The following is a 56,113-nucleotide window of genomic DNA, read 5'->3' on the forward strand; positions in this document are numbered from 1 at the left end:
GACATAGGGTTTCTGGCTGTCTGCCGGCAAGGTGGCAGCCCAGATATCCGAGATAAGCCCCTCGCGGGTGATGGGCCTGGCCGTCACGTACTGACGCTGGAGGTAGGTCTGCACGGCCCAGCGTGGCAGCACCGCAATGCCGCGCCGCGCGGCCACCAGCATCAGGATCGCGACAGTCAGCTCGGCGGTGCGGCGCACAGGCTTGATCCCCGCGGGCCGCAGCAATGAGCGGACAATGTCCAGCGCGTCTTCCTCGATCGGATAGGTCACCAGGGTTTCGTCGATAAAGTCCTCGGCCGTCAAGAACTCGCGCAGGGCCAAGGGGTGGTCGTTGGCAACCAGTGCCACCAGCGGATAGCGAAACAGCCCGTGAAAATCGACCCCTTCCTCGTCCCTTTCGGAGCAGGACACCAGTGCAAGATCGGCGGTGCGCTGATGCAGCAGGCCAACGGGATCGTCGTGATAACCCGATACCAGGTCCACTTCCACCTCAGGCCAGCGTGCTCTAAAGGCATCGACTGCGGGCATGAGCCAGTCAAAACAGGTGTGGCATTCGACGGCGATACGCAAGGTACCGCCGGTGCCTTCGGCCATCTGCAGCAGGTCACGCGTGGTCTGATTAAGAATGGGCACCACTTTGTCGGCGGCTTCCAGCAGCCGCTTGCCAGCCGGCGTAAAGACCACCGGGGAAGACTTGCGAACGAACAATGGGGTGCCGAAAAACTCCTCCAGCGCCTTGATGTGATGGGACAAGGCGCCTTGGGTCAGTCGCATCCAGGACGCGGCGCGGGAGACGCTGCCACTGTCGCGCAGGGCCACCAGCGTTTGCAGGTGGCGAACATCGATCGGGATTCTGTCCATTAAATTTACTGAGGTTAAGTGAGGATATTATTCGTTTGAATAATAGACCTGCGATTTTCATACTTCCAGCCTCGATTTCACCCAGGCAAGACAGAGGCTGCACGCAAGATGAAAAAAACACACATACACAGGCAGGTCGGCATTCTGGCAAGTGCACAGGCCTTGTTCCAGACGGTTTCGGTTCTGGTGATGACCATCGGCGCACTGGCAGGCGCCCAGTTGACCCACCGCGCCGACATGGCCACATTGCCTATCGCCAGCATGTTCCTGGGCACCGCACTGGCGATGTTGCCGGCCTCGTCATTCATGGCAAACGCCGGGCGCAGGGCCGGCTTTGTACTTGGCGCGGCGCTGGGCGTGACCGGCGGCATGGTCGCTGCCGCCGGTATCTGGTTCGGCTCCCTGGCCCTGCTCGCACTGGGCACCTTCCTGGTCGGCACCTATCAGGCCTTTGCCCAGTTCTACCGTTTTGCCGCAAGCGAGGTCGCGGACGAGAGCTTGCGCCCCAAGGCCATCTCGCTGGTGCTGGCAGGTGGCATAGTCGCTGCACTGCTGGGGCCGGCGTTGGCGCGGTTCGGAGGCCAGTGGATAGGCCCGCAGTACTTCGGGTCATTTGTTCTGCTGACCGTCGTCGCCGTGTTGGGGCTGGGCGTGCTGCTGTTTCTGGATATGCCTGCCACCGAACCACCGGCGGCGGGCCTGGACAAGGGCCGGCCATGGGCACGGATCGTCCTGCAGCCGACCTACCTGGTAGCCCTGTTCGGCGCGGTGACCGGCTATGGCGTGATGATACTGGCGATGACGGCGACTCCGCTGGCGATGCTCCACCATCACCATCCGCTGGCCACGGCCGCCACCGTCATCCAGTTGCACGTGATGGGCATGTTCCTGCCCTCGTTCTTCACCGGCGCCCTGATTTCCCGGCTGGGTGCGGCGTGGGTGATGCTGCTGGGCGTGATGCTGCTGGCCTTGCACGTTCTGACCACCTGGTCCGGCACGGGCTTCAATGCCTTTGCCAGTGCTCTGGTTCTGCTGGGTGTGGGCTGGAATTTCCTGTTCATCGGCGGCACGGCCTTGCTGACCACAACCTACAGCCCGGCGGAAAAGAGCCGGGCCCAGGCGACCAACGACATGGCGATCTTTGCGGTGGGATTGACGTGCTCGTTTGGCGCCGGCGGCCTGCTCGACGTGTTTGGCTGGCAGGTGCTGAATGCGCTGCTGCTGCCTTGGCTGGGGCTTGCCGGCCTGATGATCGTATGGCGGCTCGTGGCTGAAAACCGCACCCGAACGCTACCGCAGGGCTAGGGCCGCACGGGGTGTGGCACCCGGGATGATCCGGCAAGCACTCCAGCTCTTGTATAGACTGGGTCTGGACGCGCCTCATCACTCACGGGATTGCACGATGAATCACCGCTACACCCGCCTGGACAGGCTGGCCAGCAGTTCACTGCGCCTGAACATGGGGCTTGCCGTGCTCCTGGGCCTGGCACTGCTGTTGACTGGCTTGTGCTACTGGGGCGTGAATCGCGTGCTGCAGAAGCAGGAAGACACGGTGAAGTTTCACTTCGCCCGCCTGATGGAAAACATTCGCGAGCAGGAAGCCTTTCTCAGCGCCGTGTCGCGCAAAAGCGCCGAAGGCCAACTGCTGGGCGCCTCCAGTGTGCCGGTGGTGGTGCAACGGTCTTCGTCCGATGCCACCGGTGCGGTCTATGAAGAACTCGAATACGCCTTCTCCCTGCCGTTCAGCGTGAAGATCAACCCGGCCAGGATCGCAGCCTCGCAACACGCCAGCGTCTCTACCCTGGGGGCGAACCTGGCCAACTACTACAGTGCATTCTGGTCGGCTTCGCACTATCAATCGCCCCAGGTGCTGCTGTTCAACCTGCCGGACAACTTCGATATCAGCGTACCGGCCATGGGGCGCCTGCGCGGCACGGGTCGGCCCCGACAAGAGGACTTCGATCGTGTGGTGCGCCAGGTGGGCAAGAGCCTGCACGACCACGCGCCGCAGGACCACCAGGTGCAGTGGGTGCCCTATGACGCAGGCCCCGATGCCCCTGCCACTGTGCTGGGGTATGTCGACATCGACCTGTCGGCAACCCGGCTGCACATTTCAGGGGCCAGCCCCTCGGTGGTGGTGGCGTCCATGTTCACGCTGGATCAGGTCAACAACATCGAACGCATCATGCAGTGGTCGATCTACGATCACTTCAGCCTGATCGCCCCCACCCGCGAGGCATTGGTGGGCGAGTTCAAGCCCGATCGGGTGCTGCATGAAGGCCTGAACCTGAACGCTGACGGGCTGGTGTTCCGTGTGACAAGCCCGGGCGAGCAGCCCTGGACCGGCATCTATGTGATCGGTTTCAAAAGCTTTGTGGACTATGCCTTCTGGCCGCTGCTGGGACTGGTTGCACTGATGCTGGCCGGATTGGGCGGCGGCTGGGCGTTCAATCACTGGTATCGCAAGCATGTGGTGTTGCCTGCCCACCGTGCACTTGAAGACATCGCCGAGAGCGAGGCTTTCAGTCGAGCCGTCATCGACACGGCGCCAGCCGGTCTGTGCGTGCTGCGTTGCAGCGACTACGCGGTGCTGCTGGAAAACCAGCACGCCCAGCAGTCCCACGGCAGCGCCACGCTGATCGGCGCCCTGCGTCGACAGCACGACCTGCCCGAGCGGGGCTCAACCGATCTGCAGGTTGAAGGCCGCCATTGGCACGTGAGCCTTGTGCCTACCCGCTACCACGGCGAAAACGCCTGGCTGTGTGCCTTTCATGACGTTACCCGGCTTGTCGAAGATGCCGCCAGCCTTGAACAGGCGCGCTTGGCCGCCGATTCCGCCAATGAAGCCAAGACACGTTTCCTGGCCACCATGAGCCATGAGATCCGCACACCGCTGTACGGCGTACTGGGCACCCTGGAGCTGATGGGGCTGACCGCGCTCGACCCGCGCCAGCAGCACTACCTGCAGACCATCCAGCGATCATCGGCCACCCTGTTCCAGCTGATCAGCGACGTGCTGGATGTGTCGAAGATCGAATCCGGACAGATGACCATCGACGATCTGGACTTCTGCCCTCTGGAGATGATCGAGGCCACACTCGGCACCTACAGTGCATACGCCCAGGCCAAAGGCTTGCAACTGTATGCCTGCATCGATGCCGACCTGCCCGACCGGCTGCGCGGCGATCCGTTGCGCATTCGCCAGATCCTCAACAACCTGCTGAGCAATGCCATCAAGTTCACCGACAGCGGCCGGGTGGTGCTGCGGGCTCGGGTCGTGGAACAGGACAGCGAATACAGCCAGTTGCAGTGGCAGGTCAGCGATTCGGGACTGGGTATTTCCCAGGCCCAGCAGGTGCATCTGTTCGACCCGTTCTATCAGGTGCGCGACGCCAGCAGCGAGGCCGGCGCAGGCCTGGGCCTGTCCATCTGCCGCCGGCTCTGCGAACTGATGGACGGCCAGCTCGACGTGGTCAGTGCAATCGGGCTGGGCAGCAGTTTCACCCTGCAGCTGAAGCTGCCCCGCGCGCCCGGCGCACTCACCGACTGTCCTGAACTCGAGCCATCCACCGCCCCTGTGTACGTGCGCGCACCCGTCCCGGAACTGGCCCGGCACCTTTGCGCCTGGCTCGTTCGGCTGGGGGTAGACGCCCGTCCGCTGGCCAGCGACATGGGTTCGGGCAACGACGCGACACTGTTGGTGGACATGCTCGCGTCCGGTCAAGCGTGGGCTGGCCCCCGGATCAACGCCGTACCGGGCGGGCCCAACCCACCCGACCACGGCGCTGATGGCTGGGAGGTCGATGCCTACGACGTTCGCGCGATCGCCAGGGCGGTGGGCCTGGCGCACGGCGGTCACGACACGCAGCACAGCGCCTGGCCAGCGGGCACCCGCCAGCCACTGGACCTGCGGATTCTGGTAGCCGAAGACAACCCCATCAATCAGGCGATCATCAAGGAGCAACTCGAAGCCCTGGGCTGCGTGGTCACGGTGGCGTTCAACGGTGAGCAGGCACTGGCACTCTGGGCGCCCGGGGCGTACGACCTGGTGCTCACCGACGTCAACATGCCGGTTATCAATGGCTATGAGCTGACCCAGGCATTGCGCCAGCAGGATGCCGACCTGCCCGTGATCGGCATCACAGCCAACGCCATGCGCGATGAAGGCGAGCGCTGCGCGGCCGTGGGCATGAACGCCTGGATGGTCAAGCCCCTGAACCTGCACACCTTGCGTACTCAGCTGTTGCAGCACTGCGAGCTGGTTCTGCCGCAGCCCTTCACCGAGGTCGACGAACCCGCCACCACACCATCGAGCGACGTCGACACCGTCCACGTTCCGCCTGCGATGCGAAAACTGTTCATCACCTCGATGCGCGACGACCTGCACAAGATCCACGTCGCACTGGACAACGCCGATGCCGGCGTCCTGGCGCAGGTACTGCACAGCCTGGGCGGCGCCCTGTGCTCGGTTCAGGCGTTCGCCCTGGCCACCTTGTGCGCCGAACTGGAATGCCAGCTTTGCGGGGTCGCACATCACGCCGCAGCTGGCCCGGAAGGTACGCCAGGTGCAAACGCGCCTGGAGACAGTGCTGAACACACAGCAGGCCCTGGACGGTTGAAGCCGTCCTGTCTTGCGTATTCGAAGAGGATTGTTGCGCAACGAAAAAAGGGCCACTTTTCAGCGGCCCTTCTTTCTGACGAATTACAGACCTTTCGATCTGTAGCTCCAAATACTGGAGCGGGAAACGAGACTCGAACTCGCGACCCCGACCTTGGCAAGGTCGTGCTCTACCAACTGAGCTATTCCCGCGTCGTGTTGATGGGGGCCATTCTAGCGATTTTAAAAACGCCGTCAACCCCTTGATTCAAAAAAGTTTATTTTATTTCAGAGCCTTCACGCAGGTGCGGCCAGGCTGCACGCAGGTAGTGCACCATCGACCACAGGGTCAGCCCCGCCGCCACCAGCAGCAGCGCATAACCCAGGCCTACCCAGAACCCCCACACCGGCGGGTTGCCCAGCAGGATCACCAGCGCCAGCATCTGTGCCGCGGTCTTCCACTTGCCCAGGTTGGACACCGCCACATGGGCACGTGCGCCCATCTCGGCCATCCATTCACGCAGCGCCGACACCACGATCTCGCGACCGATGATGACCGCCGCCGGCAGCGTGAGCCACAGGTTGGCATGCACCTGCACCAGCAGCACCAGGGCCACGGCCACCATCAGCTTGTCCGCGACCGGGTCGAGGAAGGCGCCAAACGGAGTGCTCTGCTGCCACCGACGAGCCAGATAACCGTCCAGCCAGTCGGTGGCGGCGGCAACGGCAAACACGCTGCTGGCGGCTATGTAGCTCCAGTGATACGGCACATAGAACAGCAGTATGAAGATCGGTATGAGCAGAACGCGTAGTACGGTAAGCAGATTCGGGATATTCATCGGCACAACTGGCTGCGAGGTGAGCGGGCATTCTACTCGCTATGCAGGCTGTCATAAATCGACTCGGCAAGCTTTTTACTGATTCCGGGTGCTTTGGCGATTTCTTCGACGCTGGCACGGCTCAGTTCCTGCAGTCCGCCAAAGTGTTTTAGCAGGTCGCGCCGGCGCTTGGGCCCTACCCCGGCGACGCCTTCCAGGGTCGAGGTGCGCCGCGTCTTGCCGCGCCGCGCGCGGTGACCGGTGATGGCGAAACGGTGCGCCTCGTCGCGGATCTGCTGGATCAGGTGCAGCGCCGGCGAGTCGCCCTTGAGGGTGAACTCGTGGGCCACGTCGTTGAGGTACAAGGTTTCGAAACCGGCCTTGCGCGTGGTGCCCTTGGCCACGCCCAGCAGAATCAGGTCGGGCACGGCCAGTTCCTGCAGCACGTCGCGGGCCATGTTCAGCTGGCCCTTGCCGCCATCCACCAGCAGCACGTCCGGCAGCTTGCCCTCGCCGTCCTTGATCCGCGAGAAGCGCCGGGTCAGGGCCTGGTGCATGGCCGCGTAGTCATCGCCGGCGGTCACGCCCTCGATGTTGTAGCGCCGGTAGTCGGACTTGATCGGGCCCTCGGGGCCGAACACCACGCAGGAGGCCACGGTGGCCTCGCCGCTGGAGTGACTGATGTCGTAGCACTCCAGGCGCTGCGGGGTTTCATCCAGGTCCAGCACCTGGGCCAGCGCATCGAAGCGCGCGGCCATGTGCTGGCGGTTGGCAAGGCGCGCCATCAGCGCCTGCTCGGCGTTGGTCACGGCCAGTTGCTGCCAGCGCGCGCGGGTGCCGCGCACCCGATGGCTGATGGTCAGCTCACGACCCCGCAGGGCCTCGACGGCGGCGCACAGGGCTTCGAAGTCTTCGTGCACCACGTTGACGATCAGCTCGGCAGGCAGCTCGCGCTCGGCGTTGCCCACGTAGTACTGGGCCAGGAACGCCGACAGGACCTCGGCCACGTCTTCCTCGATGCCCACCTGCGGAAAGAAGTTCTTGCTGCCCAGCACCCGCCCGCCGCGCACGCTGATAAGGTGCACGCACGCCCCGCCCGGGTTGACGAAGGCGGCCACCACATCCACGTCGCCGCTGCCGCCCTCCATGCTCTGCTGATCCTGCACGCGACGCAGCAAGGCGATCTGGTCGCGCAGCTCGGCGGCACGCTCGAACTCCAGGGCCATCGCGGCGCGCTCCATCTCTTCGTTGAGCTCGTTGGTCAACTGGTGGCTGCGCCCCTCCAGGAACATCACCGAGTGGCGCACGTCGGCGGCGTACTCCTGCGGCTCGACCAGGCCGACGCACGGCGCCTTGCAGCGCTTGATCTGGTACTGCAGGCACGGCCGGGTGCGGTTGGCGTAATAGCTGTCTTCGCACTGGCGCACGAAGAAGGTCTTCTGCAGCAGGCTCAGGCTTTCGCGAATGGCACCGGCACTGGGGTAAGGGCCGAAGTACCTGCCCTTGGCCTTCTTGGCCCCGCGATGGATGCCCAGGCGCGGGTAGTCGCCATCACTGAGGAACACATAGGGGTAGGACTTGTCGTCGCGCAACAGGATGTTGTACGGCGGGCGCCATTCCTTGATCAGGGTCTGCTCGAGCAGCAGCGCCTCGGTCTCGTTGGCGGTAATGGTGGTCTCGACCTGAGCGATGCGCGCCACCAGCGCGGCTGTCTTGGGCGCCAGGCCCGCCTTGCGAAAATAGCTCGCCAGGCGCTTCTTGAGGTTTTTGGCCTTGCCGACATACAGCAGGCGCGCGCCTTCGTCGAACATCCGGTAGACACCCGGACGTCCGCTGCAGGTCGCCAGAAAGGCACTTGAATCAAACGCTGGGGTCATATCAGAGGTTGGCGTCAACCATACCGTGGCGCACGGCCAGCAACGTCAGTTCCACGTCACTGGTAACGGAAAGTTTCTCGAAGATCCGGTAACGGTACGTATTCACCGTCTTCGGCGACAAGCACAGCTTGTCGGAAATGATCTGCACCTTCTGGCAACCGACGATCATCAGGGCGATCTGGATCTCCCGCTCCGACAGGCTGTCGAACGGCGAGGCATTCTGCGGTTCGAACGACTTGAGTGCCAGCTGCTGGGCTATCTGCGGGCTGATGTAGCGCTGCCCGGCAAACACCAGGCGAATGGCCTGGACCATTTCACCCAGCCCGGCGCCCTTGGTCAGGTAGCCGGCCGCACCGGCCTGCAGCAGGCGGGTGGGAAACGGGTCTTCCTCGCACACGGTCACGGCCACCACCTTGATGTCGGGGTGGCTGCGCAGCAGCTTGAGGGTCGCCTCCAGGCCACCGATGCCGGGCATCTTGACGTCCATCAGGACCACGTCGGGCTTGAGTTCGCGGGTGAGTTTCAGTGCTGCCTCGCCGGAATCGGCTTCCCCTACCACCTGCAGGCCGTCGATGTCGGCCAGCATGCGGGTAATGCCCGTACGCACCAAATCGTGGTCATCGACCACCAGGACCCTGATCAAGCAGACACCTCGCGTTACGGTGTGAATTGTATCCGGCCACCTTAGCAAAAAATCGACCGGGTGAGCTAACTGTAAACGCCATCCGGCTGACGTCAATTTCCCAGCCTTCCTACATGGCTTCCTACGCGGCTCATCGTCACTGCAGCTGGGCTTCTGCCTGGATGAGCAGACCTGCCTGTACAGGCACAGGCCACGCATGAAGCTGAAACTATGCCCGGCTCGCCACGCGGAGCACAAGCGGTGGCGAATGCAAAAAAAGCAACGCCAGTAAAACAGGCTGTTCACGCTCGCGATGCACTCATCAACACAACTAACCCGTCGCCCAATTGCAACTTTCAAAACATTAAGCTGAAACGGTTCATCTAATTAAATGAAGGCGATTGGCCACCATTTAAAGTTATGTAAAAACCCCGTGGAAGCATTTTTTTGGCGCCATTAAAACGCACCAAATACACATATCAATTTTTTGACGTCGAACTTTACAAAAACTCTAAGTCATTGTTTTTTAACGGTTTTTTAACTTTCACAAAACAAACTATATTTTTTTCTAGTTAATTTGATATGAAGTGTTGCCGTTCCAAAATTAAACGCTATAGGATGAAAAAAAGAGAGATAAGCCGCCGACGAACATCAACGTTCGCCGCGTTTCAGTTTGCGCCTGCCGCCTGAACATTTATCAACTACACAAGGGTTCGCTCAGGCGAACAGTGCTAAAGGGATCTCTATGAACATCAGTATTTTCGGGCTCGGATATGTAGGTGCCGTGTGCGCCGGGTGCCTCTCGGCACGTGGCCACAATGTGGTGGGGGTGGATATCTCCCCGGCCAAGATCGACATGATCAACCAGGGCAAGTCGCCCATCGTCGAGCCGGGGCTCGAGCAGCTGTTGCAACAGGCCGTGAAGCAAGGGCGCCTGTACGGCACCACCGACGTACAACGCGCCGTGCTCGACACCGAACTGTCGCTGCTGTGCGTGGGCACGCCCAGCAAGAAGAACGGCGACCTCGACCTGGTGTACATGGAGGCCGTATGCCGCCAGATCGGCGAAGCCCTGCGCGACAAGGCTGGCCGTCACACCGTGGTGGTGCGCAGCACCGTGCTGCCAGGCACGGTCAACAACGTGGTCATCCCGCTGCTCGAGCAAGCCTCGGGCAAGAAGGCCGGCGTCGATTTCGGCGTGGCGGTCAACCCCGAGTTCCTGCGTGAAAGCACGGCCATCAAGGACTACGACTTCCCGGCCATGACCGTGATCGGCGAACTCGACACCCAGTCGGGCGACATCCTGCAATCGCTGTACGAGGGCCTGGACGCCCCGGTGATCCGCAAGTCGATCGAAGTGGCCGAGATGATCAAGTACACCTGCAACGTGTGGCACGCCACCAAGGTGAGCTTCGCCAACGAGATCGGCAACATCGCCAAGGCCTCCGGGGTGGACGGACGCGAGGTGATGGACGTGGTGTGCCAGGACCACAAGCTCAATCTGTCGCGCTACTACCTGCGCCCCGGCTTTGCCTTCGGCGGCTCGTGCCTGCCCAAGGACGTGCGCGCCCTCACCTACCGCGCCGGCCAGCTGGACGTCGAGCACCCGCTGCTGGCCTCGATCATGTCCAGCAACCGCAGCCAGGTGCAGAACGCCTTCGACCTGGTCAGCGGTTTCAACAAGCGCCGTATCGGCCTGCTGGGGCTGAGCTTCAAGGCCGGCAGCGACGACCTGCGCGAAAGCCCGCTGGTGGAGCTGGCCGAAATGCTGATCGGCAAGGGTTACGAGCTGCGCATCTTCGACGCCAACGTCGAGTATGCCCGGGTGTTCGGCGCCAACCGCGACTACATCGAGTCGAAGATCCCGCACGTGTCATCGCTGCTGTGCAACGACCTCGACCAGGTGATCGACGGCGCCGAGATCATCGTGCTGGGCAACAACGACCCGCGTTTCGCCCAGGCCCTGGAAGGCAATGGCGACAAGCAGATCGTCGACCTGGTCGGTTTCATGCCCAACGCCAGCAACGCCACCCAGGAAGGGATCTGCTGGTAAGGCCACAGGCTCCGTCAAGAGAGCCCAAGGCGTTCGACTCCACGCGTCACCCGACTGTTTACCTGCCTGAGTGCCGCCTCCTTCGGAGCGCCGGCGAACCTCATGTGCGTGAACGGCCGGGTGCGCGCTGCCCGTACCAAGGAGAAACGGCACCATGAAACCACAGCAACAGCGGCCCGAGGGTCGACCCGGCTACCTGCAGGCAGGCGCCAGCTTCTGTGCCTGGGCCTGCCTGTTCGGCCTGGTCGCGCTGGCGTCGCAGATGATCGCGCCGCAGTACCTGGACCCCAGCCACCACACGTTCATCTTCATCATCGGTACCCTGGGCATGTGGCGCTACGGCAATGCCATCGTCCACTACATCCGCGGCATGTACTTCCTGCACTGGAAGTTCCCGCGCATCCGCAAGGCGGTCGAGCGCATGGGCGACGATGCCCTGCCCTCGCACATGTTCATGGTGGTGACCAGCTTTCGCATCCCCACCCACACCACCTTCAAGGTGTACCAGTCGGTATTCCAGGAAGTGCAGCGGCTGAACGTGCCGTGCACGGTGATCGCCTCGATCGTGGAAAAAGGCGACGAGCAGTTCATCAAGACCATCATGCGCAACGAAGTGGTCGATCGCGACGACATCAAGCTGGTGATCGTGCGCGCCCGTGGCACCGGCAAGCGTGACGGCCTGGCCCATGCCTTCCGTGCCCTGTCGCGGCAGATGCCGCTGCAGGACGCGGTGGTCGGCGTGGTCGACGGCGACACCATGATGCTGCCCGGCTGCGTCGAGCGCGCGGTCAAGCTGTTCGCCTACCTGCCCAATGTCGGTGGCCTGACCACCAACGAGTTCTGCGAGGTCGAAGGCAGCCCGCTGATGCGCCAGTGGCACTCGATGCGCTTCGTGCAGCGGCACATCAACATGTGCTCGATGGCCCTGTCGCACCGGGTGCTGACCCTGACCGGCCGGCTGTCGTTCTTTCGCGCCAGCGTGATGACCGACCCCGAATTCATCCGCGACGTGGAAGCCGACTTTCTCGAACACTGGCGCCTGGGCCGCTTCCAGTTTCTCACCGGCGACGACAAGTCCTCGTGGCTGAGCCTGATGCGCGCCGGCTGGGACACCTTCTACGTGCCCGACAGCAACACCCTGACCGTGGAGCATCCACCAGACAACAGCTTCTGGCGCGCCACCCGCCAGCTGATGTTCCGCTGGTACGGCAACTCGCTGCGCCAGAACTTTCGCGCCACCCACCTGCTGGGCCGCGCCCGCCTGGGCCTGTTCACCCTGTACGTGCTGCTCGACCAGCGCGTGTCGATGTGGACCTGCCTGATGGGCCTGACCGCCTCGGTGGTGGCCGGCGTGGTGTTCGGCATCGAGTACCTGCTGGTGTACCTGTTCTGGGTACTGCTCTCGCGCAGCCTGGTGACGGTGCTGTTCCTGTTCGCCGGTCACCCGGTCAGCCCGGTGTACCCGTTCGTTCTCTATTACAACCAGATCGTGGGCTCGCTGATGAAGGTGTACGCACTGTTCCACATGGACCAGCAGAGCTGGACCCGGCAAAAAACCACGCTAAGCAACGGCACTGTCGATTTCGACACGGCCCTGAACCGCTGGTCATCGAAGGCGATGCTGTTTTCATCCATCGCGATTTTCTTCGGTGCCATCTCGGTACTTCTCGAACTCACGCAACGTTAAGGAAAGGCGCCTGCCATGAGTAGCTCGAACATCCCAGCAGCCCCCGGCACCACTGCAGCCAATGTGGTCCACGAGGCCATCGACGAACGCCAGTACGTGCGCACCAAGCTCAATGCCCGGGTCAGGCTCAGCGCCCCCGGCCAGGCGCCCATCGACAGCACCCTGCAGGACATCTCCCTGGGCGGCCTGGGCCTGGTGCACAGCGCCCCGCTGAAGATCGGCAGCCTGTACAACGCCTCGATCCAGCTGCGCCTGAACCAGGTCGACCTGAACATCGACAGCCAGATCAAGATCGTCTCGCAGCGCGGCGCCGAAGTCGGCGCGCAGTTCGTCGACCTCGACGCCCAGAAGCGCGACATCCTGCGCTACATCATCAGCGCCTACCTGTCGGGCGAAATTGCCGACGTCAACGGCCTGTTCAACGTGATGCAGCGCGAGAACTACATCAAGGAGCGCAAGCACAAGTACGCCAGCGCACGCAATGCAGGCGATCGCCTGCGCGCCATCGGCGGCACCCTGCTGTTCACCGCCGCCGGCATCGCAGCGCTGAGCTTCGTGGCCTACAAGAGCTACCTGCTGTTCTTCCGCATTCCGGCCGTGCAGGCCCAGGTCAGTGCCGATGCGCAGATCATCAGCATGCCCGACAACGGCTACGTGAAGTTCCTGCTGCAGCCTGGGCAGAGCGAGGTCAAGGCCGGCGAGCCGCTGGCCAACATCTCCACCCAGCTGGCCACCAGTTTCACCAGCCCGGCCGACATGAAGGCGCTGGCCGACCTCGCGCCCGGCGACCTGCAGACCCTGCTGGGGCGCGCCACCATCGAGACCGTGATCAACAGCCCGTGCGACTGCCAGGTGTACTTCCCCAGCACGCCCATGAACGGTTACGGCTACAAGCAGGCGCCGCTGCTGCACCTGCTGCCCAAGGACCAGCCGCTGTACGTCAGCGCCAACGTGCCGTTCGACAAGCTGAGCGACATCAGCCGGGTCAGATCCGTGGACCTGCAGGTGTTCGGCCTGGACGAACGCTTCGGCGGCACCGTGGTGGACTCGCGGGTCGACGCACTGAACAAGAACCTCGCCCTGACCATCCGGCCGGACCGTCCGCTGCCACTGGCGGCCTACCAGAAACCGGTGGCGGTGGACCTGTACCTGGGCCTGCCGGCCTTGCCGTCGCTGTCGCGCTGAAGGGCCCCCAGATGAAACCGATGACGCCCGCCTGGCTGCTGTTCACTGCCCTCGCCTGCACCGGCCCTGCCCTTGCCGGGCAAAGCCTGGAGCAGATCCGCTACGCGCTGTACAAGGACCCGCAAGCCGATGTGAGCGCCGATTTGCGCGTGCTCGCCGAGCGCGGTGACCTGGCGTCCAAGCAGTTGCTGGGCGATGTGCTGGCCAGCAGCGACAGCGCCAACCGCCAGGAGGCGATCCGCCTGTACCAGGAAGCGTTTGCCGAGGGTCGCGGCCTGGTGCCGGCGCTGGCCTCGCTGGCCCGCCTGCTTGACCGCAGCCCCGGCCTGCGCCAGCAGCAGCGCGCCTGGGTGGCCCAGGCGCTGACCCGCTACCCGGCCACCCTGGACCCGCGCAACACCAATGCCACGCTGGAAGTGTTCCTGACCTACCCGGACCTGGTGCCCACCGCCGAGGCCGCGCAGCTGCTGGCGCTGTACGAGCAGTCCTGCCTGCTCGACTGCCACCCCGAGCTGTACCGCGCGGTGGTCGCCGAGCGCCAGGGCGACCGCGCCGCTGCCGAGCACTGGTACCAGCAGGCGGTACGCGTCGACCCGCGTGGCGTCGACCGCTACTACGCCTTCCTCGGCGAGCGCCAGGACACCGCGTTCCCCGCCTTCGCCCGCACCCTGGAGCCCCGGATGGCGCAGTTGCCGGTGGAGATCGTGCACCGTATCGGCTCGTTGCTCGACACCATCAGCACCGTGCAGCGTGCCGACCAGCAGGCCGAACAGGATGAGCAGTTGGGCAACGCCATGGGTGCCCCAAGGCCCGCGCCCACCCCCGAACAGCAGGCCCGTGCAAAGGCCCTGGCCGATGAATGGGCGGCCGCCATGGCCGAGGTCCAGCGCTGGTTCGACAACGCCGCGCAGCGCGGTTTCGTGCCGGCGCTGGTGTCCAAGGCCAACTTCATGATCTCCAACCCCACCGAGCACAACGCCGACCAGGTACAGGCGCTGATTGCCCAGGTGCAGGCCAAGGACCCTACCCGGGCCAAGGCGCTCAATGCCTCGCTGTACATGGTCACCAACTGGCTGACCCTGGACCCGCAAAAGGCCCAGGTGCTGATCGACGAACTGATCGCCAGCAACTTTCGCGACGCGCACCTGCTGCTGGCCGACCTGTACAGCAAGGGCGGCCTCGACCAGCCCGACCAGGAGCGTGCCCTGGCGATCTACCAGGAACAGGCCGAGCGCGGCGCCACTGCCGCCTGGTACCGCATGGCCACCATCTACGCGAGCGGCCGCGCCATCTGCCACGACCCGGTCAAGGCCTACACCTACGCGCGCCTTGCCCTGGACCTGGGCGAGCGCCGCGCACGCGGGCTGCTCAAGCGCCTGGACAAAACCCTGAAAACGGCTGACATCGAGCGCGCCATGGCGGCACGCAATGACCTGCTCAAGGAGACCACCCTGTGAAAGCGCATCCGTCCCTGTTTGGCGCCCTGCTCATGCTCGCGCCGCTGTACACCGCGTTCGCCGCCGAAGAAATCACCGGCCCCGAAGCCGACAGCAGCGAGCCGGTGCGGGTAGACGCCGACGCCAGCACGCCGGTGATCACCTCCGAATTCTTCAACAAGCTCACCGTGCAGACCGGCTACGGCCCCGAAGACTCCCAGGTGGGGCGCAGCCGCGAGAGCTTCTACAGCCTGCGCTACGAACCCTCGTTCGCCTGGTACTCGCCGGAAAAACGCTGGGCCAAGTGGATGGTCTACGGTCGCCTGTGGCTCAACTACGACTCCAGCCAGACGGCCAACAGCCAGAACGAAAGCACCAACGCCTTCGACCGCGAGCAGCCCGAAGGCTGGTACGCCGAGCTGCGCGAGCTTTACGTCAAGCGCAACCTGCTGGGCGACGACCCGCGCTTCTCGCTGTCGGCCGGACGCCAGCGCTTTGCCGACGACTACGGCATCTGGTGGGACGACAGCATCGAGTCGCTGCGTTTCGACTACAAGGACACCTTCGCCAAGGGCTTCTTCGCCGTGGCGCAGAAGTTCTACAACTACAACAGCGACGTCAACCGCCTGGCCGACAGCGAAGAACGCACCACCTACCTGATGGGCGAGTACGCCTACCGCTGGAGCGAGAACAACTGGGCCGGCACGCGCGTGATGTACGAAGACGACCACAGCGGGCACGACCCGCGTGACCGCTACGACTTCACCGGCATGCGCTACGGGCTGTTCTTCAAGGCCGACAACCTGCAGGTCAGCCCGCTGTTCAGCGACTACCACCTGGAGCTGGCCGCACTCGACGGCAAGGTCGACAACACCGACGGCAACGGCCTGACCACCACCGGCCACAACGCCAGCGGCTGGGCGGCGCTGGGCGAGATCGGCAAACGCTTCGACGACCTGCCCTGGACCCCGCGCCTGGCCTTGCGCGGCGGGCTGACCGACAAGCCGAGCAACGAGAACGACGGCTTTCGTCTCAACACCATCCAGTCCGACCGCATCACCCGCCAGGGCTCCTACAGCACCCGCCTGGCCAGCTCGTTCGTCAGCCTCGACCTGCGCAACCTGAGCTACTACGGCTTTGCCGTGGAAACCCGGCCCACGCCGCGCAGCGCCCTGGATTTTCGCCTCACCGAACTCAAGCTGCGCGATGCCAGTGGCACCCTGCCGATCCGCGTCGACGGCGACCAGCGCAGCGCACGCAACCAGGCCATCGCCCAGGGCAGCAACGGCAACGGCAAGCACGTGGGGCAGATGCTCGACCTCAACTACTACTGGAAGATGTTTCCGGTCGCCCTCGACGGCAAGCACCTGGACGTCAACACCCTGGTCAGCGCCAGCTACCTCAATGCCGGCAACGCGCTGGATACCGGTGACGACTACCAGCTGACGGTCGGCGTCGTGATCAGTTACTAAGGGCGGGCCCCGCGATGATTTTCGCCTCAAACGTGTTCCTGTTCCTCTACCTGCCGCTGTTCCTGGCGGTGTACTTCCTGGCGCGTGCGCCGTGGCGCTCCACGGTGATCGTCGCCGCCAGCTACATCTTCTATGCCTGGTGGCGCCCGGACTTCCTGCTGCTGTTCGTCGGCATCACCTACTGGAACTACTGGTTCGGCCTGCGCATCAAGGCGCGCCTGGACGCCGGCGACAAGCGCTGGGCGTTCCGCCTGCTGTGGATCGGCATCATCGGCAACCTGTCGACCCTGGGCTATTTCAAGTACGCCAACTTCGGCGCCGAGGTGCTGGGCGCACTGCTGGCGCCGCTGGGCATCAACACCTTCACCCTGGAGACGATCTTCCTGCCGCTGGGCATCTCGTTCTACGTGTTCCATGCCCTGAGCTATATCGTCGACATCTACCGCAAGGACGCCACGCCCACCAACAACTTCATCGACTTCGCCGCATTCGTCGCGCTGTTCCCGCACCTGGTGGCCGGCCCGATCCTGCGCTACAGCCAACTGGCCCCGCAGCTGGGCCAGCGTACCCACTCGCTGGAGATGTTCTCGCTGGGGGTATGCCGGTTCATGCTCGGTTTCATCATGAAGGTGCTGATCGCCGACCAGCTGGCGCCGATCAACGTGCTGTTCATCAGCGAGGGCAGCCTGCAACTGAGCGATGCCTGGTTCGGCCTGGTGGTGTCGACCCTGCAGCTGTACTTCGACTTCGCCGGCTACAGCCACATGGCCCTGGGCCTGGCGCTGATGATGGGTTTTCGCTTCCCGGAGAACTTCAACCAGCCCTACGTCTCGCAGAGCATCACCGAGTTCTGGAGCCGCTGGCACATGACCCTGGCGCACTTTCTGCGCGACTACGTGTACATGCCGCTGGTGCGCAAGCGCATCGCCGGGGCCATGCCGGCGCTGGTGTACACCATGCTGCTGTCGGGGCTGTGGCACGGCGCAAGCTTCGCCTTCATCTGCTGGGGGCTGTTCTTCGGCCTGGGCATGGTGATCGAGCGCAAGTTCAACCTGGCCACCAAGGTCACCACGCCCTACCGCCTGGGGCGCAACCTGCGCACCGGGTTGCTGATCATCCTGAGCATGCCGCTGTTCTTCACCAACGACCTGCGCCATAGCCTGGACATCTACCAGGCGCTGTTCGGCTTCAACGGCCTGGGCTCGCTGGAGCTCTACGTGCTGGGCGCCTCGAAGATGGCCATGTCGTTCGTGGCGGTGGCGCTGTGCTGGCTGATCCTGGCCGGCAGCAACAACGTGCGCTACTACGCCGGCAACAAGCAGCACTTCTTCATGGCCCATGTCGGCGGGCTCAAGGCCGTGCTGCTGTGGGCCGGCTTCGCGCTGGCGCTGAGCAGCCTGGCTGCGCACTCGTTCTCCCCCTTCCTCTACTTCCAGTTCTAGGAGACTGTCATGTACCCGGTGATGAACTCGGCAAGCAAGGTCAACGGCATTCTGTTCTGCCTGGTGCTGGCGGGGATGTTCGTCTACTCCCTGCCGCCGGTTTTCAGTTTCGCGAAAAACCAGAGTGACGCCTGGAACCTGTTCGTCGACGGCAAGCTGCTGCGCAAGTTCGAGCAGGCCTACGACAAGCGCTTCTTCCTGCGTGAGCCCTCGGTGCAGCTGTGGGCCGACGCGCAGTACCTGCTGTTCAGGGAGGGCACCAAGGGCGTGGTACTGGGCAAGGACGGCTGGCTCTATACCTCCCAGGAATACCGTGTGCCCAATGACCTGGAGGCCAACGTGCAAGGCCAGCTGGCACAGATCGACGCCGTGCAGGCGCAACTGGCGCAGCACGGCAAGCGCCTGGTGCTGCTGCCGTTGCCGATGAAGCTGGACATCTATGCCGCGCATGCCGAGCACCCGTTCGATCCGCGCGCCATCAGCCTGTACGACCGCTTCGTGGCGCAGCTGCAGGCACGCAACGTCACGGTGACGCCGCTGCGCTCGGCGTTTCTGGACAACCTCGGCGGCCCACCGCTGTTTCTCAAGTCCGACACCCACTGGAGCCCCGATGGCGCACGCCTGGCCGCCTTCGAACTGGCGCGCCAGCACCCGGAGCTGCTGGGCCAGGAGCGCTATGTGTCGCACCAGGTCGCGCAAAAGACCGTCAAGGGCGACCTGATGAACTACATCCAGTTCGACCAGAGCCGGCTGATGCCGGACTTTGGCGCCAACCAGATCGCCGTGTACGAAACCCTGAAGGCCGAACAGAGCAGCGATGAGCTGTTCGCCGACCAGGCCCAAAGCCTGCTGCTGGTAGGTACCAGCTACAGCAAGATCGACGACTGGAACTTCGTCGGTTTTCTCAAGGAAGCCCTCAACCGTGACCTGCTGAGCATTGCCGTGGAGGCCCGCGGGCCGTTCGAGGCAATGAACCAGTTTCTGGCCAGCGATGAGCTGGGCAACCCTGACATCGACACCGTGGTCTGGGAATTCCCGCTGCGCACCCTGCTGGCCCATCGGGTCAGCGGCCAGCGTCAGATGAACCAGACCCAACACTTCTAAGGAGATACACCATGACCCGTTCGCCACGCCAACTGCTCGCCGCCACCGCCCTGCTGCTGGTCAGCACCGCCAGCCTCGCCAACGACGGCAATGCCGACCTCTACGATGCCGTGGCCCCGGCCGACTCGGCCTTCGTGCGCGTGCTCAACCTGAGCGATCGCAGCATCGACGTGACCCTGAGCGGCAAGGTCAACCCACAGAAGGTCGCCCCCGGCCAGCTCAGCGGCTACCGCTTCACCCCTGCCGGCAGCCACAAGATCGCGGTCGACAAGCAGGCCATCGAGCCGCAGCTCAAGGCCAACGCCGCCAGCACCGTGGTGTATGACGGCAAGGGCCTGACCCTGATCGCCGACAAATACGTCAACGAACCGAAAAAGGCCCAGATCGCCTTCTACAACCTGACCCCCGCGCAGGCCGCCCTCAAGACCTCCGACGGCAAGACCTCGGTCATCGACCCGCTGGGCAAGGACCAGACCGGCAGCCGCCTGGTCAACGAAATCAAGATCGGCTTCGCCGCCTATGTCGATCAGCGCAACGTCGCCCAGTTCGACGACCTGTTCCTCAAGAAAGGCCGCTCGTACAGCTACGTGCTGCTGCCCGCCGCCAATGGCTACAAGAGCATCAGCGTGGCCAACAGCATCGACCCCACGCTGTAACCGCAGGCTGGCCTTGAACACAGGATGATGAACCGCGCATGAAGATCCTTACCTCCCTCGGCCTGATGGCCGTACTCGCTGCCGCCAGCCAGACCGGCCAGGCCGCCGAGGCGCCCAGCACCGGCTGCACCAGCCTTGAGTGCATGGTCTGCCCGGCCCTGAGCGATCCGCAGAAATACGCCGAAGGGCGGATGAAACTGATGCGCGAGATCGTCCCGGGCAAGGACCGCTGGCTGTTCCGTTCGGCCGTCGACCTGACCAACGACTTCGGCATCCCCGCGCCCATGCGCCCGGAGTTCGCGCGCCTGATGGCCGCGTTCCGCCAGCAGGGTATCCACGTGGCCATGGCCGTGCAGCCCACCCGTGGGCTGATGCACCGCGACAAGCTCTACCCCGGGCAGTTGCACGGGTTCGACTTCGAGCGCGCCAGCAACAACCTGGCCAGCTACCTGCAGCAGCTGCGCAGCGGCGGCGCGGTGGTGCCCGACCTGATGCAACTGGTGCGCACCCCGCCGGCGGGCGAGTACTTCTTTCGCCGCGACCACCACTGGACCCCCAGCGGTGCCGAGGCCACCGCACGCCTGGTGGCCGATGAGGTGCGCCGCCAGCCGTTCTATGCCGAACTGACCAAGAAGCACTACCGCACCGAGCCCGGCGTGATGGTACCCAAGGACGGCACCATGAACCTGGCGATGAGCAGCATCTGCGGCAACAACTACGGCTTCCAGTACGTGCGCGGCTACCAGACCATCCCAGTGGCCGACGATGCCGACGCACTGTTCGACGAAGCCCCCGACCCGCAGGTGATCCTGGTGGGCGACAGTAACGCCGCAGCCCGTGAGGACGAAAGCAAGCAGTTCAACTTCGACGGCTACCTCAAGCAGTACCTGGATGTCGACATCCTCAACTACGCCCTGCCCGGCGTTGGCCAGGACGGCTCGCTGCTCGAATACCTGCTGTCCGAGAACTACAAGCCCGACGCACCGCCCAGACTGATCATCTGGGAGCTGCCGGCCAACTACCAGCTGGAGTCCGACCAGATGTACCGCCAGCTGATTCCGGCGGTCAAGGGCGGTTGCAGCACCTCCACACCGGTGCTGGGCAACCGCCTGCAGCGCCCTGCGCTGCGCGTCAACGACCGCATCGAACTGCTGAGCAACGCCGGCGAAAGCCGCAAGGCACTGGGCAGCGGCCAGGGCTTTCTGGACATCCGCATCAGCGACAAGAACGTCAAGGACTTCTACGTGATCGTGTATTACGACAACGGTGCCCGCGACAAGGTGTGGTTTCGCCGCGAGGCGGCCGTCAGCGGTGGCCAGTACTACCTGGAGCTGAGCAAGGCCAAGGAGTTCGCCGGGGCCAACCTGCTCTCGGTGTTCCTCGAACCGACCAAGCCGAGCCAGGCCGCCACCCAGGTGGAGACCCGTCTATGCCTCTGAAGCCCTGGCTGGTCGCCACCCTGGGCCTGTGCGCCGGGTTGCAGCTGGGCAGCAGCCTGGCCGCGCAATCGATCTGGCCGGCGCGGGCCACCGCCCAGTCGGCGATGATCGCCGACTACCGCACCCTGCAGTGCAGCAAACAGCCGCCGCCACCGTACACCGCCAGCCTGCGCATGCAGAGCAAGTACGACCAGCGCGATGCCAGCAAGTCGACCCTGCGCAGCCGCCCCGATGCCGACACCGAGGCGGCGAGCAAGCAGGTCAAGCAGTTCATCGCCGGGCTGATCTTCGCCAGCAAGCGCTTCCAGCGCGCCAAGACCCCGCAGCAGGCCAACATGGCCCTGGCCTGCCAGGACCAGTGGCTGGAGCACTGGGCGCAGGCCGGTGCCCTGCTCAACCCGGATGCCAGCAGCACCGGCATGGCGGCGCGCAAGTGGGCGGTGGCGGCCATGGCCTCGACGCTGCTGCTGACCCAGGCCGCCAGCAACGGCCAGGTGCAGCTGTCGCCGGCCCAGACGCGCTGGTTCGAACAGCTCGGCGAACTGATCATCCGCGAGTACCAGCCACGCCAGGCCGCCAGCTTCACCTGGTTCAACAACCACGACTACTGGGCCGCCTGGGCCGTGGCCGCCAGCGGCATGCTGGTGCAGCGCGACGACTTCATCCGCTGGGCCGACGGCAATCTGCGTCGCGGCCTGCAGCAGGCGGTGCGCAGCGGGGACGGCAGCTATGCCTACCTGCCACTGGAAGTGGCGCGTGCCCGGCTTGCCGCCACCTACAGCCAGTACGCGCTGGTGCCGCTGGTGCTGCTGGCCGAGTCGGCGCGGGCCAATGGCCTGCCCTGGAGCGAACACGACCAGCAGACCCTGGAGCTGCTGGGCAACTTCGCCGCACGCACGGTGCTCGACCCCGGCCCGCTGCCCGAACTGATGGGCCAGGCCCAGACCGAGGTAGCCCCCTACAAGCTGGCCTGGCTGATCCCGTTCCTGTACCGCGCGCCCAACAACCGCCTGGCCCGCCAGCTGTACGAAAGCGAGGACGGCAACGTCGACAACTACAGTCAGATCGGCGGCCCGCTCAAGCCCTTCTACCCCCCTTTGCCGTAACCCAAGGACGAATCGCCATGGCCCAGCCTGCCCGCATTTTCCGCTTTACCCGACTGGCCGGCCTGCTGCTGGCCGGCCTCGCCGGCGTGGCCCACGCCGCCACCCAGGGCCTGCCGATGCAGCAGGCACTGCGCGTGGTCAGCCCCAACGACTACCAGGCGCAGGTGCAACAGGTGCAGGCCAGCACCCGCGAAGCAGTGAGCTTCACCCTGCAGGAACGCCCGCGCCCCGGCGGGCGTGCCACTGTCAGCCTGCAACCGATGTTCTCGGCCCAGGGCGGCAGCTGGCCGTTCGAGCCGTTCGTCAACAACGGCCTGTTCCGCGCCGTGGCCGGCTACCAGGCGCACCACCCGCAGGCGGTGCTGATCCAGGGTGGCAGCATCACCCTGGCGCAGTTGGCCGACACCCTGAACAACCCGCAGGTACTCAAGCGCTACAAGGACGGCTACCTGCTCAGCTACCCGCTGATGATCGCCGCCGATGGCGGGCTGGTGCTGGAGGGCACCAGCCTGTACCTCTACAGCTATTCGGGCACGGCCCTGATCAACCAGGGCTGGCTGGGCCTGAACCAGTCGCGCCTGGAAAGCGTGGCCGGCGACAAGGCCGGCAACACCGAGCGCGCCTGGCGTCCGTTCGTGGTGGCCTGGGCCGGCAGCCATACCCAGCTGATCGGCGCCACCCTCAACCGCCTGGGCTACAACGCCAACCTGTCGCGGGGCCTGACCACTGCCCTGAGCAGCCAGCAATCGCCGGCCACCCGGCCGGCCAGCGTGCTGATACGCGACAGCCAGTTCAGCGAGCTGTCGGCGGTGGAGCTGCAGCACAGCCGTGGGGTGATCGAGGGCAGCCGCTTCGAAAGTGCCCAGCAGTATGGCGTGGACGTGCGCGACAGCCAGATGCGCATGGCGCACAACCAGATTCGCGGGGTCGACAACAACAGCGGCATCCGCCTGCGCGGGCAGACCCGCGCCTGGCTCGACGACAACCTGATCCTGGGCACGCACAAGGCCGCCATCGAGGTCAGCGACCAGCAAGGCGCCCTGCTGCTGAGCGGCAACCGCATCGGCGCCAGCCGCGGCAACGGCGTGCTGCTGCGCAACCTCAAGGGCGAGATGCCGGTGCTGATCGAAGGCAACTTCATCGGCAACAGCCAGGGCAGCGCGGTGGACGCCAGCGACGTGGCTGGCGCGGTCATGCTGGAAAACCACATCGGCAACACCCCCGAGTACGCCATCAGCCTGCGCAACACCCAGCCGCTGGCCGGGCCGCTGATTCTGGGCGGCAACACCCTGGGCCGGGTGGGCAAGGCGGTGGTTCGGGTGGAAGGCATGGAACAGGTGCTGCTGGGCAGCAACCGTTTCGAGGGCAAGCCATTGCTGCAGAACCTGCTGATCGGCGACCTGCTGCCGGTGCAGGGCCCGTTGCTCGACGCCACCGTGCGCCAGGGCTGCGTGGTGCAGGTACGCCGGGTGGCCGCCGGTAACCCGCAGCCGGGGCTGACCTGCGTGCAGAGTGCTAGCCGATAACCCGCTGCATGCGCACGAAGCATTCGTCCTCACCCTGCGCGACGAAGCCGTGGCGCAGGTACAGGGCCTGGGCCGGATTGCTCTTGAACACGGTCAGGCGCAGCAGCGGCAGATGGCGCCTGCCGGCCCATTCGGCCAGTTGCTCCAGCACCCAGCCGCCGATGCCCTTGCCGCGGGCGGCCTCGACCAGGTGCAGTTCGCGGATGTACAGCGCACGGCTGTCCTGGCTGAGGCTGCAGAAGCCCAGGGGCTGTTCGGCGTCGACAATCAGCCATTGCTCGCGCCAGCCCCAGGCCTGGTCGAAGGCTTCCTCCAGCCAGAGCAGGTCGAATTCGCGGTAGTACGCCAGCATGGCGCGGCGCGTGAGGTCGCGGGCGAAGGTTCGGTGCAGGTCGGTGGCGGGGGTCAGGGTTGGGGTCATTTGGGTGCCCGTCAGGGGATTTTCGGCGCGGCCATCGCAGGTCAAGCCCGCTGCCACAGGTAAGGCGGGGGCCTTGTGGGAGCGGGCTTGACCCGCGATGGCCGTAACGCAGATTCAGAGAGTCACACTTTAGGCCCCAGCTCATCGGCATAGCAAACCGGCGAACTCCCGGGCCCCTGGCGATCCAGCTCATCCTCCAGCCACTGGGCCAGCACCCGCGCATTGTTGTGCTGTTCATCCTTGAACGCATACACCAGGGTCAGGGTGCCGCCACGGGCCTTGTCCAGCAGCCCCCACCAATGCTGCGGCCGGTCGGCCAGCTCCTGGCGATACCGCTGGCAGAACCCGTCGTAGTCCACCTCACCGCGGTGAAAGGCCTGGCGCAAGGCCGACGACGGCGCCACCTCCGGTAGCCAGGCACTCAGGTGCAACTGATCCTTGCGCCGGTTGCGCGGCCACATCCGATCCACCAGCACCCGCTCGCCATCCTGCGGCGCAGGCGCCTCATAGGCCCGTTTGCACTGAATCATCGGCACGTTCCTCCCACTGCCTGGGTATAAGCGTAGCTGGGCAACCCGCGTTTTTGTTGATCGAAGTCACTATGCCATCACTCAGGGTTTTTATCCTTGATGCGCCAGGCACGACTTCCACCCTACCGGACCCGTCTAATGACAACCCCGATCAGCACCACCCTTGACTCCGCGGGTGGCCGCCCCTCCCTTGCACAACTGGCCACCCGCCCCGACCGCGCCTCCGTCACCCTGTTCGTCTGCCTGTTGCTGGGGGGCCTGGTGTACACCGCCTGGAGCCTGTTCCGCGACATCGATGCCGCCGGTACCGTGGTCACCACCTGGACGCCCTTCCTGCTGCTGGGCCTGGCACTGCTGATTGCCCTGGGTTTCGAATTCGTCAACGGTTTCCACGACACCGCCAACGCCGTGGCCACCGTGATCTACACCAACTCGCTGCCGGCGCAGTTCGCCGTGGTGTGGTCGGGGTGCTGGAATTTCATCGGGGTGCTGCTGTCCAGCGGCGCGGTGGCCTTCGGCATCATTGCCCTGCTGCCGGTGGAGCTGATCCTGCAGGTGGGTTCGGCCACCGGCTTTGCCATGGTCTTTGCCCTGCTGCTGGCCGCGATCATCTGGAACCTGGGCACCTGGTGGCTGGGGCTGCCGGCCTCCTCCTCGCACACCCTGATCGGCTCGATCATCGGCGTGGGCGTGGCCAATGCGCTGATGAACGGGCGCGACGGCACCAGCGGCGTGGACTGGACCCAGGCCAGCAAGGTGGGCTACGCGCTGCTGTTCTCGCCCCTGGTGGGCTTTGCCTGCGCGGCGCTGCTGCTGGTGGGCCTGCGCATGCTGGTCAAGCGCCGCGAGCTGTACCAGGCGCCGGTCGGCGACGCCCCGCCGCCCTGGTGGATTCGCGGCCTGCTGATCGCCACCTGCACCGGGGTGTCGTTCGCCCACGGCTCCAACGACGGGCAGAAGGGCATGGGCCTGATCATGCTGATTCTGGTGGGTACCCTGCCGATGGCCTACGCGCTTAACCGCACCATGCCGGCCGACCAGTCGCTGCAGTTTGCCGCCGTGGCCCAGGCCACCCAGCAGCAGTTGCTCGGCCAGTCGGCGCAGCCCCATGTCGGCGACCCGCGCGCCACCCTCACCCTGTACCTGCGCGAGCGGCAACCGAGCCCCGAGCTGGTACCGGCCCTGGCGGCACTGGCCGGCCTGATCGGCGAGGAAGTCGCAGGCTACGGCTCGCTGACCCACGTACCGGCCGAGGCCATGGCCAACGTGCGCAACGACATGTACCTGACCAGCGAAGCCATCCGCCTGATGCAAAAGCACCAGCACGGCGGGCTCGACGCGGCCGCCACCGCGCAGGTGCAGTTGTTCAAGAGCCGCATCGACGACGCCACCCGGTTCATTCCGTTGTGGGTCAAGGTGGCGGTGGCGATTGCCCTGGGGCTGGGCACGATGGTCGGCTGGCGGCGCATCGTGGTCACGGTGGGCGAAAAGATCGGCAAGACCCACCTCACCTACGCCCAGGGGGCTTCGGCGGAGCTGGTGGCGATGTGCACCATCGGTGCGGCGGACATGTACGGGCTGCCGGTGTCGACCACCCACGTGCTGTCGTCCGGGGTGGCCGGCACCATGGTGGCCAACGGTTCGGGCCTGCAATTGCGCACCATCGCCAACCTGGCGATGGCCTGGGTACTGACCCTGCCCGCAGCGATCATGCTGTCGGGCGGGCTGTACTGGCTGCTGACCCGGCTGCTGTAGGCCTCAGCGCTGGCCGACGGCAGCATTGCCGTGGGAGATGATCACTTCGACGCGGCGGTTGAGCTGACGCGACTGCGCGTCGGCGTTGGAGGCCACCGGGTACTCCTTGCCATAGCCGGCACTGATGATGCGCCCGGCATCCACCCCGTTGCGGCGCAGGGCGTTGGTCACAGCCGCTGCGCGACGCTCTGACAACTGCTGGTTGAGGCTGTCGCTGCCGGTCGAGTCGGTGAAGCCCTCGACCCGCACCTTGCGCTCCGGGTTGGCACGCAGGTACTCGGCCAGCTGGTCGATGTTGCGCTGGCTGCCAGCCTTGAGCTCGGCACGCCCGGTGTCGAACAGTACATCGCCGAAGGTCACCACGGTGCCACGCTCGGTCTGCTTGGCCTTGAGCTGCTGCAGGGCCTTGAGCTGCGCGGTACGCACGTCCAGGCGGGCCTGGGTGCGCTGCGCCTCGATGCCCTGCAGGCCGGCTTCGGCCTGGCGCAGGGCAATGGTCTGCTCGGCGACGGCGATCTTCTGGTTGGCCAGGTAGGCCAGTTGCTCGATCTGCGGGGCCTTGCGGTCCTTGATCGAAGCCAGCTCGGCCTTGCCCAGGGCATTGAACGCATCCTTGGTTTCCAGTGCCGCCAGGCGGCTGGACTCCGGCTTGCTCTGCAGCACGCTGAAGTGCTCGCGGGCTTGCAGCAGGCCAGGGTTTTCGGCGGTAGTGCTGCAACCGGCGAGCAACAGGCCCATCACGGAAACGGCAGGCAACAGGTATTTGACGGACATGACGGGCATCCTTACGGCGTGATCGTGGGGGTGATGGCGTCGGGCGACTGGAGCATTTCCTGCTTCAGCACTTCAATGCCCTGCTGCGCGCTGCGCAGTTGCTGCTGGGCCTTGGCGGCACGCGCCTTGCGCTCGGCCAGGTTGGCATCGGCCTCGGCCTGCTCGGCCAGGGTGCGGGCCGCGACAACGTTCCGTTCGCCCAGGGCGCGTTCGACGGCGTACAGCTTGTCCTGGGCGGCCTTCATTTCGGCTGGCGCGTACTGGGTGGCGTCGGCGGTCACGGCGCGGCTGACCGCGTTGCGGGTCAGTTCGACCTGCTCGGTGGGCACGGGCACGCCGGCACAACCGGCCAGCACCATCAGCAGGCTGCTGGCGGCCAGGTAATTCGTGGTGCGTTTAGCAACCATTGAAAGACTCCATAACATGAGAAAGACAGACCGTTGTTCAAGCCGCGTAAGACTATTCCCGGTCATGCCCCGCCCCTATCAGGGGGCATCCTGCTGTCAGGTAGGAAACTTCTCCGGCATTGCCACGATTCGTGCCTGCCCTTCGTCAGTGCGCAGTGAACCTGACGGGCAAAAAATGGTCTGTGGGTTTCATTTTTTCCGTTTTCAAGAAGATCACCATGCCCCCATCTTTTCAGCTTCGCGCACGGCGCTCTCTTATCCCCGGCTTGCTCGGCAGCCTGGCCATCCTGTGTGGCCCGGCCCACGCCGAAGAAGGCAGCGGCAATGAACGCTGGGTCAGCGACAGCCTCAGCACCTACGTGCGCAGCGGCCCTACCGACGGGCACCGGATCGTCGGCAACCTCAAATCCGGCCAGAAGGTCACCCTGCTGACCAGCCAGGGCAACTACAGCCAGGTACGTGGCGAGTCGGGCGATACCGTGTGGATCAACAGCAGCGACCTGCAGACGGTGCCCGGCCAGGCCGAGCGCGTGCCGCAACTGAGCGAACAGGTGACCCAGTTGAGCGAGCAGCTCAAGACCATCGACGACAGCTGGAAGACCCGCGTGCAGGGCATGCAGGAGACACTGGATTCACGCAAGGCCCTGATCGACGAACTGGAGGCGCGCAGCACCGCGCTCAATGCCGAGCTGGGCGATGCGCAATCGCAACTGCGCGCTACCCAGGCGCAGCTGGGCGACGAGAACAAGCAGGTGCTGATGCGCTACATGGTGTACGGCGGCGGCATTGCCGGGGCCGGCTTGCTGGCGGGGCTGATCCTGCCGATGCTCAGCCGCGGGCGCAAGCGCAGCGACCGCTGGTTCTGAGACCCCGGCCTTCGCCCGCAGGGTGCAGGCGCCAGCCTTGCTGGCGAAGGCCGCCCCACTATTGCCCCGCCCTTCCCCCAGCCAGCGCATAGGGCCCCTGCGCCAGTTGCTCACGCAGAAACGCCACGCAACTGCGCACCTTGGCCGAACTTGACGAGCGCACCGCCGTCACCGCCCAGATGTCCGCTGGCTGGTGATACCCCGGCAGCACCTGCACCAGCGCCCCGCTGGTCAGGCTGGCCGCCACGTCCCAGCGCGATGCCATGATGATGCCGTGCCCGTCATGGGCCCACTGGCGCACGATATCGCTGTGGTTGGAGGCCATCGGCCCGGTCACCTTCACCGTCTCGGCGCCATTGGGCCCCACCAGGCGCCATACCCCGAAACGGTCGTCGCGGCTGCGAAACAGCAGGCAGTCATGCTGCGCCAGGTCGGCCGGCACCCGCGGCTGGCCGCGCCGCGCCAGGTAGTCCGGGGCGGCCGCCAGCACCCGCGAGCTGCTGGCGATGCGGTGCGCGATCAGGTGTTTTTCCTGCACCTCGCCCACCCGCACATCGATATCGAAGTTGTCGGCAATCAGGTCCACGCGCCGGTCCAGCAGCTCCACCCACACCTCCAGCGCCGGGTACTGGCGCCGCAGCAGCGACAGGATCGGCGCCACGTGCTCGCGCCCCAGGCGCAGGCTGGTGCACACGCGCAAGGTGCCTTGCGGCTCGCGCTGCCCGCCGGACAACGCATCGAACATCGCGCCCACGTCCTCGAGGATCTTCTGCGCCCACACGAACGTCGCCTCGCCATCGCTGGTGATGTTGACCCGCCGCGTGGTGCGGTTGAACAGCTTGACCCCGAGCATCGTCTCCAGGGTGGCGATGCGCTTGCTCACATGCGCCGGCGACAGGCCGGTCTCGGTGGCTGCCGCGATGAAGCTGGAGCGCCGCGCCACCTCGCAGAACAACTGAAGGTCACGCAGCAACGGCTCATTATTCGCTATCAGCGCATTCTGATTCTTCATCTGGCCCGATTATCTCCTGGCGCTTTTTTATTAGCCTCTCACAAACGCGCTTCGACCCAGAACAAGAAAGTGAGAACCATGACTGCATTACGCCTTGCCGTGGCCGGGGCCGGCCTGATCGGCCGCCGCCATATCGAACTGATCCAGGCCAGCGCCGAGTGCCAGCTGGCCGCCATCGTCGACCCCTCGCCCGCCGCCGCCGAACTGGCCAACGCCTGCGGCGTACCGTTGTACCCGGGGCTGGCCGAACTGTTCGGCACGCAGCGCCCGGACGGGGTGATCCTGGCCACGCCCAACCACCTGCATGTCGACGGCGCACTGGCCTGCGTGGAGCACGGCATACCGGCACTGATCGAAAAGCCGGTGGCGCATACCCTGGAAGACGGCAAGCGCCTGCTGGCCATCGCCGAGCAGCGTGACGCACGCCTGCTGGTGGGCCACCACCGCGCCCACAGTGCGATCCTGCACAAGGCCCGCGAAGTGATTGCCGAAGGGGTACTGGGCAACCTGGTGGCGGTGATGGGCAGCGCGCTGTTCTACAAGCCCGACGACTACTTCGACGCCGCCCCCTGGCGCCGCGAGGCCGGCGGCGGCCCGGTGCTGATCAACCTGATCCACGAGATCGGCAACCTGCGTTCGCTGTGCGGCGAGATCGTCGCGGTGCAGGCCCAGGCGTCCAACGCCACCCGCGGCTTTGCCGTGGAAGACAGCATCGCCATCAGCCTGCGCTTTGCCAGCGGCGCGCTGGGCACCTTCATGCTCTCCGACACCGCCGCCTGCGCGCGCAGCTGGGAGCAGACCGCCCGCGAGAACCTCGACTACCCCAGCTACGCCGACGAGGACTGCTACGTACTGGCCGGCACCCAGGGCTCGCTGTCGATACCGACCATGCGCCTCAAGTACTACGCCCGCGACGAGCAGCGCTCGTGGTGGCGGCCGTTCCAGTGCGCCACCGCCAGCCTCGACGAGGCCGACCCGCTGGCCCGCCAGCTGGCGCACTTCTGCCAGGTGATCCGTGGCCAGGCCCGGCCGCTGGTGAGCGTGCGCGACGGCCTGCGCAACCTGCAGGTCATCGACGCCATTGGCCAAGCCGCCCGCTGCGGCCACACGGTAATGATCGACAGCCTCTGAACATCGGTGCCCCGGCCCTGCGCCGGGACGCCTGCGTGCCCCCAATAAAAACAACAAACGGAGAATTGCGATGGCCACACATGACGCCGCGCACAGTGCGCGCCAAACCCGCAAAGCCACCGCCAGCGGTTGGGTCGGCTCTGCGCTGGAGTACTACGACTTCTTCATCTATGCCCAGGCCGCGGCGCTGATCTTCCCGCAGATCTTCTTCCCCAGCACCGACCCCAAGCTGGCCATCTTCGCCTCCCTGGCCACCTATGGCGTGGGCTACCTGGCGCGCCCGGTCGGGGCCTTCGTGCTCGGCCACTGGGGCGACACCCGCGGGCGCAAGAACGTGTTGCTGCTGTGCATGTTTCTGATGGGCATCGCGACCATGGCCGTGGGCCTGCTGCCGACCTTCGAGCAGATCGGCTACTGGGCGCCGGCGCTGCTGGTGGTGCTGCGCCTGGTGCAGGGCTTTGCGGTGGCCGGCGAGATCGCCGGGGCCAGCTCGATGATTCTCGAACACGCACCGCCCGGGCGCCGCGGCTTCTTTGCCAGCTTCACCCTGCAGGGCGTACAGGCCGGCCAGGTGATGGCAGCGGCGGTGTTCCTGCCGCTGGCGTACTTCATGCCCAGCGACGCCTTCAACAGCTGGGGCTGGCGCATCCCGTTCCTGCTCAGCGCCGCGGTGCTGATCGCCGCCTACATCATTCGCCGCGAGGTCAAGGAGCCCGAGGCCTTCAAGGTGGCCGCCAAGCAGACCGCGCGTTCGCCGATCCGCGATGCCTTCACCTACAGCTGGCGCGGCATGCTGGTGGTGTTCGGCGTGTCGCTGATGAACGTGATCCCGGTGGTGACCACCATCTTCGGCGCCGCCTACGCGGTGCAGCCGGCCTATGGCGTGGGCTTCGACAAGAGCGTGTACCTGTGGATTCCGGTGGTGGGCAACATCGTCGCGGTGCTGGTGATCCCGTTCGTGGGCAACCTCTCCGACCGCATCGGCCGGCGCCCGCTGATCATCGGCAGCGCACTGGGCTGCGGGCTGATGTCGTTCGTCTACCTGTATGCCATCAGCCTGCACAACCTGCCGCTGGCGTTCGGCGCCTCGCTGCTGATGTGGGGCATGGTCTACCAGGGCTACAACGCGATCTTCCCCAGCTTCTTCCCCGAACAGTTCCAGACCCACTACCGCGTGTCGGCCATGGCCATCGCGCAGAACGTCGGCTACATGATCACCGCCCTGCTTCCGGCGCTGTTCACCGCCGTGGCCCCGCCCGGCTCGAACAACGTGCCGCTGCTGATCGGCGCCATCACCTGCGCGGTCACCGCCATTTCGGCCGTGGCTGCCTGGAGCGCTCCGGAAACCTACCGCACGCCCCTCGACCAGCTCGGCAAGCCGGACGCCGTGGCCCTCGACAAACCCGTGTATGACGCGCTGCGGGCCAAGGCCCTGCGCACCACCCCTGCTACGGAAACCGCCCAATGAAGACCCTGCTCGTGCTCAATGGCCCCAACCTGAACATGCTCGGCCTGCGCCAGCCCGAGGTGTACGGCCGCGAAACCCTGGCCGATGTGCAGGCGCTGTGCCACAGCGCCGGCCAACACCTGGACCTGGACATCGAGTTCCACCAGACCAACCACGAGGGCCAGATGATCGACTGGATTCACCAGGCCCGTGGCCGCGTGGCCGGCATCGTGATCAACCCCGGTGCCTGGACCCATACCTCGGTGGCGATCCACGACGCGCTGATCGCCGCCGAGGTGCCGGTGATCGAGGTGCACATTTCCAACGTGCACAAGCGTGAAGCCTTCCGCCACCACTCCTATGTGTCGCTGGTGGCCCAGGCGGTACTGGCCGGGTTCGGCACCCATGGCTACGTGCTGGCTATCAACCACTTCGCCCACCTGCAGCGCAACGCGCAAGGAGCCGCGCAATGAAAACCGTAGCCAACCCCAGCCAGCGCCTGCGCCTGGGCTTTGTCGGTGGCGGCCTGGAGTCGTCGATCGGCGCCACCCACCGCTACGCCGCGCAACTGGACGGGCACTTCGAACTGGTGGCCGGGGTCTTCGCCCGCGACCCGGCACGCAACCGCGCCGCTGCCCAGGCCTACGGCGTAGCGCCGGAGCGGGTGTACCCGGACTTCCAGCGCATGGCCGTGGCCGAAGCCGCGCGCGCCGATGGCGTGCAGGCGGTGGCGATCATGGCGCCCAACGCGGTGCACGTGCCGGCCAGCCTGGCGTTTCTCGACCAGGGCATCGACGTGATCTGCGACAAGCCGCTGGCCTCGAGCCTGGCCGAGGCGCAGCAACTGCTTGAACGCGCACGCAAGGGCCCGGCGCTGCACCTGCTGACCCACAACTACAGTGGCTACCCATTGGTGCGCGAAGCCCGCGAGCTGATCGCGCGCGGCGCCATCGGCGAGGTGCGCCTGGTGCAGGTGGAACACGCCAGCGCCTTCGGCACCCACCCGCTGGAGCAGCAAGGGGTCAAGGCGCTGGCCTGGCGCACCGACCCGGCCCAGGCCGGGGCCTCATCGGTGCTGGCGGATGTGGGCGTGCATGCCCACCAGTTGCTGCGCTTTGTCACCGGGCAGGAGGTCAGCGAAGTGTCGGCCGAGCTGAGCACCCTGGTGCCGGGGCGCCAGTCGGACGACAACGCACACGTGAAGCTGCGCCTGCAGAATGGCGCGCGCGGCATGCTGTGGGCCAGCTTCGTGGCGGCCGGGCACCGGCATGGCCTGCAGTTGCGCGTGTTCGGCTCCACCGGATCGCTGTACTGGCATCAAGAGGAACCCGACCGGCTGGAGCTGCGTCATCAGGACCAGCCGCACCAGATCCTGCGCCGTGGCGAGGCCTGGCTGAGCGAGTCGGCCAGGTTGTCGACGCGAATCAAGGCGGGCCAGCCGGAGGGGCTGCTGGAGGCGTTCGCCAACATCTACAGCGAGGCGGCCGAGCGGATCATGGCGCGCCGCGAGCACCGTGCGCCGAGCGCGCAGTCGCTGCTGTGCCCGACGGCCGAGGATGGGGTACGCGGCATGCGCTTCATTGATGCCTGCGTGCGCTCGGATGCGGCGGATGGGCGCTGGACGCAGGCCTGAACGCCAGAAGCTGCACTTATGCAGGCCCAGCAGAATTGATTTTGCTGATCAACAATCGGCTGCCAGACTGGCGGCCGATTTCTTTTGCAGGGGCACGATCATGTCGGGTGAAACAAGTCTGGCCGCGCTGTTGCGCAGCATGCGGCCGCAGTTGAATGAAGGCAGCTACGTGTTCTGCACGCTGGCCGACTGGTCGGGGCTGCAGCCTGACGAGGTGATCGGCAGCTTTCGCGAGCAGGAGGGGCTGACGGTGATCGTGTCGCGTGGGCGGGCCGAGGCGCTGAAACTGCCTTTCAGCTACGAGGCCGCGTGGATCACCCTGACGGTGCATTCGTCGCTGGAGGCGGTGGGCCTGACCGCGGCGTTCGCCACGGCGCTGGGCCAGGCCGGCATCAGCTGCAACGTGGTGGCCGCGTTCTACCATGACCATATCTTTGTCGCGCAGGCCGATGCGCAGCGGGCGATGGCGGTGCTGGAAGGGTTGGCGGCGGGGGCCTGATGATAGCGGGGGCCTTGCCGGCGCCAGGGCCATCGGCCACGATGCACCTCCCCCGCCCCACACGGAACGTCAGCATGGCCCAGATCAAGATCTATGGATTGCGCACCACCCTCGACCAGCACCGCCCTGCCCTTGCCGAAGCCATCCATGGCGCGGTGATGAGCGCCCTGCAGTACCCGCCGGAAAAACGCTTCCAGCGCTACCTGGCCCTGGACCCCGCCGACTTCCTCTACCCCGACGACCGCAGCGAACACTACCTGATCATCGAGATCAGCCTGTTCGAAGGCCGCTCCAGCGCCGCAAAGAAAGACCTCATCCGCCAACTGTTCCAGCGCATCGGCGAGCACACCGGCATCGGCGCCCAGGACATCGAGATCACCCTGTTCGAGACCCCCCGCGAAAACTGGGGCATACGCGGCCTGCCCGGCGACGAGCTGGGCCTGAACTACACCGTGGAGGTCTGAACACACGCGCCGACCGGTAGCAGCAGCCGTGCATTCTTCTGCTTAACTGGAAGAACCCGGGCCACAGGCTGCCCGCCTTTTGCACAGGTGAACGACCATGGCGCGCACCACCCCCATCGAGCTGTACCGCAATATCGGCATTGTCGCCCACGTCGACGCGGGCAAGACCACCACCACCGAACGCATCCTGTTCTACACCGGGGTCAACCACAAGATGGGCGAAGTGCACGACGGCGCCGCGACCATGGACTGGATGGCCCAGGAACAGGAGCGCGGCATCACCATCACCTCCGCCGCCACCACCGCCTTCTGGCAGGGCTCGACCAAGCAGTTCCCCGAGAAATTCCGCTTCAACATCATCGATACCCCCGGCCACGTCGACTTCACCATCGAGGTGGAGCGCTCGCTGCGCGTGCTCGATGGCGCTGTGGTGGTGTTCAGCGGCGCCGACGGGGTCGAGCCGCAGTCCGAGACGGTGTGGCGCCAGGCCAACAAGTACCATGTGCCGCGCCTGGCCTACGTCAACAAGATGGACCGCCAGGGCGCGGACTTCCTGCGCGTGGTCAAACAGATCGACAAGCGCCTGGGCCACCACCCGGTGCCGATCCAGCTGGCCATCGGCGCCGAGGAACACTTCATCGGCCAGATCGACCTGGTGAAGATGAAGGCCATCTACTGGAACGAGGCCGACAACGGCACCAGCTACCGCGAAGAGGCGATACCGGCCGACATGCTGGAGCTGGCCACCGAGTGGCGTGCGCACATGATCGAGGCCGCCGCCGAGGCCAACGACGAGTTCATGGAGCTGTACCTCAACGGCACCGAACTCGACAACGAGCAGATCAAGGCCGGGCTGCGCCAGCGCACCCTCAACAACGAGATCGTGCCGGCCATCTGCGGGTCGTCGTTCAAGAACAAGGGCGTGCCGCTGATGCTCGACGCGGTGATCGACTACCTGCCCGCCCCGTCCGAGATCCCCTCCATCAACGGCACCGACCCGGATCATGAAGACCGGCACCTGGAGCGCCATGCCGACGACAGCGAGCCGTTCTCGGCGCTGGCCTTCAAGATTGCCACCGACCCCTTTGTAGGCACCCTGACCTTCGCCCGGGTGTACTCCGGGGTACTGAACTCGGGCGATGCGGTACTCAACTCGGTCAAGGGCAAGAAGGAGCGCGTGGGCCGCATGGTGCAGATGCACGCCAACCAGCGCGCCGAGATCAAGGCGGTGTGCGCCGGCGACATTGCCGCACTGATCGGCATGAAGGACGTGACCACCGGCGACACCCTGTGCGACATCAACCAGCCGATCATCCTCGAACGCATGGACTTCCCCGATCCGGTGATCTCGGTGGCCGTGGAACCCAGGACCAAGGCCGACCAGGAGAAGATGGGCATCGCCCTGAGCAAGCTGGCCCAGGAAGACCCGTCATTTCGCGTGCGCACCGATGAAGAAACCGCGCAGACGATCATCTCCGGCATGGGCGAGTTGCACCTGGACATCATCGTCGACCGCATGCGCCGCGAATTCGGCGTCGAGGCCAATGTGGGCAAGCCGCAGGTGGCCTACCGCGAGAAGATCCGCAACACCTGCGAGATCGAAGGCAAGTTCGTGCGCCAGTCTGGCGGGCGCGGCCAGTACGGGCACTGCTGGATCCGCTTCGCCCCGGCCGAGGAAGGCAAGGAAGGCCTGGAGTTCGTCAACGAGGTGGTCGGCGGCGTGATACCGCGCGAGTACATCCCGGCGATCCAGAAGGGCATCGAGGAGCAGATGAAGAACGGCGTGCTGGCCGGCTACCCGCTGATCGGCCTGAAGGCCACGGTGTTCGACGGCTCGTACCACGACGTCGACTCCAACGAGATGGCGTTCAAGGTGGCGGCGTCGATGGCCACCAAGCAACTGGCGCAGAAAGGCGGCGCGGTGCTGCTGGAGCCGGTGATGAAGGTCGAGGTGGTGACCCCCGAGGAGTACCAGGGCGACATCCTCGGCGACCTCAGCCGGCGCCGCGGGCTGATCCAGGAAGGCGAGGACACCCCGGCCGGCAAGGTGATCCGCGCCGACGTGCCGCTGGGCGAGATGTTCGGCTATTCGACGCAGATGCGCTCGATGACCCAGGGCCGCGCCAGCTACACCATGGAGTTCACCAAGTATGCCGAGGCGCCGGCGAGCGTGGCCGATGCCATCATCAAAAAGCAGGGCTAGGTCGTCGCGCGATTACTGCACGGTCGACGCCCCGCCGACCCGGTCGCTGGGTGCAGGGATGTGCTGATTGCTGACCACCAGCTGCAGCAGGTGTGCACTTGGCCGGTAAAAGGGGCGCCTGCTCAGTGTGTGGTCAAGCCAGGCATTGAGCTCGTACAGGCGCACCGGTGCTTCACCCGGGTAGTCCGCCAGTACGGCGAGGACCATGTTCCACACCGCAGGGCTGCAACGCAGGCAACGGCTGTCGATGTACTGCCCTATGAACTGGCGAACATCCGCTGTCTCGCTGTGTGAAATGAAGATTGTCCGCACGCTGTCGGGGCATCGCTGCTCAAGATCGGGCGCCATGATTGCCTCCTGTGGAATGCTGCCGTCGCTTGACGCCATTGAACGATACAGCCGGGCCCCGTGCCATCAGGCAAACCTGAAAACGCGGGCACACCTACTGGAACAGGTTGGCCTCCAGGCAGTACGAGATCAGCTCCTGGTCGCTGCGCACATCCAGCTTGCGCATGGCCGCGATCTTTTGCGTGCTGATGGTCTTGGGGCTGCGATTCTGATTGATCGCGATGTCGCGCAGGCTCATGCCCGCCACGAACAGACGCAGGATCTCCACTTCGCGGGTGGAAAGCGAAGCCATGCGCTCGTCGATCTGGTAGCCGTTGTCGATCACCGAGTTCCGGTTCGCCGGCGCCAGCTTGTAGATGCGGTTCTGGCTCAAGGCTTCCAGTGCGCGCAGCAACTCTTCGTTCACCGTGCGCTTGTCGATCACGCCCGCCACGCCCAGATTGTAAAGCCGCGTGAGGATGAGGCTGTTGGACACCATCGTCAGCACCAGCACGCGCAGCGCGGGGAAGTTGCGCGTCAGGTAGGTGATCAGCCGCAGGCCGTCGCCATACTGGGAACTCTCCGGCATGTTGTAGTCGGTGATCAGGATCTGGGGCTGCTTGTCGTGCAGCACGTTGATCAGTTCGGTGGAGCTGCCCGCTTCGCCAACCACCTCGAAGCGCGGGTCGGACTTGATGAGTTCGCGTACGCCAAACAGCACGATCGGGTGGTCATCGGCGATGACTACGGTGATTTTATGCATGATCGCTCCGGTGTGCACAAAGTGTGGCAAGTCTCGGCCCGGGTCATACCGACCTCATCAAGTCGCAGAGCCGGTCGAGCGCCTGGTGAATATCGTCAATCAAGGTGAGCTGCAGGCTGGGCGCGCGCAGGCGGTGCTCAAGCTCACCGAACAGCCTGGCCAGCACGTGCGCCTGCACCACCGACAGTGCGCCACTGACACCATGCACTTTGTGCAGGACGTCGGTTTGCTCGCCGGCCGCCAGGGCCAGGCGAATGGCGCGGATGTCCTTCTCCATGGTACTCAAAAACAGGTCGCGCATGGCCGGCGACAACACGATGCCCGCTGCCGATGACTCCGCCTCGGCCAACTGCACCGACAGCTCTAGCGAAGGCTGGCGCCCGGCCTCCTCGTGCGCCAGCGCCGGGGTGACATTGAGCAGCAGGTTGCGCAAGGTGGTCAGGCTCAGCGGCTTGACCACCCAGCAGGTCATGCCCGCTGCCTGGCAACGCTCGCCCTCGTCGCGCATGGCATTGGCGGTAACGCCGATGATCGGCGCCTTGGCGTTCTGCAGGCGTATCGCGCGCGCCAGCTCGTAGCCGTTCATGACCGGCATGTTGACATCGGTCAGCAGCACGTCGAAGCGGTACTTGCGCCACTGCTGCAGCGCCTGCTGGCCATCGCTGGCCAGTTCCACGGTGCAGCCCAGGGCTTCGAGTTGTTCCTTGAGAATGGCCTGGTTGATCAGGTTGTCCTCGGCCACCAGCACCTGCAGGCCAAGCGCCGGCAAGGCAGGGGCTGCGCCAGGCGGCGCGGGCTCGGTGACGCCGTTCTTTTCCATCAGCACGGCGCCGGCAATCGCCCGCACATGATTGGCGCTGACGCGCCAGCCCGCCTCCATCGGCTCGGGAACCTGCGGGCCGTCGTAGTCGCACAACAGGCGCCGGCCGTTCCAGTCCGGCAGCCACTTGCCGTTGCCCAGTACCTCGACCAGCAGCGCCCCGCTGTGCACCTCGTGCTGCGCGGCGCTGAGCACCGTAACCGTGGCATGCCAGCGCAGCAGCCAGCTGCCGATGTTCTCGGCCAGCTCCAGCACGGGCGCACGCACGTACACCTGCACGCCGCCGAGGTCGATGCCAGGTTCTGCCGGCAACGGCGTGTCCGGCAGCACGAACGGCAGGCGCACCGTGAAACTGCTGCCCAACCCCTGTTCGCTGACCACCTTCACCTCGCCGCCCATCAACGCACTGAAGCGGCTGCAGATCGACAGGCCAAGCCCGGTGCCGCTGACAAGGTTGCTCGCGCGGGCCTGATAGAACGGCTCGAACAGGTGCAGCTGCTGCTCCGGGGAAATGCCGATGCCGGTGTCGGTGACCTGAAGTTCCAGCGTGATGTCTTGCCCTTCGCCCCTGGCCACGCGACAGCGCAGCACAACCCGCCCGATGTCGGTGAACTTGATCGCGTTGCCCAGCAGGTTGTTGAGGATCTGCCAGATGCGCACCTCGTCCCCGACCAGCTGGTCGGGTATTTCCGGTGCCACGCAGGCATAGATCTGCAGGCCCTTGGCACGCGCGTTGGCGATGTGCGCGGACATCACGTCCTCGATCAGGCCCAATGGCGAAAAGGCCACCGACTCAAGGGTGAGTTGACCCGACTCGATCCTGGACACGTCCAGCACATCGCTGATCAGTTGCAACAATGTGGAGGACGAGCGCTGGATGATGCTGAGGTAATCCATCTGGCGCTGGTCGAGGCCGGTCAGGCCGAGCAGCTCCAGGGTGCCCAATACGCCGTACAGCGGGGTGCGGATCTCGTGGCTCATGGTCGCCAGGAAGAGGGTCTTGGCTTCACTGGCCTTGTCGGCCATGGACTTGGCCTGGCTCAAGGCCACCGCGCGTTCCAGGTGTTCGGTGACGTCGGTGAACGCGCACAGCAGAACCTGCTGGTCCTGGTAGCGGGTCGAGGAGAAACTGAGCCGGTAACAGCGACCCTGCAGCACCATGCTCGCCTCGCCGCACAGTTCGATGCCGGGTTGGCGCGCCATCTCGACGATGGACTGCGCCACTTCGCGACTGTCCTTGGCACGCTGATTTTCCACCACCACCTGGTGGTCGTGCAGGCGGATGACAATCAGCCCGGCAGGTGCACTTTCGATCACCGCCAGGCTGAACGCCTGGCTGTCGAGCAGCTCGCTCCGGGCCTGGCGAGCCGGCGCGATGACCTGCCGGCGATAGTGGTAGTACAGCCACCCCAGCAGGGCGCTGAGCAACGCAAATGCCAGCACGATGCGCAGCAGCGGTAAATTCGCCCCACGGATGAAGCTGACGCAATCGACGCAGTACTGCGCCGCCCATTGCTCGTGGGTCATCGCCAGCAGGAAGATCAGGGCAACGCCAAGCAGCAAGCCGATACCGAGGCGTAGGTAGCTTCTGGCCAACGACGTCACGCTCGCCTCTCTTCACGCTGGCAGTGCTGCAGGCAGGTGAACAGCGCACCGAGGCCGAAGGGTTTGACCAGCAGCTGCTGCATGCCTACCGCCAGGCACCGATCGCCCTCGTCGCGCATGGCATTGGCCGTGGCACCGATGATGGGCACCACGCAGCCCTGACGACGAAGGGCCTTGGCCAGGTCATAGCCGTTCATGCGTGGCATGTTGATGTCGGTGAGCACCACGTCGAACATCTCGTTCTGCCACAGCGCCAGGGCCTCATGCCCATCGCGGGCCAGGCCCACGCTGCACCCCAGCTCTTCCAGCTGGTCCTTGACGATCAGCTGGTTGATCACATTGTCTTCGGCGACCAGTACCCTCAGGTCCAGTTGCCGGGTGATCTCGTGCTCGATCCGGCCAGGCGCCGGGGGTGCGATGCCCTGGGCCTGGCTGACGGCCGCCAGCAGCCCGTTCAGGTCGTTGAGCTTGACCCGCCAGTAGCGTTGCTGCGACGGCGGCTCGCACTCCTGCGGGCATATCACTACACGCGGCCCGCTCCACTCCAGCAGGACGGGGTGCGCGGTGTGCGGGTGGGCCTCCACCAGCAGCACGTCATGCGCGGCCTGGATCTCGGGTGGCAGCCCGATATGGGTCTGTGCGCCCCAGCGCCGTAGCCAGCCACTGACGTATTCGGCCATTTCCAGCACCGGGGAATGCACGTAGATCATCTCGTCGGCCAGGCGCGGTGTATCGCTCGCCGGCATCGGGTACGAACGCCCCAGCGGAATGCTCAAGGTAAAGCTGCTGCCCAGGCCCACGGCGCTGACCACGCGGATGCTGCCGTTCATCAAGGCGGCCAGGCGCTGGCAGATGGACAGGCCCAGGCCGGTGCCGGGCACCACGTTGGTCTTGGTCGAGGACTGGTAGAACGGCTCGAACAGCAAGGCCTGGTCGTCCGGGGCAATGCCCGGGCCGCTGTCGCTGACCTGCCAGAGGATGTCGGCCCGTTCCTCGGTCATCGAGCCGACCTTGGCACGCAGTACGATCTGCCCGCTCTCGGTGAACTTCACCGCATTGTTGAGCAGGTTGTTCAGCACCTGGCGGATGCGCGTTATGTCGCCGCGCAACAGCGCCGGCATGTGCGGGTCGACGAAGGCATACAGATACAACCCCTTGCTGCGCGCAGCACCGGCGTAGCTCTGGGTCACGTCGTGGATCAGCTCCAGCGGCGAGAACTCGCTGGCCTCCAGGGCCAACTGACCGGCTTCGATCTTGGCCACATCGAGAACATCGCACACCAGGTTGAGCAGCGCTGCCGAGGAACTCTCGATGGCGTGCAGGTAGTCTTTCTGCGGCCCCCTCAGCTCGGTACGGGCCAGCAGCTCCAGGGTTCCGAGCACGCCATACAACGGCGTGCGTATCTCGTGACTCATGGTCGCCAGGAACAGTGTCTTGGCTTCGTTGGCGGCATCGGCCATCTGCTTGGCCATGGTCATCGCGGCCTCGGCCTGCTTGCGCGTACTGATATCGCTGAAGGCGCAGAACAGCACATCCTCGCCGTTGTAGCGGGTGCGCACGAAACTCAGGTGCAGGTGGCGACCGTCGCCGGCCTGGAACTCGTCGGACTGGACGATTTCGCGGTCGCTGAAGGCTTGTTCGATCCAGCCGTGGCACAGGCGCTCGCGCTCCTTGCACTCGCCCAGCCACTGCTGCGACAAGGTGTTCTCCAGTACCACCTGGCCATCCGCGCGGCGCAGCACGCACAGCGCCACCGGGGCGGTCTGGATGATCGCGCGGTTGAACGCTTCACTTTCGATCAGTGCATCGATGCGCTGGGTCGCCGGGGTGATCAGGCGCCGTTCGACGCGCGTCACCAGGCGCCCCACCAGCACGCCGATCAGCAGGATCAGGGCGCTGGCAGCCAGCAACGGCCACCACAACACCTTGAGCAAGGCCTTCAGCCCAATGGCATAGAACAGCTTCCAATCCGAGTAGCCCAGCTTCTTGCGCATCACCAGCTGGTCGGGCCAGAAGCCTTCCCCGGAGAAGCCGAAGTCATGGCCTGTCTCCAGCTTCGGCAAGGGCAGCGACGGGTACACGCTCGACACGCTGCGCATCATCACATCGCCTCTGGGGTTGAGCATCATGAACTGCCCTGCCGTGTCATCGTGCAGCGTGCTGGCCACGTCGCTGGCATCCATCTCCATGCCGAGCCAGCCCGATCGGGGCTGGTGGAAATCCACCCGCACGAACAGATACAGCCGCGGCGTCGACGCCTGCTGATCGCTGAGCCAGACCGCCTGGTCCGCCTCGGGCAGGGTGGGATCAATACGCTGCAGGCGGCTCAGCACCGCGCCAGGGATCGGCGTATCGAAGCTGACCGTGCGGTTCAGGTACACCACGCGGGCCGCCACCTGATCGGCGACGTACAGCAGGTTGATGCGGTTTGTCGTGAGGAAATCCACCATGCGCCCGGACAACTGCAGGTCCCAGCGGAGATCGTCATCGGGCTGTCGGTGGCCGACCTGCTGCGCCACCGCGAACTGTTGCCCAGGTGGCTTCGCCACCGCCGACAGCGCGAGGCTCTTGAGCAGCGCCTCGCGCTGGGTGAAGAACACCCGTGCATTGGCGATGGCATCGCTCATGAGCCCCTGACGACGGGAAACTTCGTTTCTGAGAATCGAGCTCAGGGAAATGATCGCACCCACCACCATGCCCAGCACCAGCAACTGGGCGAACAATCGCAGCAGCCGGCGCACGGCCTTGGGGGTGGAGAAGAACGAGTCGGTGGGTTGCAGGAAATGCTTCAATTTCATGGCGCCAGCTTAAGTGCCCTTTGCTGCGCAGCACTATCAGGCAAGCCTTAAAAATGCGCCCCAGCACAGCCAGGGCGCTTGGCTCAGCTCGATGTACCGCCGCGAATGCGCATGTCGGCTGGTGCACCGGCGCGGTTTCACGTGGTGAAACGCCGGGTCAGGTCGGCCATGGCAATCGCCAGCCTGGACAGCTCGTTGCTTGCAGTGGCCGTCTGGCTGGCGCCGTCGGAGGTCTGCACCGAGTGATCGCGAATGCTCACCAGGTTGTGGTCCACCGAACGTGCCACCTGCGCCTGCTCTTCGGAAGCGGTTGCAATCAGGAAGTTGCGGTCGTTGATCTCGGTGATCGAACGGGCAATCGCATCCAGTGCGGCGCCGGCTTCCTGCGCGATCCCCAGGGTGTCCTGTGCATTGACGCGGCTTTGCGACATCGCCGTTACCGCCTGCTCGGCCCCCGCCTGGATGTCGGCGATCATGGTCTCGATTTCCTTGGTGGACTCCTGGGTGCGGTGGGCCAGTGCCCTCACCTCGTCGGCCACCACGGCGAACCCGCGCCCCTGGTCACCGGCCCTGGCAGCCTCGATGGCAGCATTGAGGGCCAGCAGGTTGGTCTGCTCGGCAATCGCGCGAATCACGTCCAGCACCTTGCTGATGTTCTGTGCCCTGTTCGCAAGGCCTTCGACTTCCCCGCTGGTGGACTCGACAATCGTTGTCAGGTTCTGGATGGCGACAACCGCCTGGGTCACCCGCTCGGAACCGGTGCGGGTCGAACTGGCGGATTGCTGGGTGACTTCCGACGCGGAGGCTGCGTTGCGCGCCACCTCTTCGACCGCAACCGTCATCTCGTTCACGGCGGTGGCGGCCTGTTCGATTTCATCGCTCTGCTGCTGCAGCCCGCGGCTCGATTCCTCGGCCACCGAATGCATCTGTTCGGCCGCAGCGGCCAACTGGTTCGACGAGTCGCCCATCAGACGAATGGTGTCACGCAGGCTGGCCTGCATGCTCGCGGTCGAGGCCATCAGGTCGGTCAGCTCGTCCTTGCCGGACATCGGCACGACACTGCGCAGGTCGCCTTCGGCAATCCGCTGGTTGATCCCCAGCACCGCCAGCAACGGTACGGTGATGCTGCGCGCAAACAGAACCCCCATCAGGATGCTCAACACCACGACCACGCTGATGATCACGATCACGGTCTTCACCGAGCTCTGATAGATGGCCTCGGACTCGATCCCCGATTGGCGGGCACCTTCGCGGTTGATGTCCATCATCTTGCCGATAACGACCTGCAGGCTGTTCGCCAGCGGCCGAGTCGTCTGGTTGAGGTACTCGGTGGCTTCGGCGGCGTGGTCGGCCTGCACCCGCTCCAGAAAGCTGTCCAGCTGCCCTATGTAGTTGGCGATCCCTGTCTTGACATCGTCGTAGGCCGCTTGTTCGTCCGGGCTGGACACCTGGTGACGATAGTCGGTGACCGCCTTGTCGAGCTCGCTGCGTGCACCGGTGATGGTCTCGATGGACATCTTCCTGATCGCTGGGTCATTGGTACTGAGGAGGCGATAGCTTTCAAGCCGCAGGCGCAGCACCAGCGCGTCGATCGCGCCTCCCTGGCGCACACTTTCCATCCAGTTCTTCTCGATTTCCAGGGCAGCGGCACGCACTCGGCCCATTTGCATGATGGAAACCACACCCAGGACAATGACCAGCACGTTCAATACGAAAAACACCAGTATTGCTCGATGGCCCAGCCTGAAATTTCTAAGCAGCATGTTCAATCCCTCATAGAAACAAGCAGAAAATCGGAGGCACCCGACTCCGCGTCGTTGCTGGTGGGGACTTTAATGAGGGCGTTTGAAATAGCCTATCAGGCAAGCCTGAAAACGGGCCTGCACACCGCCCTCCGATGATCGGCGATCGAGGTACGCCCACACTCCGAGCGGCCAGGCGCCCTTGCGTGGCGGTGGCAGCCGCTAGTTGAACAGGCGTTGCAACTCCGTCGGCGGCAAGGGCCGACTGAGCAGGTAACCCTGCGCGTAATGGCAGCCCTGGCCCACGATGAAGTCCAGGTGGTCAGCCTCCTCGACGCCTTCGGCAACCACTTCGAAGCCCAGCTCGCACCCCAGCCCGATGATTGCACGACAGATCGCGTGCAGCTTGCCGCTCTGGGGCTGGCCGCTGACGAAGCTCCTGTCGACCTTGAGGATGCTCAATGGAAAACGCAGCAGGCAACTCAGGGCTGAGTAGCCGGTGCCAAAATCATCCAGCGCCAGCCGCACGCCCATGCTCACCAGTTCATCGAGGCAGGCCTTGACCTGGGCACTGTCGCTGACCCACTGGCTTTCGGTGATTTCCAGGATCAGGCTCGCCGGCGGCAGCCCGCAGGCCTGCAGAACGCGCCGCACCGAGGCGGCGAAGCCGACCTGCTCCAGCTGCAGGCTGGAGACGTTGACCGAACAGTGCAGCTGCCCCTGCCCGGCCAGCTGCCAGTCGCGGACCTGTCGACAGGCGCGCTGCAGCACCCACTCGCCAACCGGCACGATCTGCCCGGTGGCTTCAAGGGTGGGGATGAACGCCAGCGGCGGCACCAGTTGCCCGGCAGATCGCCAGCGCAGCAGCGCCTCGACACCCGCGATGTAGGGGCGGCCCTGATCGACGCGGTAGAGCGGTTGATAATGCAGTTCGAACTGATCCCGCTCCAGGGCCCTTCCGAGGTCCGACTGCAACGACGTACTCGCGACGGGCGTCGAGACCACGTAAAGCGCCGACTGATTCATCACTCACCCCTCCCACGCAGGCGTGCCATAGCCCATCCACCGCTTCGAAAGACTCCTCCAATCAACAGGCTTGCCGTCAGAGAACGTCACTCCCGTGACAGGCCAATGTTCAGGCACATGCCGCAGCGCGGACCATCAGCAGATCCTTAAAAATGCGCGTGGGCTCAGGCGGTGTGCTGCTCCCCCGCACGCCTGAGCAGTTGCTTGCAGCGCTCGGTCAGGTGCACCACGCGCAGGTGCTTGCCGGCCTTGGCATAGCGCTCGCGCAGGGTCTTGATGGCAGCGATCGCCGAGTAGTCGACCACCCGCAGGTGGGCGCAGTCCAGGGTCACCTCGGCCGGGTCGTCGGCCGGGGTGAACTGGTTCAGAAAGGTGGTGACCGACGCAAAGAACAGGGTGCCGTGCACGCGATACAGCTTGCTGCCGTCGGCGTGCACGTCGCTGTCGGCGTACAGCTCGCGGGCCTGCTTCCAGGCAAAGTTCAGGGCGGCGATGATGATGCCGAACATCACGGCAGCCGCCAGGTCGGTGAACACCGTGACCACGGTGACCGCCACGATGGTCAGCACGTCGTTCACCGGCACCTTGTGCAGCACCCGCAGCGATGCCCAGGCGAAGGTCTGCTGCGCCACCACGAACATCACCCCCACCAGTGCCGCCAGCGGAATGCGTTCGATCAGCGGCGCGAGAAACAGCACGAACATCAGGATCATCACCCCGGCCACGACGCCCGACAGCCGACCGCGCCCGCCGGAGCCGAGGTTGATCACGGTCTGCCCGATCATCGCGCAGCCGCCCATGCCGCCGCACAGGCCCGAGACCATGTTGGCCGCGCCCAGCGCCACACATTCGCGGTCGGGGTGGCCGCGGCTCTCGGTGATTTCGTCGGTGAGGTTGAGGGTGAGCAGGGTTTCGAGCAGGCCGACCATGGCCATCAGTACTGCATATGGCGCGATGATGCGCAGGGTGTCGAGAGTCCATGGCACCTCGGGCAGGGCCAGGCCCGGCAGGCCGCCGGCAATGTGCGCCATGTCGCCCAGGGTGCGGGTGGGCAGGTCGAACAGGTACACCAGCAGGCCCACACCGAGAATCGCCACCAGCGCCGGCGGCACGGCGCGGGTCAGGCGTGGCAGCACGTAGACGATGGCCATGGTCAGCGCCACCAGGCCGAGCATCAGGTACAGCGCATTGCCGGCAAGCCAGGCCTGGCCGGACTTGAAGTGTTCGAGCTGGGCCAGGGCAATCACGATGGCCAGGCCGTTGACGAAGCCGAGCATCACCGGGTACGGCACCAGGCGCACCAGCTTGCCCAGGCGCAGCAGGCCGAACAGCAGCATCACCAGCCCGCCCAGCAGCACCGTGGCCAGCAGGTATTGCACGCCGTGCTGCACCACCAGCGCGACGATCACCACCGCCATCGAGCCGGCGGCGCCGGAAACCATGCCCGGGCGCCCACCGAACAGTGCGGTCAGGGTGCAGATGATGAAGGCGCCGTACAGGCCCATCAGCGGGTTCAGGTGCGCAACCAGGGCGAAGGCGATGCACTCGGGCACCAGGGCGAAGGCGGTGGTGAGGCCGGCGAGCACGTCGGCGCGCACGGGGGCGAGGCGGAAGGGTTTGCGTGTGGGCTGCATCGGGGTTCCAATCGGCAGGGCATCGCCTGCGGGGGTGACAGGGCATCGAGGGGGTGCAAAAGGTTGGCTAGCTTACCTCAAACACAAACGGCGTCGCAGCCATCGCGGGGCAAGCCCGCTCCCACAGGACTGTGCAGAGCGGGCTGGACCCGCGATGAAGGCGACACCCTCATCGCACCCGGTCGCGGCTCTGCACCGCCAGGTCCAGGGCCTTGTGCATGTCCAGCCGCGCCGAGCGGCCGACGTCCTTGTCATTGAGCTGGTAGTTGCGCTCGGACGGCAGGATCGGCGCGGTCAGGTCTTCGGCGTCCATCGGCTCGAAGTCGCCCTCGCCGCCCAGGGTCATGGCGCTGCGGCGCAGCAACAGGCGCAGTTGCTCGGGCTGCAGGCGCGGGTTGATCGAGAGCATGGCCGCCACCACCCCGGCCACCATCGGCGTGGCATAGGAGGTACCGCAGTGCACCTCGCCGCGCTGGTCGGCCTGCGCAGTGGACGCCTGCACGCAGGCGGCGGCGGTGATGTCCACGCGCGCGTCGATGTTGGAGGCGGCGCGCTTGACCACATAGGCCGGATCATCCACCGCCACCGGGCGCTCGCTGCGCTGGTGCCCGCCCACCACCAGCAACTGCTCGGTGACGAACGAGGACGGCAGGCGGTACTCGTCGGTACCCGAGTACGACGCGCCATTGCCCGCCGAGTTGATCACCACCACGTCCGGGTGCTCCTTGCGCAGCCACAGGAAGAACTCCTCCAGCAGCTCTTCATAGCCGCTCATGGCCAGGCCCGAGCGCACCAGCGAGTCGACCTCGTCGCCCTCGACGTTCTTCGCCCCCACCCGGTGGATGCCCCAGCTCCAGTTCAACACCCGCACGCCATCCTCCACCAGGTTGACCGAGGCGGCGATGTTGGCGGTGATGCCGGCGTCGGAATTGCGCTCCACGATCACCTCGAAGCCGGGGCTGGCCGGGTCGAGCCCGCGCAGAAAACCGGTATTGCCGCCCTGCTCCCAGCGCGCGGCGAGCACCCCGGCCACCGTGCTGCCATGCCCGTCGGGCTTGTCGGCGTCACGCGCGTACAGGCAGGTGCGTGGTCGCTCGCCGCGGCACGGGCCCAGGTAATCGGCGAAATCGGGGGCGTCGAAATCCACGTCGCGCTCGATCACGCCGATGCGAACCGGGCTGACCGGTACCGCCGCATCGCGGGCAGGGATGCGCCGCTGGTAGAAGTTGACCGCGTCCATGAAACGGTTGGCGGCCCACTCCTCGCCGCCGGGCCGGGCCTGCGCATCTGCGGGTTCGCGCTCCTCGCCCTTTTCCGGCGCGGACTCCTCGATCACCACGGCGTCCACGCTGACCTCGCTGCCCAGGCGCAGCACCATGGCATCGCGCTGCACCAGGTCACTGACCGGCAGGCGCAGCTGGTAGACGTTCAGCGGCGCGATCGCCCCCACCACCTTGGCGCCGTACTTGTCGGCCAGGCGCCGGGCCTCCTGCAGGCCGTCGTGGCGCTCTTCGATCAGCAGGCTGACCAGGTCGACATAGGTGGTCAGGCCGTCCATGTTCTTCGCCACCTCGCCCGGCCCGGCGGGCACCACATGGCTGGCCTTGAGCGACAGCCACACCGGGTTGCTGGCCTGGCCGCCCGCGTCCTGCAGCCACAACGGGCCGCTGTCCAACCGCGCCGTATCGAGGTTCAGCCGCAGCGTATCGCCATCGCGGGTGACACGGGCGGCGGGCAGCACGTGCCCGTCCAGATGCACCCCGGGCGTGCCGTGCGCCAGGCCGCGGGTGCTCACGCACCACTGCTGCTGCACCGCGCTCAGCACATCGCCACAGCGCTGCAGGCCGGTGATGCGCAAGGGCTCGGCGGCGATGGCCAGGGTGCTGGCCAGGGCCAGCAGGGCGAAACCGGGTGCAATCAGGTGGGGCAGCATGGGCGACTCCGTTGCAGGGTGGCAGGCAATGACCATCCGACCGGCTGGCGCAGGTCATCGTTCAGCGGGGCAAGGCTTGACCCCGCGTTTGCGCGCCGCGCATGCTTCGGCCTCCACGACTTTCAAGGAACGACTGCATCATGAAGCTGGAAACCTTGGCGATCCATGCGGGCTTCAGCCCCGATCCGACCACCAAAGCGGTTGCGGTGCCGATCTACCAGACCACCTCGTTCGCCTTCGATGACACCCAGCATGGTGCCGACCTGTTCGACCTCAAGGTGGCCGGCAACATCTACAGCCGCATCATGAACCCCACCAACGATGTGCTGGAACAGCGCATGGCCGCGCTGGAAGGCGGCGTGGGCGCACTGGCGGTGGCCTCGGGCATGGCGGCGATCACCTACGCCATCCAGACCGTGGCAGAGGCCGGCGACAACATCGTCTCGGTGGCCAAGCTGTATGGCGGCACCTACAACCTGCTGGCCCATACCCTGCCGCGCTTCGGCATCCAGACCCGCTTCGCCGCCCATGACGACATCGCCGCCCTCGAGGCGCTGATCGACGACAAGACCAAGGCGGTGTTCTGCGAGTCGATCGGCAACCCGGCCGGCAACATCGTCGACCTGCGCGCGCTGGCCGATGCCGCGCACCGCCATGGCGTGCCGCTGATCGTCGACAACACCGTGGCCACGCCGATCCTGTGCCGCCCGTTCGAGCACGGCGCCGACGTGGTGGTGCACTCGCTGACCAAGTACATCGGCGGCCACGGCACCAGCATCGGCGGCATCGTGATCGACTCGGGCAACTTCCCGTGGGCCGACCACAAGCAGCGCTTCGCCCTGCTCAACACCCCCGACCCGTCCTACCACGGCGTGACCTACACCGAGGCCTTCGGCCCGGCGGCGTTCATCGGGCGCTGCCGCGTGGTGCCGCTGCGCAACACCGGCGCGGCGCTGTCGCCGTTCAACGCCTTCCTGATCCTGCAGGGGCTGGAGACCCTGGCCCTGCGCATGGAGCGTCACACCGAGAACGCCCTGAAGGTGGCCCACTACCTCCAGGGTCACGAGCAGGTGGCGTGGGTCAAGTACGCCGGCCTGCCGGACCACCCCGAGCACGCGCTGGCGCTGCGCTACACCGAGGGCAAGCCGGCGTCGATCCTGTCGTTCGGGATCAAGGGCGGCCAGGAGGCCGGTGCACGCTTCATCGACGCACTCAAGCTGGTGGTGCGCCTGGTGAACATCGGCGATGCCAAGTCGCTGGCCTGCCACCCGGCCTCCACCACCCATCGCCAGTTGAACGACGAAGAGCTGGAAAAGGCCGGCGTGCCGCGTGACATGGTGCGCCTGTCGATCGGCATCGAACACAGCGACGACATCCTGGCCGACCTGGCCCAGGCACTGGAAGCGTCGCGCGGCTGAGGCATCGGCGGGCAGGCAAGCGCTACACATTCATCTGTATATCCATACAGATAAACCTTGCCTGCATCGCCAATCCTGCGCATTCTAGGGCCCATCACAGCCCGACCAAGAGCTCACTCGGCCATGCGCCTGTACCTCTGCGAAAAACCCTCCCAGGCCAAGGACATCGCCAAGGTCCTTGGCGCCAGCCGCCGCGGCGACGGTTGCTGGGTCGGCACGGGCGTCACGGTGACCTGGTGCATCGGCCACCTGCTCGAAACCGCCCCGCCCGACGCCTACGATGCCCGCTACAAGCGCTGGTCGCTGGCCGACCTGCCGATCATCCCGGCGCAATGGAAAATGCTGGTAAAACCCAGGACGGCCGCCCAGTTCAAGGCGGTCAAGCGCCTGCTCGGCGAGGCGGCCGAACTGGTGATTGCCACCGACGCCGACCGCGAGGGCGAAATGATCGCCCGCGAGCTGGTGGAGCACTGCCGCTATCGCGGGCCGATCCAGCGCCTGTGGCTGTCGGCGCTGGACGACGCCTCGATCCGCAAGGCCCTGGCCGCCCTCAGACCCGGCGCCGCCACCTTCAACCTTTACCACTCGGCCCTGGGCCGCTCGCGTGCCGACTGGCTGATCGGCATGAACATGAGCCGGCTGTTCACCCTGCTCGGCCGCCAGTCCGGCTATCAGGGCGTGTTGCCGGTGGGCCGGGTGCAAACCCCGACACTGCGCCTGGTGGTTGACCGCGACCGCAGCATCGCCGATTTCGTGCCGGTGCCGTTCTGGGCCATCGATGTGCAGTTGCGCAGCGCCGGCGAGGTGTTCAATGCCCAGTGGCGTGCGCCCGACGAGCTGTGCGACGACCAGGGCCGCTGCCTGAACCAGGCGTTCGCGCAGCAGGCGGCTGCGGCCATCCAGGCGACGCCCACGGCGCGCCTTTTGACGCTGACCACAGAGCGCGTGCGCGAGGCAGCGCCGCTGCCCTTCGACCTGGGCACCCTGCAGGAGCTGTGCTCGAAGAAATTCGGCCTGGGCGCCCAGGAAACCCTCGACATCGCCCAGGCGCTGTACGAAACCCACAAGGTCATCACCTACCCGCGCAGCGACTGTGGCTACCTGCCCCTGAGCCAGCACGCCGAGGCGCCGGCGATTCTTGCCGCGCTGGGGCGCGCCGACCCGAGCCTGGCGCCCTTGCAGCCGCACCTGCAGGCGCAACGCCGCTCACGCGCGTGGAACGACGCCAAGGTCAGCGCCCACCACGGCATCATCCCCACCGCCGCCGCGCTCGACCCGGCGCGCCTGCCGCCCAAGCACAAGTCGGTGTATGTGCTGATTCGTGCCCGCTACCTGGCGCAGTTTCTGCCCAACCATGAATACGACCGCACCCAGGCCGACTTCGATTGCGCCGGGCAGGCGCTGCGTGCGGTGGGCAAGCAGATCGTCGAGCCGGGCTGGCGGCGCGCGCTGCCCGAAGCCCTGACCCCGCCCAAGGGCCGCGAGGCGCCGGTGGCGCAAGTGCTGCCGGCATTGCACGAGGGTCAGCTGTGCGAGGTGGCCGGGGTCAACCTCAAGGACCTGTGGACCCAACCGCCCAAGCCCTTCACCGAAGGCGACCTGATCAAGGCGATGAAGAACGTCGCCAAGCTGGTGGACGACCCGCGCCTTAAACAGAAGCTCAAGGACACCACCGGCATCGGCACCGAAGCGACCCGCGCCGGGATCATCCAGGGCCTGCTCGACCGGGGCTACCTGGTCAAGCAGGGCAAGGCGCTGTCGGCCACGCCGGCGGCGTTCAGCCTGATCGACGCGGTGCCAAGGGCGATTGCCGACCCTGGCACCACGGCGATCTGGGAGCAGGCGCTGGACATGGTGCAGAGCGGCGAAATGAGCCTGGAAGCGTTCGTGGCCAAGCAGTCGGCGTGGATGAGCAAGCAGGTGGAGCGCTGCTCGGGCATGAGCCTGCGCATTTCAGGGCCGCCGGTGCCGGCCGGACGCGGCGGCGCGCCGTGGAAGAAAAAGCGCAAGAGCAGCGCCACGGCCGGCAAGCGACCCCGTGCCACCAAAGCGAAAAAAACCGGGGCTTAGGCCCATGCCGGCTGCTTCGCCGGCAAGGCCAGCCCCTACAGAAACCACCGACAAGGAATGTGTATGAAACTGGGCTACACCATCGTTTATGTACCCGATGTCGAGGCATCGTTGAGCTTCTTCGAGAATGCCTTCGGCCTCAAGCGTCGTTTTCTGCATGAGTCCGGCGATTACGGCGAGCTGGACACCGGGCCAACCACCCTGGCCTTCGCGTCGCTGGAACTGGGCGAGTCGAATTTCCCGGAAGGTTTCGTTGCCGCCAGCAACAGCCACAAGCCCCTGGGCATGGAGATCGCGCTGGTGACCGAGAAGGTCGCGGCGGCCCACGCCAATGCCCTGGTCAACGGCGCCGAGGAAATCAGGGCGCCGCAGAGCAAGCCCTGGGGCCAGACGGTTTCCTACTTGCGCTGCCCGGCCGGGGTGCTGGTGGAGCTGTGCTCGCCGATGGGTTGAAAGCGCTTGGCCAGCAAGGCTGGCGCCTACAGGGGCCGTCCTTGGCAAAGCCTTTGGCTCACGCGCGAATCACCGCCTTGAGCACCGTCTTGAACGTCTCGATCTGCTCGTCGCTGAACGCGGCAAATACCGTGTCCTGCTGCTCGCGCGCAATCGTCCACAGGGCCTCGGTCTGGTCGATGCCGGCCACGCTCAGGCGCACATGCCCGGCCGCCTCGCTGTCGCACACCAGCCCCTTGCGCTTGAGGTTGGCCACCGCCTCGTCGATCTCTCGCGCCGGCATCGCCACCTCGCGCTGCAGGTCGGCCAGGTTCAACCCCGCATCGTTCTCCAGCACCATCAGCATGCGCGCCTCGCTGGTGCGCAAGCCACTGGACAGCTGGCGCGGCTGGTAACTGGCTTGGTAGGCACGCAGCGCCTGGGTCATCAGGTAGTACAGGTTGTGGCTCAGGCGCCCCTGAAAATGGCTGCTGGGGGCCTGCCCCTCTTCGCGTCGGGTCATGCGGGTGTGCGGCAGCACCATCGAGTACGCACCCTGGTGGTAGAGCAACGGCGAACGCCCGCCATCGTCGAACGCTACCACCTTGCCCAGCATGATCCAGTGGTCACCGCCGTCGAGCAGCTGATGGCGTTCGCACTGGAAGCACGCGGCGCAATCGGCCAGCAGCGGTGCGCCCCCCTCGCCCGCCCGGTGCTCGATGCCGGCAAAGCGGTCCTCCCGTGGCTTGGCGAAGTTGTTCGACAGCTCGATCTGGTCGGCGGCCAGGATATTCACCGCAAAGTGGCTGGCGGCCTCGAACACCGCGAGGCTGCTGGAGCGCTTGTCCAGGCTCCAGAGGATCAGCGGCGGGTCCAGCGAGACCGAATTGAAGCTGTTGGCCGTGACCCCGACCTTGTTGCCCGCGGCATCGGCGGCGGTGACCACGGTGACGCCGGTGGCGAAGTTGCCCAGGGCGCGGCGGAACGCGCGGCTGTCGAAGGCCACGGCAGGTTCAGTAGACATGCAAGACTCCCCGGCTGCCGCCAGGGCAGCCGTACGTTGTTGTTATGGGCAGGGCGCGGTGTTCACACCATGCTCGGGTCGGGCTCCAGGCCCATCAGCTCGCGACCGAGGATCTGCGCGCAGACGTCGTAGTCGGTGTAGGCATGGGCGCCGGTCATGTGCGAGTCGCGCCACAGGCGCTGCATCTCGTTGGCCTCGAACCAGGCGGTGCCGCCCGCGGCTTCGAACAGGCGATCCACGGCCTGGATGCACATCTTCACCGCATAGCCCTGGTTGGTGCGCCAGAACGCCAGGGTCTCGCGGCTGGGGTACTGGTGGCGGGCGCTGTGGTCGGCGTGCTCCTGCCAGGTTTTTTCGAGAAAGGCCCGCGCGGCGGCCACCTGGTGGGTGGACTCGGCCAGGCGCATCAATGCGGGGGTGGCTGCGCCAACCGCGGCGCCGGTGTAGGCGCGCACGCGGTTGGCGGTCTTCTCGCGGAAGGCCTGGAGCATGCGCTCGGCCACCCCCAGGCTGACCGTGGAAAAGCCACTGGCGAAGTACGGCCGGTACGGCGAATAGAACACCTTGCTGTCCGGGTACAGGCCGAAGCCGGCGGACTTGCCTTCCATCATGTCCTTGGCTTTCTGGATGCGGTACTCGGGCACGAAGGCCTTGTCGATGAGCAGGGTCTTGGTGCCGCTGCCCTTCATGCCCGCAGCGTGCCAGTCGTCGCGGATCACGTAGTCGCTGCGCGGCAGCACGGCGAAGCAGTAGTCCTGGGTGCCTTCGGCGTTGGCGCGGCGACAGCCGACGATGGCCCATTCGGCATGGTCGCTGCCGCTGCTCCAGCCCATCTCGCCGCTGAACAGCAGGCCGCCCTCGACCTCCTCGATACGCCCGAACGGCGCGATGCTGCTGCTGGCAGTGGCGTCGCGGTCGGTGCCCCAGATCTCTTCCTGCAACCGGGCCGGGAACATCGCCAGCTGGTGGCTGTGGGTGCACAGCAGGCTCATGGCCCAGGCGGTACTGGCACAGGCACCGGCCAGCGCGGCGATGCAGTCGGCGAATTCGGGCAGGGAAATTTCCAGGCCGCCATACAGCTTGGGCTGGAAGGCGCGGTGCAGGCCGATGCCCTTGAGCAGCGCGATGTTTTCGGCGGGTACCTGGCGATCCTGCTCGGCACGGGCGGCGTTGGCAGCGATGGTCGGCAACAGTGGCTTGAGGTCTTCAAGCAGCGGGTTTGGCTTTTTCATGGAGGGCCCTGCTTATTATTGGATGTCCGGGCCGGGCTGCGAGGTGGGCAGCTGGCGGCGGATGCAGGGCCAGTATGGGATGGGTGTGACGGGGGGAAAATGCACCTTCCAGAGGCAAGGTTGTACTTTTCATGGGCCCCTTCGCCGGCAAGGCCGGCGCCTGCTATCGGTAGGAGCCGGCCTTGCCGGCGAAGGGGCCGCAGGGATCAGCCCTTGACCCCCTGCTGCAACCCCTCCCAGAGCCTTGCCACATGCTCGCGCTCGGT

At 65.6% G+C, this 56,113-nt stretch carries 46 protein-coding genes and 1 tRNA gene (1 of these 47 only partly in view); 24 read left to right on the plus strand and 23 right to left on the minus strand.

Translation table 11 applies throughout. From position 1 onward, the window contains the following. Nucleotides 1-861: the 5' portion of a LysR family transcriptional regulator gene (locus QMX96_RS05755; RefSeq protein ID WP_054916486.1), read on the minus strand. Its footprint begins 69 nt before the window's first position; the window shows 861 of its 930 coding nt (coding positions 1-861); it begins with the start codon at nt 859-861; the stop codon falls past the left edge of the window. A 108-nt stretch (nt 862-969) separates the two neighbouring features. Here QMX96_RS05755 and QMX96_RS05760 point away from each other — a divergent pair, with 108 nt between their 5' ends. Next, complete coding sequence (locus QMX96_RS05760) at nt 970-2,166, plus strand: MFS transporter (RefSeq protein WP_282361339.1); 1,197 nt, start codon at nt 970-972, stop codon at nt 2,164-2,166. A 139-nt stretch (nt 2,167-2,305) separates the two neighbouring features. Here QMX96_RS05760 and QMX96_RS05765 read toward each other — a convergent pair whose 3' ends face one another. The 7 genes from QMX96_RS05765 to uvrY form a co-directional block, all read right to left on the minus strand. After that, nucleotides 2,306-2,647, minus strand: a complete 342-nt coding sequence (locus QMX96_RS05765; RefSeq protein WP_282361340.1) for a hypothetical protein — start codon at nt 2,645-2,647, stop codon at nt 2,306-2,308. A gap of 327 nt (nt 2,648-2,974) precedes the next feature. Further along, nucleotides 2,975-3,523 carry a hypothetical protein gene (locus tag QMX96_RS05770; protein ID WP_282361341.1) on the minus strand — a complete coding sequence of 183 codons (549 nt, stop codon included), beginning with the start codon at nt 3,521-3,523 and terminating at the stop codon, nt 2,975-2,977. Between the two features lie 318 nt (nt 3,524-3,841). Continuing rightward, complete coding sequence (locus QMX96_RS05775) at nt 3,842-5,395, minus strand: hypothetical protein (protein ID WP_282361342.1); 1,554 nt, start codon at nt 5,393-5,395, stop codon at nt 3,842-3,844. 200 nt (nt 5,396-5,595) lie between these two features. After that, nucleotides 5,596-5,671: transfer RNA gene (locus QMX96_RS05780), tRNA-Gly, on the minus strand. Between the two features lie 65 nt (nt 5,672-5,736). Beyond that, nucleotides 5,737-6,297: a CDP-diacylglycerol--glycerol-3-phosphate 3-phosphatidyltransferase gene (gene pgsA, locus QMX96_RS05785; RefSeq protein ID WP_043860267.1), complete on the minus strand. Its 561-nt coding sequence runs from the start codon at nt 6,295-6,297 to the stop codon at nt 5,737-5,739. Between the two features lie 32 nt (nt 6,298-6,329). After that, nucleotides 6,330-8,153 carry an excinuclease ABC subunit UvrC gene (gene uvrC, locus QMX96_RS05790; RefSeq protein WP_043860266.1) on the minus strand — a complete coding sequence of 608 codons (1,824 nt, stop codon included), beginning with the start codon at nt 8,151-8,153 and terminating at the stop codon, nt 6,330-6,332. A gap of 1 nt (nt 8,154) precedes the next feature. After that, nucleotides 8,155-8,796 carry a UvrY/SirA/GacA family response regulator transcription factor gene (gene uvrY, locus QMX96_RS05795; protein ID WP_282361343.1) on the minus strand — a complete coding sequence of 214 codons (642 nt, stop codon included), beginning with the start codon at nt 8,794-8,796 and terminating at the stop codon, nt 8,155-8,157. Between the two features lie 724 nt (nt 8,797-9,520). Between uvrY and QMX96_RS05800 the strand changes: the two genes are divergently transcribed. From QMX96_RS05800 to QMX96_RS05850, 11 genes are all read left to right on the plus strand, one after another. After that, nucleotides 9,521-10,828, plus strand: a complete 1,308-nt coding sequence (locus tag QMX96_RS05800) for a UDP-glucose/GDP-mannose dehydrogenase family protein (RefSeq protein ID WP_282361344.1) — start codon at nt 9,521-9,523, stop codon at nt 10,826-10,828. 154 nt (nt 10,829-10,982) lie between these two features. Continuing rightward, nucleotides 10,983-12,515: a glycosyltransferase gene (locus tag QMX96_RS05805; protein ID WP_173925053.1), complete on the plus strand. Its 1,533-nt coding sequence runs from the start codon at nt 10,983-10,985 to the stop codon at nt 12,513-12,515. Nucleotides 12,516-12,530: 15 nt separating this feature from the next. After that, entirely contained in the window at nt 12,531-13,700 is a 1,170-nt protein-coding gene (locus QMX96_RS05810) for a PilZ domain-containing protein (RefSeq protein WP_043860263.1), read from the plus strand. An 11-nt stretch (nt 13,701-13,711) separates the two neighbouring features. After that, on the plus strand, nt 13,712-15,157 hold the full coding sequence (locus QMX96_RS05815; RefSeq protein ID WP_052504205.1) for a sel1 repeat family protein: 1,446 nt from the start codon (nt 13,712-13,714) through the stop codon (nt 15,155-15,157). Beyond that, a complete protein-coding gene (locus tag QMX96_RS05820; RefSeq protein WP_043860261.1) occupies nt 15,154-16,608 on the plus strand; it encodes an alginate biosynthesis protein AlgE in 1,455 nt (484 codons plus the stop codon). The genes QMX96_RS05815 and QMX96_RS05820 overlap by 4 nt, the downstream gene beginning before the upstream one ends. A 14-nt stretch (nt 16,609-16,622) precedes the next feature. Continuing rightward, nucleotides 16,623-18,050: an MBOAT family O-acyltransferase gene (locus QMX96_RS05825; RefSeq protein WP_282361345.1), complete on the plus strand. Its 1,428-nt coding sequence runs from the start codon at nt 16,623-16,625 to the stop codon at nt 18,048-18,050. A 9-nt stretch (nt 18,051-18,059) separates the two neighbouring features. Further along, nucleotides 18,060-19,154, plus strand: coding sequence for an alginate O-acetyltransferase (locus tag QMX96_RS05830; RefSeq protein WP_282361346.1), 1,095 nt, complete (start codon nt 18,060-18,062; stop codon nt 19,152-19,154). Nucleotides 19,155-19,165: 11 nt separating this feature from the next. After that, nucleotides 19,166-19,810, plus strand: coding sequence for an alginate O-acetyltransferase AlgF (locus QMX96_RS05835; protein ID WP_043860258.1), 645 nt, complete (start codon nt 19,166-19,168; stop codon nt 19,808-19,810). Between the two features lie 38 nt (nt 19,811-19,848). Continuing rightward, complete coding sequence (locus tag QMX96_RS05840) at nt 19,849-21,249, plus strand: alginate biosynthesis protein AlgX (RefSeq protein WP_282361347.1); 1,401 nt, start codon at nt 19,849-19,851, stop codon at nt 21,247-21,249. Then, nucleotides 21,240-22,355, plus strand: a complete 1,116-nt coding sequence (locus QMX96_RS05845) for a polysaccharide lyase (protein WP_043860256.1) — start codon at nt 21,240-21,242, stop codon at nt 22,353-22,355. The genes QMX96_RS05840 and QMX96_RS05845 overlap by 10 nt, the downstream gene beginning before the upstream one ends. 17 nt (nt 22,356-22,372) lie before the next feature. Continuing rightward, a complete protein-coding gene (locus QMX96_RS05850) occupies nt 22,373-23,881 on the plus strand; it encodes a right-handed parallel beta-helix repeat-containing protein (RefSeq protein WP_282361348.1) in 1,509 nt (502 codons plus the stop codon). Here QMX96_RS05850 and QMX96_RS05855 read toward each other — a convergent pair. Together QMX96_RS05855 and QMX96_RS05860 are read right to left on the minus strand one after the other, a co-directional pair. Further along, nucleotides 23,871-24,302: a GNAT family N-acetyltransferase gene (locus tag QMX96_RS05855; RefSeq protein WP_043860275.1), complete on the minus strand. Its 432-nt coding sequence runs from the start codon at nt 24,300-24,302 to the stop codon at nt 23,871-23,873. The two genes, QMX96_RS05850 and QMX96_RS05855, sit on opposite strands and share 11 nt — an antisense overlap. Before the next feature lie 122 nt (nt 24,303-24,424). Then, entirely contained in the window at nt 24,425-24,832 is a 408-nt protein-coding gene (locus QMX96_RS05860) for a DUF488 family protein (protein ID WP_054916493.1), read from the minus strand. 138 nt (nt 24,833-24,970) lie between these two features. Here QMX96_RS05860 and QMX96_RS05865 point away from each other — a divergent pair, with 138 nt between their 5' ends. After that, a complete protein-coding gene (locus tag QMX96_RS05865; protein WP_282361349.1) occupies nt 24,971-26,587 on the plus strand; it encodes an inorganic phosphate transporter in 1,617 nt (538 codons plus the stop codon). Between the two features lie 3 nt (nt 26,588-26,590). Here QMX96_RS05865 and QMX96_RS05870 read toward each other — a convergent pair whose 3' ends face one another. Further along, a complete protein-coding gene (locus QMX96_RS05870) occupies nt 26,591-27,361 on the minus strand; it encodes an OmpA family protein (protein WP_043861092.1) in 771 nt (256 codons plus the stop codon). A gap of 11 nt (nt 27,362-27,372) precedes the next feature. After that, on the minus strand, nt 27,373-27,768 hold the full coding sequence (locus tag QMX96_RS05875) for a DUF4398 domain-containing protein (RefSeq protein WP_282361350.1): 396 nt from the start codon (nt 27,766-27,768) through the stop codon (nt 27,373-27,375). A 218-nt stretch (nt 27,769-27,986) separates the two neighbouring features. On the opposite strand from QMX96_RS05875, the gene QMX96_RS05880 reads away from it, so the two are divergent. Then, a complete protein-coding gene (locus QMX96_RS05880; RefSeq protein WP_282361351.1) occupies nt 27,987-28,634 on the plus strand; it encodes a TIGR04211 family SH3 domain-containing protein in 648 nt (215 codons plus the stop codon). 58 nt (nt 28,635-28,692) lie between these two features. Here the strand turns inward: QMX96_RS05880 and QMX96_RS05885 are convergent, their stop codons facing one another. Further along, nucleotides 28,693-29,646, minus strand: coding sequence for a LysR family transcriptional regulator (locus QMX96_RS05885; RefSeq protein ID WP_043861094.1), 954 nt, complete (start codon nt 29,644-29,646; stop codon nt 28,693-28,695). A 78-nt stretch (nt 29,647-29,724) separates the two neighbouring features. On the opposite strand from QMX96_RS05885, the gene QMX96_RS05890 reads away from it, so the two are divergent. From QMX96_RS05890 to fusA, 7 genes are all read left to right on the plus strand, one after another. After that, complete coding sequence (locus QMX96_RS05890; RefSeq protein WP_282361352.1) at nt 29,725-30,777, plus strand: Gfo/Idh/MocA family oxidoreductase; 1,053 nt, start codon at nt 29,725-29,727, stop codon at nt 30,775-30,777. Between the two features lie 70 nt (nt 30,778-30,847). After that, nucleotides 30,848-32,245 carry an MFS transporter gene (locus QMX96_RS05895; protein WP_043861096.1) on the plus strand — a complete coding sequence of 466 codons (1,398 nt, stop codon included), beginning with the start codon at nt 30,848-30,850 and terminating at the stop codon, nt 32,243-32,245. Beyond that, nucleotides 32,242-32,697, plus strand: coding sequence for a type II 3-dehydroquinate dehydratase (aroQ, locus tag QMX96_RS05900; protein ID WP_282361353.1), 456 nt, complete (start codon nt 32,242-32,244; stop codon nt 32,695-32,697). The genes QMX96_RS05895 and aroQ overlap by 4 nt, the downstream gene beginning before the upstream one ends. After that, nucleotides 32,694-33,857, plus strand: coding sequence for a Gfo/Idh/MocA family oxidoreductase (locus QMX96_RS05905; RefSeq protein WP_116053550.1), 1,164 nt, complete (start codon nt 32,694-32,696; stop codon nt 33,855-33,857). Before aroQ ends, QMX96_RS05905 begins: the two co-directional genes overlap by 4 nt. Before the next feature lie 100 nt (nt 33,858-33,957). Continuing rightward, the gene (locus tag QMX96_RS05910; RefSeq protein ID WP_054916498.1) at nt 33,958-34,356 is read left to right on the plus strand and encodes an ACT domain-containing protein; all 399 of its coding nucleotides are present in this window, start codon (nt 33,958-33,960) and stop codon (nt 34,354-34,356) included. Between the two features lie 74 nt (nt 34,357-34,430). Continuing rightward, nucleotides 34,431-34,820 (plus strand): tautomerase family protein, encoded by a 390-nt coding sequence (locus QMX96_RS05915; protein ID WP_058540411.1) that lies wholly within the window; start codon nt 34,431-34,433, stop codon nt 34,818-34,820. Nucleotides 34,821-34,917: 97 nt separating this feature from the next. After that, nucleotides 34,918-37,023, plus strand: coding sequence for an elongation factor G (gene fusA / locus QMX96_RS05920; protein WP_078481078.1), 2,106 nt, complete (start codon nt 34,918-34,920; stop codon nt 37,021-37,023). Between the two features lie 12 nt (nt 37,024-37,035). Here the strand turns inward: fusA and QMX96_RS05925 are convergent, their stop codons facing one another. The 8 genes from QMX96_RS05925 to QMX96_RS05960 form a co-directional block, all read right to left on the minus strand. Further along, nucleotides 37,036-37,371 (minus strand): hypothetical protein, encoded by a 336-nt coding sequence (locus QMX96_RS05925; protein WP_058540413.1) that lies wholly within the window; start codon nt 37,369-37,371, stop codon nt 37,036-37,038. A gap of 94 nt (nt 37,372-37,465) precedes the next feature. Beyond that, entirely contained in the window at nt 37,466-38,113 is a 648-nt protein-coding gene (locus tag QMX96_RS05930) for a response regulator (protein ID WP_043861102.1), read from the minus strand. A 43-nt stretch (nt 38,114-38,156) separates the two neighbouring features. Continuing rightward, nucleotides 38,157-40,538 carry an ATP-binding protein gene (locus QMX96_RS05935; RefSeq protein ID WP_282361359.1) on the minus strand — a complete coding sequence of 794 codons (2,382 nt, stop codon included), beginning with the start codon at nt 40,536-40,538 and terminating at the stop codon, nt 38,157-38,159. Further along, nucleotides 40,535-43,336 carry an ATP-binding protein gene (locus tag QMX96_RS05940; RefSeq protein ID WP_282361360.1) on the minus strand — a complete coding sequence of 934 codons (2,802 nt, stop codon included), beginning with the start codon at nt 43,334-43,336 and terminating at the stop codon, nt 40,535-40,537. The genes QMX96_RS05935 and QMX96_RS05940 overlap by 4 nt, the downstream gene beginning before the upstream one ends. A gap of 137 nt (nt 43,337-43,473) precedes the next feature. After that, nucleotides 43,474-45,099 carry a methyl-accepting chemotaxis protein gene (locus QMX96_RS05945; protein ID WP_282361361.1) on the minus strand — a complete coding sequence of 542 codons (1,626 nt, stop codon included), beginning with the start codon at nt 45,097-45,099 and terminating at the stop codon, nt 43,474-43,476. Between the two features lie 201 nt (nt 45,100-45,300). Further along, a complete protein-coding gene (locus tag QMX96_RS05950) occupies nt 45,301-46,104 on the minus strand; it encodes an EAL domain-containing protein (RefSeq protein WP_088514871.1) in 804 nt (267 codons plus the stop codon). A 164-nt stretch (nt 46,105-46,268) separates the two neighbouring features. Then, entirely contained in the window at nt 46,269-47,738 is a 1,470-nt protein-coding gene (locus tag QMX96_RS05955) for a SulP family inorganic anion transporter (protein ID WP_282361362.1), read from the minus strand. 169 nt (nt 47,739-47,907) lie between these two features. After that, entirely contained in the window at nt 47,908-49,671 is a 1,764-nt protein-coding gene (locus QMX96_RS05960) for a S8/S53 family peptidase (RefSeq protein WP_282361363.1), read from the minus strand. Nucleotides 49,672-49,811: 140 nt separating this feature from the next. On the opposite strand from QMX96_RS05960, the gene QMX96_RS05965 reads away from it, so the two are divergent. The 3 genes from QMX96_RS05965 to QMX96_RS05975 all read left to right on the plus strand — a co-directional run bounded on the left by QMX96_RS05965 (nt 49,812) and on the right by QMX96_RS05975 (nt 53,612). Further along, nucleotides 49,812-51,089, plus strand: a complete 1,278-nt coding sequence (locus QMX96_RS05965) for a bifunctional O-acetylhomoserine aminocarboxypropyltransferase/cysteine synthase (protein ID WP_054916502.1) — start codon at nt 49,812-49,814, stop codon at nt 51,087-51,089. A gap of 123 nt (nt 51,090-51,212) precedes the next feature. Beyond that, on the plus strand, nt 51,213-53,159 hold the full coding sequence (locus QMX96_RS05970) for a DNA topoisomerase III (protein ID WP_229590248.1): 1,947 nt from the start codon (nt 51,213-51,215) through the stop codon (nt 53,157-53,159). Between the two features lie 63 nt (nt 53,160-53,222). After that, nucleotides 53,223-53,612 (plus strand): VOC family protein, encoded by a 390-nt coding sequence (locus QMX96_RS05975; RefSeq protein WP_054916504.1) that lies wholly within the window; start codon nt 53,223-53,225, stop codon nt 53,610-53,612. 58 nt (nt 53,613-53,670) lie between these two features. Here QMX96_RS05975 and QMX96_RS05980 read toward each other — a convergent pair whose 3' ends face one another. Together QMX96_RS05980 and QMX96_RS05985 are read right to left on the minus strand one after the other, a co-directional pair. Then, nucleotides 53,671-54,615 (minus strand): p-hydroxyphenylacetate 3-hydroxylase reductase component, encoded by a 945-nt coding sequence (locus QMX96_RS05980; protein ID WP_043861111.1) that lies wholly within the window; start codon nt 54,613-54,615, stop codon nt 53,671-53,673. A gap of 62 nt (nt 54,616-54,677) precedes the next feature. Next, a complete protein-coding gene (locus QMX96_RS05985) occupies nt 54,678-55,847 on the minus strand; it encodes a p-hydroxyphenylacetate 3-hydroxylase oxygenase component (protein ID WP_043861112.1) in 1,170 nt (389 codons plus the stop codon). Nucleotides 55,848-56,113: the final 266 nt, after the last annotated feature.

The organism is Pseudomonas sp. PS01300 (assembly GCF_029960155.1).
Classification (GTDB): Bacteria; Pseudomonadota; Gammaproteobacteria; order Pseudomonadales; family Pseudomonadaceae; genus Aquipseudomonas; species Aquipseudomonas palmensis.

Excerpts from the sequence above, each read along its gene's own strand:
- QMX96_RS05760 (WP_282361339.1), top strand. The coding sequence starts at position 970 with ATGAAAAAAACACACATACACAGGCAGGTCGGCATTCTGGCAAGTGCA.
- QMX96_RS05775 (WP_282361342.1), bottom strand. The coding sequence starts at position 5,395 with ATGTGCGACCCCGCAAAGCTGGCATTCCAGTTCGGCGCACAAGGTGGC.
- pgsA (WP_043860267.1), bottom strand. The coding sequence starts at position 6,297 with ATGAATATCCCGAATCTGCTTACCGTACTACGCGTTCTGCTCATACCG.
- uvrC (WP_043860266.1), bottom strand. The coding sequence starts at position 8,153 with ATGACCCCAGCGTTTGATTCAAGTGCCTTTCTGGCGACCTGCAGCGGA.
- QMX96_RS05800 (WP_282361344.1), top strand. The coding sequence starts at position 9,521 with ATGAACATCAGTATTTTCGGGCTCGGATATGTAGGTGCCGTGTGCGCC.
- QMX96_RS05805 (WP_173925053.1), top strand. The coding sequence starts at position 10,983 with ATGAAACCACAGCAACAGCGGCCCGAGGGTCGACCCGGCTACCTGCAG.
- QMX96_RS05810 (WP_043860263.1), top strand. The coding sequence starts at position 12,531 with ATGAGTAGCTCGAACATCCCAGCAGCCCCCGGCACCACTGCAGCCAAT.
- QMX96_RS05815 (WP_052504205.1), top strand. The coding sequence starts at position 13,712 with ATGAAACCGATGACGCCCGCCTGGCTGCTGTTCACTGCCCTCGCCTGC.
- QMX96_RS05825 (WP_282361345.1), top strand. The coding sequence starts at position 16,623 with ATGATTTTCGCCTCAAACGTGTTCCTGTTCCTCTACCTGCCGCTGTTC.
- QMX96_RS05830 (WP_282361346.1), top strand. The coding sequence starts at position 18,060 with ATGTACCCGGTGATGAACTCGGCAAGCAAGGTCAACGGCATTCTGTTC.
- QMX96_RS05835 (WP_043860258.1), top strand. The coding sequence starts at position 19,166 with ATGACCCGTTCGCCACGCCAACTGCTCGCCGCCACCGCCCTGCTGCTG.
- QMX96_RS05840 (WP_282361347.1), top strand. The coding sequence starts at position 19,849 with ATGAAGATCCTTACCTCCCTCGGCCTGATGGCCGTACTCGCTGCCGCC.
- QMX96_RS05845 (WP_043860256.1), top strand. The coding sequence starts at position 21,240 with ATGCCTCTGAAGCCCTGGCTGGTCGCCACCCTGGGCCTGTGCGCCGGG.
- QMX96_RS05850 (WP_282361348.1), top strand. The coding sequence starts at position 22,373 with ATGGCCCAGCCTGCCCGCATTTTCCGCTTTACCCGACTGGCCGGCCTG.
- QMX96_RS05855 (WP_043860275.1), bottom strand. The coding sequence starts at position 24,302 with ATGACCCCAACCCTGACCCCCGCCACCGACCTGCACCGAACCTTCGCC.
- QMX96_RS05860 (WP_054916493.1), bottom strand. The coding sequence starts at position 24,832 with ATGATTCAGTGCAAACGGGCCTATGAGGCGCCTGCGCCGCAGGATGGC.
- QMX96_RS05865 (WP_282361349.1), top strand. The coding sequence starts at position 24,971 with ATGACAACCCCGATCAGCACCACCCTTGACTCCGCGGGTGGCCGCCCC.
- QMX96_RS05870 (WP_043861092.1), bottom strand. The coding sequence starts at position 27,361 with ATGTCCGTCAAATACCTGTTGCCTGCCGTTTCCGTGATGGGCCTGTTG.
- QMX96_RS05875 (WP_282361350.1), bottom strand. The coding sequence starts at position 27,768 with ATGGTTGCTAAACGCACCACGAATTACCTGGCCGCCAGCAGCCTGCTG.
- QMX96_RS05880 (WP_282361351.1), top strand. The coding sequence starts at position 27,987 with ATGCCCCCATCTTTTCAGCTTCGCGCACGGCGCTCTCTTATCCCCGGC.
- QMX96_RS05885 (WP_043861094.1), bottom strand. The coding sequence starts at position 29,646 with ATGAAGAATCAGAATGCGCTGATAGCGAATAATGAGCCGTTGCTGCGT.
- QMX96_RS05890 (WP_282361352.1), top strand. The coding sequence starts at position 29,725 with ATGACTGCATTACGCCTTGCCGTGGCCGGGGCCGGCCTGATCGGCCGC.
- QMX96_RS05895 (WP_043861096.1), top strand. The coding sequence starts at position 30,848 with ATGGCCACACATGACGCCGCGCACAGTGCGCGCCAAACCCGCAAAGCC.
- aroQ (WP_282361353.1), top strand. The coding sequence starts at position 32,242 with ATGAAGACCCTGCTCGTGCTCAATGGCCCCAACCTGAACATGCTCGGC.
- QMX96_RS05905 (WP_116053550.1), top strand. The coding sequence starts at position 32,694 with ATGAAAACCGTAGCCAACCCCAGCCAGCGCCTGCGCCTGGGCTTTGTC.
- QMX96_RS05910 (WP_054916498.1), top strand. The coding sequence starts at position 33,958 with ATGTCGGGTGAAACAAGTCTGGCCGCGCTGTTGCGCAGCATGCGGCCG.
- QMX96_RS05915 (WP_058540411.1), top strand. The coding sequence starts at position 34,431 with ATGGCCCAGATCAAGATCTATGGATTGCGCACCACCCTCGACCAGCAC.
- fusA (WP_078481078.1), top strand. The coding sequence starts at position 34,918 with ATGGCGCGCACCACCCCCATCGAGCTGTACCGCAATATCGGCATTGTC.
- QMX96_RS05925 (WP_058540413.1), bottom strand. The coding sequence starts at position 37,371 with ATGGCGCCCGATCTTGAGCAGCGATGCCCCGACAGCGTGCGGACAATC.
- QMX96_RS05930 (WP_043861102.1), bottom strand. The coding sequence starts at position 38,113 with ATGCATAAAATCACCGTAGTCATCGCCGATGACCACCCGATCGTGCTG.
- QMX96_RS05940 (WP_282361360.1), bottom strand. The coding sequence starts at position 43,336 with ATGAAATTGAAGCATTTCCTGCAACCCACCGACTCGTTCTTCTCCACC.
- QMX96_RS05945 (WP_282361361.1), bottom strand. The coding sequence starts at position 45,099 with ATGCTGCTTAGAAATTTCAGGCTGGGCCATCGAGCAATACTGGTGTTT.
- QMX96_RS05950 (WP_088514871.1), bottom strand. The coding sequence starts at position 46,104 with ATGAATCAGTCGGCGCTTTACGTGGTCTCGACGCCCGTCGCGAGTACG.
- QMX96_RS05955 (WP_282361362.1), bottom strand. The coding sequence starts at position 47,738 with ATGCAGCCCACACGCAAACCCTTCCGCCTCGCCCCCGTGCGCGCCGAC.
- QMX96_RS05960 (WP_282361363.1), bottom strand. The coding sequence starts at position 49,671 with ATGCTGCCCCACCTGATTGCACCCGGTTTCGCCCTGCTGGCCCTGGCC.
- QMX96_RS05965 (WP_054916502.1), top strand. The coding sequence starts at position 49,812 with ATGAAGCTGGAAACCTTGGCGATCCATGCGGGCTTCAGCCCCGATCCG.
- QMX96_RS05970 (WP_229590248.1), top strand. The coding sequence starts at position 51,213 with ATGCGCCTGTACCTCTGCGAAAAACCCTCCCAGGCCAAGGACATCGCC.
- QMX96_RS05975 (WP_054916504.1), top strand. The coding sequence starts at position 53,223 with ATGAAACTGGGCTACACCATCGTTTATGTACCCGATGTCGAGGCATCG.
- QMX96_RS05980 (WP_043861111.1), bottom strand. The coding sequence starts at position 54,615 with ATGTCTACTGAACCTGCCGTGGCCTTCGACAGCCGCGCGTTCCGCCGC.
- QMX96_RS05985 (WP_043861112.1), bottom strand. The coding sequence starts at position 55,847 with ATGAAAAAGCCAAACCCGCTGCTTGAAGACCTCAAGCCACTGTTGCCG.